The 42,597-nt window shown below is 38.7% G+C and carries 44 protein-coding genes (1 of these 44 only partly in view); 13 read left to right on the top strand and 31 right to left on the bottom strand.

The genetic code is table 11. From position 1 onward, the window contains the following. Positions 1–98: 98 nt before the first annotated feature. The 6 genes from AC3WJG_RS18285 to AC3WJG_RS18260 form a co-directional block, all read right to left on the bottom strand. The gene (locus AC3WJG_RS18285; RefSeq protein WP_013082960.1) at positions 99–1,481 is read right to left on the bottom strand and encodes an aspartate kinase; all 1,383 of its coding nucleotides are present in this window, start codon (positions 1,479–1,481) and stop codon (positions 99–101) included. A gap of 195 nt (positions 1,482–1,676) precedes the next feature. Beyond that, positions 1,677–3,548, bottom strand: coding sequence for a PTS fructose transporter subunit IIABC (locus AC3WJG_RS18280; RefSeq protein ID WP_013056836.1), 1,872 nt, complete (start codon positions 3,546–3,548; stop codon positions 1,677–1,679). 12 nt (positions 3,549–3,560) lie between these two features. Then, positions 3,561–4,475: a 1-phosphofructokinase gene (gene pfkB / locus AC3WJG_RS18275; RefSeq protein WP_025752144.1), complete on the bottom strand. Its 915-nt coding sequence runs from the start codon at positions 4,473–4,475 to the stop codon at positions 3,561–3,563. After that, positions 4,472–5,224 (bottom strand): DeoR/GlpR family DNA-binding transcription regulator, encoded by a 753-nt coding sequence (locus AC3WJG_RS18270; protein ID WP_013056834.1) that lies wholly within the window; start codon positions 5,222–5,224, stop codon positions 4,472–4,474. Before AC3WJG_RS18270 ends, pfkB begins: the two co-directional genes overlap by 4 nt. Positions 5,225–5,605: 381 nt before the next feature. Continuing rightward, positions 5,606–5,746 (bottom strand): hypothetical protein, encoded by a 141-nt coding sequence (locus AC3WJG_RS18265; protein WP_013056833.1) that lies wholly within the window; start codon positions 5,744–5,746, stop codon positions 5,606–5,608. A 122-nt stretch (positions 5,747–5,868) separates the two neighbouring features. Then, a complete protein-coding gene (locus AC3WJG_RS18260) occupies positions 5,869–6,222 on the bottom strand; it encodes a YolD-like family protein (RefSeq protein WP_060745768.1) in 354 nt (117 codons plus the stop codon). Positions 6,223–6,470: 248 nt separating this feature from the next. On the opposite strand from AC3WJG_RS18260, the gene AC3WJG_RS18255 reads away from it, so the two are divergent. Continuing rightward, complete coding sequence (locus AC3WJG_RS18255; protein WP_028408702.1) at positions 6,471–7,310, top strand: YitT family protein; 840 nt, start codon at positions 6,471–6,473, stop codon at positions 7,308–7,310. Between the two features lie 149 nt (positions 7,311–7,459). Here AC3WJG_RS18255 and AC3WJG_RS18250 read toward each other — a convergent pair whose 3' ends face one another. The 13 genes from AC3WJG_RS18250 to AC3WJG_RS18190 all read right to left on the bottom strand — a co-directional run bounded on the left by AC3WJG_RS18250 (position 7,460) and on the right by AC3WJG_RS18190 (position 20,513). Further along, complete coding sequence (locus AC3WJG_RS18250) at positions 7,460–8,455, bottom strand: ketoacyl-ACP synthase III (RefSeq protein WP_034275891.1); 996 nt, start codon at positions 8,453–8,455, stop codon at positions 7,460–7,462. A 108-nt stretch (positions 8,456–8,563) separates the two neighbouring features. Then, positions 8,564–9,637: a sulfate/molybdate ABC transporter ATP-binding protein gene (locus tag AC3WJG_RS18245; RefSeq protein WP_028408704.1), complete on the bottom strand. Its 1,074-nt coding sequence runs from the start codon at positions 9,635–9,637 to the stop codon at positions 8,564–8,566. Positions 9,638–9,656: 19 nt separating this feature from the next. Next, complete coding sequence (gene cysW, locus AC3WJG_RS18240; RefSeq protein WP_028408705.1) at positions 9,657–10,523, bottom strand: sulfate ABC transporter permease subunit CysW; 867 nt, start codon at positions 10,521–10,523, stop codon at positions 9,657–9,659. 12 nt (positions 10,524–10,535) lie between these two features. Continuing rightward, a complete protein-coding gene (cysT, locus tag AC3WJG_RS18235) occupies positions 10,536–11,372 on the bottom strand; it encodes a sulfate ABC transporter permease subunit CysT (protein WP_337134033.1) in 837 nt (278 codons plus the stop codon). A 93-nt stretch (positions 11,373–11,465) separates the two neighbouring features. Continuing rightward, complete coding sequence (locus AC3WJG_RS18230; protein WP_025752130.1) at positions 11,466–12,530, bottom strand: sulfate ABC transporter substrate-binding protein; 1,065 nt, start codon at positions 12,528–12,530, stop codon at positions 11,466–11,468. A gap of 251 nt (positions 12,531–12,781) precedes the next feature. Beyond that, positions 12,782–12,934, bottom strand: a complete 153-nt coding sequence (locus AC3WJG_RS18225; RefSeq protein ID WP_034275894.1) for a Fur-regulated basic protein FbpA — start codon at positions 12,932–12,934, stop codon at positions 12,782–12,784. A gap of 344 nt (positions 12,935–13,278) precedes the next feature. Further along, positions 13,279–13,443: a YezD family protein gene (locus AC3WJG_RS18220; protein WP_013056824.1), complete on the bottom strand. Its 165-nt coding sequence runs from the start codon at positions 13,441–13,443 to the stop codon at positions 13,279–13,281. Positions 13,444–13,815: 372 nt separating this feature from the next. Next, positions 13,816–15,195, bottom strand: a complete 1,380-nt coding sequence (locus AC3WJG_RS18215) for a sensor histidine kinase (protein ID WP_028408706.1) — start codon at positions 15,193–15,195, stop codon at positions 13,816–13,818. Position 15,196: 1 nt separating this feature from the next. Continuing rightward, the gene (locus AC3WJG_RS18210) at positions 15,197–15,871 is read right to left on the bottom strand and encodes a response regulator transcription factor (RefSeq protein WP_221840440.1); all 675 of its coding nucleotides are present in this window, start codon (positions 15,869–15,871) and stop codon (positions 15,197–15,199) included. 141 nt (positions 15,872–16,012) lie between these two features. Beyond that, on the bottom strand, positions 16,013–16,903 hold the full coding sequence (gene galU, locus AC3WJG_RS18205; RefSeq protein WP_221840439.1) for a UTP--glucose-1-phosphate uridylyltransferase GalU: 891 nt from the start codon (positions 16,901–16,903) through the stop codon (positions 16,013–16,015). Further along, positions 16,900–17,304: a GtrA family protein gene (locus tag AC3WJG_RS18200; protein WP_221840438.1), complete on the bottom strand. Its 405-nt coding sequence runs from the start codon at positions 17,302–17,304 to the stop codon at positions 16,900–16,902. Before AC3WJG_RS18200 ends, galU begins: the two co-directional genes overlap by 4 nt. After that, positions 17,297–18,262, bottom strand: coding sequence for a glycosyltransferase family 2 protein (locus AC3WJG_RS18195; protein WP_028408710.1), 966 nt, complete (start codon positions 18,260–18,262; stop codon positions 17,297–17,299). Before AC3WJG_RS18195 ends, AC3WJG_RS18200 begins: the two co-directional genes overlap by 8 nt. Positions 18,263–18,275: 13 nt before the next feature. Continuing rightward, complete coding sequence (locus tag AC3WJG_RS18190; protein WP_337134034.1) at positions 18,276–20,513, bottom strand: glycosyltransferase family 39 protein; 2,238 nt, start codon at positions 20,511–20,513, stop codon at positions 18,276–18,278. A 240-nt stretch (positions 20,514–20,753) separates the two neighbouring features. Between AC3WJG_RS18190 and AC3WJG_RS18185 the strand changes: the two genes are divergently transcribed. Both AC3WJG_RS18185 and AC3WJG_RS18180 read left to right on the top strand, forming a co-directional pair. Continuing rightward, entirely contained in the window at positions 20,754–21,326 is a 573-nt protein-coding gene (locus tag AC3WJG_RS18185; protein WP_014460341.1) for a GNAT family N-acetyltransferase, read from the top strand. Between the two features lie 68 nt (positions 21,327–21,394). Then, positions 21,395–21,871, top strand: coding sequence for a hypothetical protein (locus tag AC3WJG_RS18180; protein ID WP_337134035.1), 477 nt, complete (start codon positions 21,395–21,397; stop codon positions 21,869–21,871). 135 nt (positions 21,872–22,006) lie between these two features. On the opposite strand, the gene AC3WJG_RS18175 is transcribed toward AC3WJG_RS18180, so the two are convergent. The 3 genes from AC3WJG_RS18175 to AC3WJG_RS18165 all read right to left on the bottom strand — a co-directional run bounded on the left by AC3WJG_RS18175 (position 22,007) and on the right by AC3WJG_RS18165 (position 24,209). Further along, the gene (locus AC3WJG_RS18175) at positions 22,007–22,879 is read right to left on the bottom strand and encodes an STAS domain-containing protein (protein WP_060747351.1); all 873 of its coding nucleotides are present in this window, start codon (positions 22,877–22,879) and stop codon (positions 22,007–22,009) included. 263 nt (positions 22,880–23,142) lie between these two features. Then, a complete protein-coding gene (locus tag AC3WJG_RS18170; RefSeq protein ID WP_337134036.1) occupies positions 23,143–23,835 on the bottom strand; it encodes an LrgB family protein in 693 nt (230 codons plus the stop codon). Then, complete coding sequence (locus AC3WJG_RS18165; protein WP_043982144.1) at positions 23,805–24,209, bottom strand: CidA/LrgA family protein; 405 nt, start codon at positions 24,207–24,209, stop codon at positions 23,805–23,807. The genes AC3WJG_RS18170 and AC3WJG_RS18165 overlap by 31 nt, the downstream gene beginning before the upstream one ends. Before the next feature lie 190 nt (positions 24,210–24,399). Here AC3WJG_RS18165 and AC3WJG_RS18160 point away from each other — a divergent pair, with 190 nt between their 5' ends. After that, the gene (locus AC3WJG_RS18160) at positions 24,400–24,831 is read left to right on the top strand and encodes a MarR family winged helix-turn-helix transcriptional regulator (RefSeq protein WP_060747353.1); all 432 of its coding nucleotides are present in this window, start codon (positions 24,400–24,402) and stop codon (positions 24,829–24,831) included. Positions 24,832–24,930: 99 nt separating this feature from the next. Then, positions 24,931–25,218, top strand: a complete 288-nt coding sequence (locus AC3WJG_RS18155; RefSeq protein ID WP_308011539.1) for a phospholipase — start codon at positions 24,931–24,933, stop codon at positions 25,216–25,218. 36 nt (positions 25,219–25,254) lie between these two features. On the opposite strand, the gene AC3WJG_RS18150 is transcribed toward AC3WJG_RS18155, so the two are convergent. Both AC3WJG_RS18150 and AC3WJG_RS18145 read right to left on the bottom strand, forming a co-directional pair. Next, the gene (locus tag AC3WJG_RS18150) at positions 25,255–25,767 is read right to left on the bottom strand and encodes a GNAT family N-acetyltransferase (protein ID WP_176524107.1); all 513 of its coding nucleotides are present in this window, start codon (positions 25,765–25,767) and stop codon (positions 25,255–25,257) included. 190 nt (positions 25,768–25,957) lie between these two features. Continuing rightward, entirely contained in the window at positions 25,958–27,382 is a 1,425-nt protein-coding gene (locus tag AC3WJG_RS18145) for a phospholipase D-like domain-containing protein (RefSeq protein ID WP_337134037.1), read from the bottom strand. Between the two features lie 172 nt (positions 27,383–27,554). Between AC3WJG_RS18145 and AC3WJG_RS18140 the strand changes: the two genes are divergently transcribed. Then, positions 27,555–27,821: a hypothetical protein gene (locus AC3WJG_RS18140; protein ID WP_028408720.1), complete on the top strand. Its 267-nt coding sequence runs from the start codon at positions 27,555–27,557 to the stop codon at positions 27,819–27,821. A 2-nt stretch (positions 27,822–27,823) separates the two neighbouring features. Here AC3WJG_RS18140 and AC3WJG_RS18135 read toward each other — a convergent pair whose 3' ends face one another. The 3 genes from AC3WJG_RS18135 to AC3WJG_RS18125 form a co-directional block, all read right to left on the bottom strand. After that, positions 27,824–28,423: a DUF3298 and DUF4163 domain-containing protein gene (locus tag AC3WJG_RS18135; protein WP_050689955.1), complete on the bottom strand. Its 600-nt coding sequence runs from the start codon at positions 28,421–28,423 to the stop codon at positions 27,824–27,826. Positions 28,424–28,767: 344 nt separating this feature from the next. After that, complete coding sequence (locus AC3WJG_RS18130) at positions 28,768–29,622, bottom strand: bifunctional 5,10-methylenetetrahydrofolate dehydrogenase/5,10-methenyltetrahydrofolate cyclohydrolase (RefSeq protein WP_221779825.1); 855 nt, start codon at positions 29,620–29,622, stop codon at positions 28,768–28,770. 248 nt (positions 29,623–29,870) lie between these two features. Beyond that, the gene (locus AC3WJG_RS18125; RefSeq protein WP_337134038.1) at positions 29,871–31,271 is read right to left on the bottom strand and encodes an alpha/beta hydrolase; all 1,401 of its coding nucleotides are present in this window, start codon (positions 31,269–31,271) and stop codon (positions 29,871–29,873) included. Positions 31,272–31,472: 201 nt separating this feature from the next. Here AC3WJG_RS18125 and AC3WJG_RS18120 point away from each other — a divergent pair, with 201 nt between their 5' ends. Together AC3WJG_RS18120 and AC3WJG_RS18115 are read left to right on the top strand one after the other, a co-directional pair. Further along, positions 31,473–31,943, top strand: coding sequence for a staygreen family protein (locus AC3WJG_RS18120; RefSeq protein WP_028408724.1), 471 nt, complete (start codon positions 31,473–31,475; stop codon positions 31,941–31,943). Positions 31,944–31,995: 52 nt separating this feature from the next. Beyond that, positions 31,996–32,475 (top strand): hypothetical protein, encoded by a 480-nt coding sequence (locus AC3WJG_RS18115; protein ID WP_016763905.1) that lies wholly within the window; start codon positions 31,996–31,998, stop codon positions 32,473–32,475. A gap of 33 nt (positions 32,476–32,508) precedes the next feature. On the opposite strand, the gene gltD is transcribed toward AC3WJG_RS18115, so the two are convergent. Beyond that, a complete protein-coding gene (gltD, locus tag AC3WJG_RS18110; RefSeq protein WP_013082931.1) occupies positions 32,509–33,990 on the bottom strand; it encodes a glutamate synthase small subunit in 1,482 nt (493 codons plus the stop codon). A 16-nt stretch (positions 33,991–34,006) separates the two neighbouring features. Continuing rightward, entirely contained in the window at positions 34,007–38,560 is a 4,554-nt protein-coding gene (gene gltB, locus AC3WJG_RS18105; RefSeq protein ID WP_337134039.1) for a glutamate synthase large subunit, read from the bottom strand. Between the two features lie 134 nt (positions 38,561–38,694). Between gltB and gltC the strand changes: the two genes are divergently transcribed. Both gltC and AC3WJG_RS18095 read left to right on the top strand, forming a co-directional pair. Next, positions 38,695–39,597 (top strand): glutamate biosynthesis transcriptional regulator GltC, encoded by a 903-nt coding sequence (gene gltC, locus AC3WJG_RS18100; RefSeq protein WP_060747358.1) that lies wholly within the window; start codon positions 38,695–38,697, stop codon positions 39,595–39,597. Positions 39,598–39,757: 160 nt separating this feature from the next. Then, positions 39,758–40,828 carry a DUF3900 domain-containing protein gene (locus AC3WJG_RS18095; RefSeq protein ID WP_025752107.1) on the top strand — a complete coding sequence of 357 codons (1,071 nt, stop codon included), beginning with the start codon at positions 39,758–39,760 and terminating at the stop codon, positions 40,826–40,828. 71 nt (positions 40,829–40,899) lie between these two features. Here the strand turns inward: AC3WJG_RS18095 and AC3WJG_RS18090 are convergent, their stop codons facing one another. Together AC3WJG_RS18090 and AC3WJG_RS18085 are read right to left on the bottom strand one after the other, a co-directional pair. Next, a complete protein-coding gene (locus AC3WJG_RS18090; RefSeq protein WP_013056799.1) occupies positions 40,900–41,079 on the bottom strand; it encodes an H-type small acid-soluble spore protein in 180 nt (59 codons plus the stop codon). A 77-nt stretch (positions 41,080–41,156) separates the two neighbouring features. Continuing rightward, positions 41,157–41,516, bottom strand: coding sequence for a hypothetical protein (locus tag AC3WJG_RS18085; RefSeq protein WP_025752106.1), 360 nt, complete (start codon positions 41,514–41,516; stop codon positions 41,157–41,159). A gap of 220 nt (positions 41,517–41,736) precedes the next feature. Between AC3WJG_RS18085 and AC3WJG_RS18080 the strand changes: the two genes are divergently transcribed. The 3 genes from AC3WJG_RS18080 to AC3WJG_RS18070 all read left to right on the top strand — a co-directional run. Then, positions 41,737–42,045 carry a flagellar hook-associated protein FlgK gene (locus AC3WJG_RS18080; protein ID WP_013056797.1) on the top strand — a complete coding sequence of 103 codons (309 nt, stop codon included), beginning with the start codon at positions 41,737–41,739 and terminating at the stop codon, positions 42,043–42,045. Between the two features lie 141 nt (positions 42,046–42,186). Further along, positions 42,187–42,333 (top strand): hypothetical protein, encoded by a 147-nt coding sequence (locus AC3WJG_RS18075; RefSeq protein ID WP_013056796.1) that lies wholly within the window; start codon positions 42,187–42,189, stop codon positions 42,331–42,333. 129 nt (positions 42,334–42,462) lie between these two features. After that, positions 42,463–42,597: the 5' portion of a hypothetical protein gene (locus AC3WJG_RS18070; RefSeq protein ID WP_013056795.1), read on the top strand. Its footprint extends 78 nt past the window's final position; 135 of the gene's 213 nt are visible here — the first part of the coding sequence; the start codon lies at positions 42,463–42,465; the stop codon falls past the right edge of the window.

Genomic DNA, 42,597 nt, shown 5'->3' with positions numbered 1-42,597 from the left:
TTCACTCTTCCTTCCCTTTATGTCCACAAATTTGATTTTTATACGCCTTCACTAGAAAACCCCGCTCTCTAAAAAGAAAGCGGGGTTTTTCGTCTTGTTTATTTTACATTCGAATAAGAAATACTGTACATGCTGTTAAAATACGTATTGTAAAGAGCTTGAACAGCACGGTCTAAAGCATCTGCTTTCACACCAAACATCATGCTCACCTCAGAAGAACCTTGGTTGATCATTTCAAGATTTACTTCAGCACGAGCAAAAGCTTCTGTAGCTTTTGCAGCAATTCCTACTGTGCTATTCATTCCTTCTCCTACTACCATAACCATAGCAAGATCACGTTCAATAAAGATTTCATCTACTTCAAGTTCTTTTTCAATTCGAGCAAATACGCGCTTTTCCACATCTGGCGTAAGCTGATGCTCGCGCATGATGACAGAGATATTATCAATTCCTGAAGGGGTATGTTCGTATGAAATACCTTCATCCTCTAAAATTTCAAGTAATCTTCTGCCAAAACCAATTTCACGGTTTAATAAGTATTTGCTCACGTGGATGTTGCAAAAACCTTTATCCCCAGCGATTCCAACTACCGGTGTATCGCCGTGAGGACGCTCAGCTACAATGAATGTGCCCTTTGCTTCCGGATTATTTGTATTCTTTACACATACAGGAATGCCTAGTTTATAAACCGGCTCCAGCGCTTCATCATGGAAGACAGAAAAACCTGCATAGGATAGTTCACGCATTTCTCTGTATGTTACTTCTTTCATTTCATGAGGCTTTTCCACAAGTCGTGGATCTACGCTGTAAATAGCATCTACGTCGGTAAAGTTTTCATACAAGTCAGCTTTTACTCCTGCTGCTACAATTGAGCCTGTGATATCTGACCCACCGCGCGAGAACGTAACCATGTTCCCTTCTTCAGAGTAGCCAAAGAATCCTGGAATCACCAAAATGCCCGAACGCTCTCTTAGCTGCGGTAATTTTTCATAAGACAGTGGAAGCACTCTTGCTCTTCCGGGTTCATCAGAAACAAAAATACCTGCTTCTTTTGGATTTACATAATGAGCTTCAAAACCTAAATGGTTTAAATAAGCAGCCATTACCTTTGCGTTATTATCTTCTCCACTTGCTTTTAGGCAGTCTAATAAGCGAAATGGATCGTTTTTATGTAAATCAATAAGTGATTGTAAATTCGTAATAATGTCAGTAATAATCGTTTCTGGCATAGACAAGTCCACAACGATTTCACGATAGCGATCAATTACTTGCCCAAACTCATCGACGTAATCTTCTCCAAGCTGTATTTTGGCAGAAAGTGCGATTAGCAAATCTGTCATTTTTGTATCTTCTCCGTATCGCTTACCCGGAGCTGATACAACCACCAGCTTTCTCTCTTTATCAGACGTTACAATATGCGCAACCTGTTTAAATTTCTCTGCGCTTGCAACTGAACTCCCGCCAAACTTCGCAACCTTCATGTGTGAGACACTTCCTTACTTTGTTTTTAATATTCGATTATTGTACCATATTTTATCAAGTAGAAAAGCTCATCTATCTAACTTTTCTAAAAATTAAAGGAATACTACCGTAATTGTACTCCCATAAAGAACAAATGTCTACCAGAAAAACACAAAAAGACTGATTTTACATCATGTAAAATCAGTCTTTATTTGTTATTCTGCTTTTGGCTTTTTTAATACGCCTACAAGGACCGCCGTTACAATTGCACCAATTAAAATTGCTAGTGCATATAAAAGAGGATTTCCTTGTACAATTCCGATAACGAATACGCCGCCGTGTGGTGCTGGTAAACCGATGTGGAACATCATTGTTAAAGCACCTGCTACTGCAGCACCGATAACCGATGCCGGAATCACGCGGCCTGGGTCAGCTGCTGCGAATGGAATCGCACCTTCTGTGATAAATGAAAGACCCATTACATAACACGTTTTACCTGTTTCACGCTCTTGGCGAGTAAATTTATTTTTGAACAAAGTTGTCGCAATGGCCATACCTAATGGTGGAACCATACCGCCTGCCATAATCGCTGCGTGTGGTGCATAGTTTCCAGCATCAATCATTGCAATACCAAATGTAAAGGCTGCTTTATTAATAGGACCACCCATATCAATCGCCATCATACCGCCTAAGATAATACCTAATAATACTAAGTTACCTGTACCAAATCCACTTAACCAGTGCGTTAATCCTTTGTTAATTGCACTAACTGGCTCATTTACAACATAAAGCATAATCAACCCTGAGATAAAAATCCCAAATAGCGGATAAAGAAGAACTGGCTTAATTCCATCAAGCGCTTGCGGCAGGCCGCTGAATAATTTCTTTAACCCCACTACTACATAACCTGCTAAGAAACCAGCGATTAAACCACCTAAGAAACCGCCTCCGCCAGAAGCTGCTAAAAGACCTGCAACCATACCGGGAGCTAAACCAGGACGATCAGCAATACTCATTGCAATGAACCCTGCTAGTACTGGTACTAGTAAGAAGAATGCATTATCTCCGCCAATTGTTTTTAATGCTGCTGCAAATGCATTATACGTCGGATCTTTCGGTTCTGCTGAGTGAATGCCAAACATAAATGAAATGGCAATTAAAATCCCGCCCCCTACAACAAACGGAAGCATTGCGGATACACCGCTCATTAGATGCTTGTAAAACCCTGTACGCTCTGATCCTTTACTTTCTCCGCCTTCTTTGCTGCCACCGCCGCCGCTGTATACAGGAGCGTCTCCTTTTAACGCGCGGTTAATTAATTCTTCAGGCTTGCGAATTCCTTCAGCTACTGGAACTTGAATGACTTTTTTACCTGCAAAACGTTCCATTTCTACTTGCTTGTCCGCTGCAACGATAATAGCGGTAGCGTTTTCAATTTCTTCCTTCGTCAACGCGTTTTTAACCCCGCTGGAACCGTTTGTTTCAACTTTTAGCGTGACATTCATGTCTTTCGCTTTTGCTTTTAAGCTGTCCGCTGCCATATATGTGTGGGCAATTCCCGTTGGACAAGCCGTTACAGCAAGCACTAATTGATCTGAAGCTGTATCTACTTCCTCTTCCGGCGCTTCATTTTCAGTTTCTTTATCATCAATTGCTTTAATGACTTCATCAATTGATGATGCTGTTAGCAACGTTTTTCGGAATGATTCGTCCATTAATAACGTAGACAAACGAGATAGTGTTTCTAAGTGAGCGTTATTTGCGCCTTCACTCGCTGCAATCATGAAGAATAAGTGTGCAGGCTGTCCGTCTAATGATTCATAATCGATACCTTCTGTTGAGCGTCCAAATGCAATGGCCGGTGTTTTTACCGAGCTTGTTTTCGCATGCGGAATGGCAATGCCTTCTCCAATTCCCGTTGTACTTTGAGATTCACGATTTAAAATTGCTTCTTTATAGCCAGCTCGGTCGCTTAAGCGACCAGCTTCGTCTAATTTTCCAACTAATTCATCAATAACATCAGCTTTTGACGTGCTTTTTAAATCAAGAATGATTGTATCTTTTTTTAATAATTCAGTAATTCTCATTCTCGTTTCCCCCTACTCTACCTTTGTGATTGACACTTGTTCACGAAGCGTCTTTACATCTTCTGCTGTACATAATTCAAGTGAGAATGCTGTGGCACTTCCTGAAGCTACTCCTGTTTGAAAAGCTTCTAATAAATCCCCTTGTTTTACATAAGAAGCAATAAATCCAGCTACAAGTGAATCGCCAGCTCCAACAGAATTTTTTACCGTTCCTTTAGGGACTGTGGCACTGTAGACACCGCTTTCGTTAATAAGCAGTGCTCCATCACCTGCCATAGACACAACAACGTTTTGCGCTCCTTGTTCCACGAGCTTCTTACCGTATACTAGCGCATCTTCTGCACTGTTTACTTCTACATCAAACAATTCTGCAAGTTCATGATGGTTCGGTTTGATAAAAAACGGCTTGTGAGACACGACGTCTAGCAAAGTTTTTCCACTTGCATCTACTACAACTTTTACTCCGTTCGCTGCTGCTAGTTCAGTTAACGTTTCATACACAGAACTTGGAAGCGTTTTCGGTATACTCCCCGCTAATACGAAGATATCGCCTTCAGTCATTTGTTTTACTTGAGTCAATAAAGACTGAAGCGCTTCGTCTGTAATAGCAGGTCCTTGACCGTTAATTTCTGTTTCTTTTTCTGTTTTTAACTTTACGTTAATACGGGTATCTCCCTCAACTCTTGTAAAAGCTGTTTCGATATTCTCCGCTTTTAAGTAGTCTTCGATATAGGTTCCTGTAAAGCCGGCTACAAAACCGAGGGCTTTATTATCAACACCTAATCGCTTTAAAACGCGAGAGACGTTAATGCCTTTTCCTCCTGGAAACTTGGCTTCATTCGTTGTACGGTTAAGCCCGCCTTCTTCGAATGCTGAAACATGTACTACGTAATCAACGGATGGGTTCAACGTACATGTATAAATCATGATTTCACAACCTTTATGTCTGTTTTGTTTGCATACTGTATAAGTACATCGCTAGGTACGTCATTTGTTATAATTTTTGCTTCATGTAAATCGGCTATTTTCGCAAAGCTTGTTTCAAAAAACTTAGTGGAATCTGATAAAATATACGATTCTCTAGACAGCTTCATTGCCGTTTGCTTGATCAATGCTTCTTCTGGGTCAGGAGTTGTATATCCATATTGATGATGAATCCCATTCGCTCCCATAAAGCACTTATCAAAACGATATTGCTCAAGACTTAAAAGAGCTCCATTGCCAATTAAAGCGCCCGTTTTATGTTTAACAGATCCCCCAATTAAATAGAGGGTAATACCTTGTTCTAGCATCGGGTTTAAATGCATTAAACCATTTGTCACGACTACTACATCTTTTTGCTTTAAAAAAGGAATCATTTCATATGTTGTAGTTCCTGCATCTAAAAAAATACAGTCACCTTCATTTATAATGGAAGCCGCATACTCTGCAATATTTCGTTTATCTTGAACATTTTTAGCAGATTTTTCGATAACGCTCAGTTCGATTCGTTTACTGCGAATAAGCGAAGCGCCACCGTGAACACGTTTGAGCATTTGCTCTTCTTCTAGTTGACTTAAGTCTCTTCTAATGGTGGATTCCGAAGCGCCTGTAACTTCGATAAACTCTTGTACTTTTACAAGTTCTTTCTCTTTTAAAAGTTTTAAGATTAGTTGATGTCTCTCCGGCGTTAACATGTTCTAGCTCCTTTTTCAAAAAAGCGTTTTCATTTATTTCATGTACTTACTTTATCACGGTTTACATTCAAAATCAATCATAAAAAATCAAAAACATTCATTTTTTTAATTACAAAATAAAGTTTTTTGAACGAATAGTTAAATTTGCATTTGGTTTAATAATAGTTAACACAAAAGGAAATATGCTGGTAATTCAAGAATTTGTCTACTTTTCTCATTATATGTAAAGGTTTTTTTCTACTCAATTAGCTATGACTGTTTTTGACTATTTCTTGACCGATTGAATTTTTCTGACTGAATCAGCCATAGCTTGTCCTGATTTCGTAAAAGCCTACACACCAAAAAAGTTGTCCACCTTTTTGGACAACTCAAAGTGACCCATCATTTAAATAAAAATAGAAGCATATATAATATGGAAGCAAGGGCAGAAGAAATAGCTAAACTTGAGATAAAACGAACGAGTCTTTTCTTAATGAACTGCGTTAATTCGATCTCTCTTACTTGAGTTTTTTCATTTTGCATACAATGATCCCTTCTTTAATTAAAATTTCCTAGTAGCTAGAAGTTACTACTCGCAGAATATGCTTTTATGTATTGTATGCATGCGTTAAAAAAAAGATACAAAACGAACAAAAAAGCTACTCTTAGCTAGAGTAGCTTTCATCTTTCCATACATCTGCTTCAATTACTGCATCCGCTCGAATCGAATATGTATAACAAGGGCCTGTAACCATCAGCATATTCGACTGCAGCGAGACTTTATCAATCGTCACTCGTTCATACCTTTGAATATGTCCTGCTTCATAGACGTGAAGCGTTACTGGATGATGCTCCGAGTAACTGTTCATAATGACATTTTCAATATGCTCAATCTTTTCTTTTTTCAACCCTAAGGACTGCTTATGCCCATCGGGACTGTACATTTTCTTCATTTTCTCTAAATGCTCGGGCATTACTAACTTCGCATACTGTTTTAATTCATCTTGATACACGTTCATTCTCCCCCTTGACTCTTGCTTCTATTTTACCGAACGAACATTCTCATTGCAAAACTTTTTAATCAAAATAAAAGCAAACAATTCATTTTTTCATACTCCATAAAAACTGTCAAAAGATTTTATGTTAATAGCAGAAACTGATTTTTAAAAAAATAATAATATCCCATCTTTAATTCGGTCTCTAGAGTTGGTATAATACATTGTCATGACTGTGTTTTCGGAGTTTTTGATGATTGGAGGTAACGTTCATGATTAATAAAATAAAAGAAATTATCCTCATTATTCTAGGGAGCCTCATTTTCGCACTGGCCATTAATTACTTTGCTATTCCAAATGAATTAGCAGAAGGCGGCGTAACCGGTGTAACAATGATTACCTATTATGTATTAGGCTGGTCTCCGGGTATCACAAACTTTATATTAAACGGTTTGCTGGTACTAATCGGATACAAATTGCTTCATAAACGTGTGATTGTTTACACAATTATATGTATTATTTTCACGTCTCTATTCCTACATATAACTGAAGGACTGGGAAATCCTCTTGACGATACGCTACTGGGGGCTATTTTTGCTGGTATTTTAGCTGGGGTAGGACTCGGACTTGTGTTTAGAGGCGGCGGAACTTCCGGAGGCTCTGCAGTTATTGCCCGCTTAGCTAATCAATATCTAGACTGGAATATTAGCAAAACGATGCTGGCAATTGATTTATTAGTGGTAGCAAGCGCTTATTTTGTCATCGGTGGAGAAAAGACGATGTATACGATTATTTCTCTTTACATCGGAACGAAAGTGCTTGATTATATCATTGAAGGACTCAACCCTCGCAAAGCAATCACTATTATTTCACACCGTTCAGCTGAAGTAGCCGAACAAGTCAATAAAAAGATGCAGCGCGGCGTCACTGTCTTTTCCGCTCATGGAAGCTATACAAAAGAAGCAAAAGACGTATTGTACGTAGTTGTGAACAAACAAGAACTGCTAGAATTAAAGCGTATTATTCATAAAGTCGACGAACAAGCTTTTGTGGTCGTACACGATGTGCGCGACGTCTTTGGAGTAGGTTTTACTATTCCAAAAGCCGGCTGAAAACCCGCTGTAAAAAAGCGGTTTTTTTCTATTATATATGTTTGCGCTGAAAATACAGTAAACCTGCCGTTATAAAAAGAATAAACTCTCTTGTAACGACAATAAAAAGCTCTGTAGTGAAAATCTAAAAAGCTAAAAGGCGATGCCTTTTAGCTTTTTTCTTTACACGTCCATTTAATTAACAGACCGCAGTGCGTTAATCCTCCTCCAAACCCATAGAGAATAAGGAGGTCATTATCCTGTACTTTTCCTGTCATTATTCCTTCGTTTAAAGCAAGCGGAATAGAAGCGGAAGACGTATTTCCGCAGTATTGCACACTCGTTAACGTTTTATCCATTGAAACACCTGTTTTAGCACAAATAGCTTCAATCATTCGAAGGTTTGCACTGTGCGGAATAAACCAGTTTACATCAGAAAGAGAAATGGAAGTATTCTTTAATAATGCTTCTACTCCTTTTGGAATCGTTCGTACAGCAAAGCGGTATACTTCACGCCCGTTTTGAACTAAATTCCCGCTCGAGTTAATTTCTTTTCCTGAAAGAGTATTAGATAAGTTAGAACGATATAAATTTCCCCCTCCGCTTCCGTCCGTTCCGTAGTGACATCCTAAGAAACTTGGATTATGCTCATCGTACTCTACAAGCATAGCCCCCGCTCCGTCACCAAACAGCACGCATGTGGCCCGGTCCGTATAATCTGTAATTTTCGACATGACTTCAGCACCAATAACTAAAATCTTTTTATGCAATCCCGACGTCACTAAGCCGTTCGCCACATGAAGTCCATATGTAAAACCGGCGCATGCGGCACTTAGATCAAATGCAGCAGCTTGATCAATATGAAAGTAATCTTGAACCTGACATGCTACGCTAGGAAAAAAGTGATCCGGCGTTGTTGTCGAAACAATAATTGCATCTACATCTTCTATTTTTACATCATATCGGTTAAGCAAATTTTCAACGGCTTGAATGGCAAGCGTGGACGTGTATTCGCCTTCCCCTGCAATTCGTCGTTCTTTCATTCCCGTACGCTGTACAATCCATTCGTCACTTGTATCAACCATTTCTTTTAAATGGTCGTTCGTTAATTTTTGCTTTGGTGTATATATCCCCATTCCCGTAATTCTAGCTTTTGACTGTATCATTTCTCCACCTCAAATCAGTTGATACTTAATTATAACACCTACTTTTAATATCTGGTACTAATTTATTAGCAGATAAAAAGCGCAAAGGCATACCCTTTACGCTTTTTATTAAATAGAATAATCTTCTGGAATAAATACTTTTAGCTGCTTAGGCTTTACATACACCTGCTCTCCCACTTGAAGGCTGAGGACTTTATAGTGCTCTTTGCTTAATTCAGCTTCTAAAAATTCTTCTGCATCTTCTCTTTTTAATTCAATTTGCACGATAGGACCTATCACATGAATATGGCTAACGGTTGCAGAAACAGCATCTGCGCTTGTTTTTACCTTTTCAAGGTGAATATCATGAGGTCGTACATATCCAACAGCTGCTTCTTCATTTCTTCCGCGGAATTCTGGAACATCCATTTCAAAGCTTCCTTGTTTTAGTCTGCCTTTATGAATGCGGCCCTTGAATAAATTGACGTTCCCTAGAAAATCGTACACAAATGGACTGTTAGGATGATCATATACTTCCTCAGGACTTCCAATCTGCTCAATTTTTCCGTTGTTCATCACAACAATACGATCGGCCACATCTAAAGCTTCTTCTTGATCATGCGTAACGAAAATACTCGTAATATGAAAATCATTATGCAATTTACGCAGCCATCTGCGCAAATCCTTGCGAACTTTTGCATCCAAAGCGCCAAAAGGTTCATCTAATAGCAGTACTTTCGGTTCTACTGCTAACGCTCGAGCAAGCGCTACTCGCTGGCGCTGTCCGCCCGATAATTGAGAGGGATAGCGATTTGCAAGCGGCTCTAGTTTAACAAGCTGCAGCAGCTCGGTTACTTTCTTAGTAATATCTGTTTTAGAAGGCCTTGTTTTTTTAGGTCGTACTTTTAAACCATACGCAATGTTATCAAACACAGTCATATGCCTGAACAAAGCATAGTGTTGAAAAACAAACCCTACATTCCGCTCTTTTGGATTTATGTGCGTAATTTCCTTTCCATCAAATAAAATAGCTCCTTGATCAAGATGTTCAAGACCGGCAATGATACGAAGCAAAGATGTTTTTCCAGAACCGGACGGACCGAGTAAAGCTACTAATTCACCCGTTTGAATATCAATGTTAATAGAATCCAGCGCTTTAAAATCACCAAAGTTCTTTGATACGTGCTTAATATGGATACTCATCTCATAAGCTCCTTCCTATTCAAATATGTTTGGCTTTCCACTCAATAATATTTTTTACAATTAATGTAAAAATAGCCAGAACTGACATTAAAGATGCTACCGCAAACGCTGCTGCAAATTGATATTCATTGTAGAGAATTTCAATATGAAGAGGCATCGTATTTGTCATTCCTCGAATGTGCCCAGACACAACGGAAACAGCTCCAAACTCTCCAATCGCCCGCGCATTACATAAGATAATGCCATATAATAAGCCCCATTTAATATTAGGTAACGTCACTAGAAAAAAAGTTTTGAAACCGCTGGCTCCTAACGTTAACGACGCTTCTTCTTCGGCTGACCCTTGAGCTTGCATAAGAGGAATCAATTCTTTAGCAACAAACGGCAGCGTTACAAAAAGAGTAGCTAATATAATACCGGGAATAGCAAAGACAATTTTGATGTCGTGATTAAACAACCATTCTCCGAATAACCCTTGTGCACCAAATAATAAAATAAAAATCAATCCAGCAATAACAGGCGAAACAGCAAACGGCAAATCAATAAGCGTAATTAAAATATTCTTTCCTTTAAAATCAAACTTTGTAATTAACCATGCAGCTACCACGCCGAAAATGGCATTTAAAGGAACGGTAATAAGCACCACAATTAGCGTTAGTTTAATAGCAGCCAAAGCATCCGGATTCGTAATCGCAGCAAGATACGTTTCCCACCCTTTTTGAAAAGCTGTCATAAAAATGGTGATGAGCGGGAGCACTAAGAATAGAGCTAAAAAAGCCAGTGCAATAAATGTAAGCAGCCACTGGACGACTTTGGGCTCTTTTAAACTAGAATGATTAAGTTTAACAGTCGTTTTTGCATGCTGCATTGGAACATGTCCTGCCAATGTCATCCCTCCTTAACTATGTACAAATTTACGATTTGTCCACCATTGAATAATATTAATAAGTAATAACAGAAAAAATGATACAACGAGCATGACTGATGCAATAGCAGTAGCGCCCGCATAATCGTACTGCTCGAGTTTTGTCATAATAATAAGCGGCGTAATTTCAGTTTTCATCGGCATATTTCCAGCAATAAAAACAACTGACCCGTATTCTCCAAGCGCTCTTGCGAATGAAAGAGAACAACCTGTTAAAATAGCAGGCACCAGCTCTGGAAAAATAACTTTTCTGAACGTTTGCATTCGGCTGGCTCCTAAGCTAGCAGATGCTTCTTCGATCTCCGCATTAAAGTTTTGCAATACTGGCTGCACCATTCGGACAACAAACGGCAGACCAATAAACGTCAGAGCGATAATAATTCCGATAGGCGTAAATGCGATTTTAAACGTAAATAATTGACCAATCCATCCTTTCGGAACGTAAAGAGTGGTCAAGGCAATGCCGGCAACAGCCGTTGGTAAAGCAAACGGCAAATCTACAAGTCCATCAATAAACCTCTTTCCAGGAAAATGATATCTCACTAATACCCATGCAATAATAGTTCCAAAAATAACATTAATAATCCCTGCTGCAAATGCTGCTCCAAAACTTAATTTATATGATGCTACTACTCTAGAGTCTGTAACAGTTTTAATAAAGTCGCTCCATCCCATAGATGCCGTATTTAAAAAAATCATAGCTAACGGAAAAAGCACAAGGATACTTGCATAAAACATCGTAAAACCTAAAGAAAGCCCAAATCCAGGTAAGATGCTTTTCTTTTTCTTCTGTCGTTGTAACACGCTCACGTCTTACACCTCTCTCTGCTTTCAAGATACATATACACAGAAGATACGAATTACCATTCGTATCTTCCTCATTTACTTTTTTAATGCATCATATTACTTTGGCTGATAAATCTGATCGAATGTTCCTCCATCGTTAAAATGAGTTTCTTGAGCTTTTTTCCAGCCGCCAAAATCTTTAATGGTGACTAGGTTAAGAGAAGGAAATTGATCTTTGTGTTTCTCTAATATTTTTTCATTTCGAGGACGATAGTAGTTTTCCGCTGCGATTTCCTGACCTTTTTCTGTATATAGATATTTCAAGTATGCTTTTGCTACCTTTGTTGTGCCTTTCTTTTCAGCTACTTTATCTACTACAGCAACAGGCGGTTCTGCTAAAATACTCAATGACGGTGTTACAATTTCAAATTTATCTTTTCCTAGCTCATTTAACGATAAGTAAGCTTCATTTTCCCATGCAATTAACACGTCTCCAATGCCCCGTTCTACAAATGTAGTTGTCGCTCCGCGTGCGCCTGAGTCTAACACTTCGACATTTCCATAAAGTTTACTCATGAAGTCTTCAATCTTTTTGTTATCTCCGTTATATTTATTCTTCGCGTATGCCCAAGCCGCTAAATAATTCCAGCGTGCGCCTCCAGACGTTTTTGGATTTGGTGTAATAACGGATGTACCTTTTTTCGTTAAATCATCCCAATCTTTAATTCCCTTTGGATTTCCTTTACGAACTAAAAAAACAATTGTTGATGTGTATGGTGTAGAATTATGAGCCAATTCTTTTTCCCAGTCTTTGTTTAATAATTGGCGAGTTTGAGCGATTTCATCAATATCGTATGCAAGCGCCAGCGTTACGACATCCGCTTCTAAACCGTCAATTACTGCTCTACCTTGCTTACCAGAGCCACCGTGTGATTGCTTGATAGTAACGTCTTGCCCTGTTTTATCTTTCCAATAAGATGCAAAACTCTTATTGAACTCCTGATAAAGTTCACGTGTAGGATCATATGAAACGTTTAAAAGCTCTACTGGTTTTTTTGAATCGTTTTTACTCGCAGAACTATCTTTCCCTGCTGTTTCAGTAGATTTCCCATTGCCGCAACCTGCTAGTACGACGAGCAGTGCTGTTAGCACCATTAAAAACTGAACTGCTTTTTTCTTCATGTTTTACTCCCCTTTTTATAAAAAATACAAAAAGGCCGCTATCTCTTTGAAAAGAGAAGCAGCCTTCAGTTAGTCTGATCAGCGTATATGCTCTTAAATTATTCTTATTAAATTTATTCGTAAGAATAAAAAGAAGATACTTTCTGAAAAGACAATTTATTCTTGTTTTTATAATAAACACACTTTACCTATTAGTCAACTAGGTTTTTAATCTTTTTTACACTTATTTTAGTTCTTTTTACGTGTTTTCCTTACTTACTGCGTGTCTGATACTCTTTTTCTAAGTCAGAGAGCGTGAGTTCAAAAAGATGATGGTTTTCTTTTTTGTAAACCCCTTTTTTTAATAACTCTTCAATGAGGTATTGTTTTCTTTGCCGCACCGCTGCTCGTAATAAATTTTCCATCTTTATTCCTCCTATTCTATTCATCTAAAAATAAAAAAGGCTTCTAACATAGGTTAGAAGCCTTCGGTAACCCGATCAGCACAAGGATGAAACTGTCAGATCTTTATCATTTTAAAAAGTATAAAGCTGCTGCTTCAGCAGCTTTACACTTCTCATCGTTATACTTAGACAACCTATAACACAATTTTAATTCGAAAAATTCTAAATCTTCCATCAATAAAAAGTCAATTATTCTTTGGATATGCATATTTTCTATACTTGATACAGTACTCCCGCTTTGCTGCCAAAGACTTCAATAGCTAGGCCGTCTCTTCCATGTTTGTGGAGAAAGTATTTAACTAGACTTATTTGTGGCTTGCTACTTTGCTTTTAGCTAAAAAGCGGTTTTTTTCCGTACTGTCCACTTGAGTAATTTGTCCGTCGTGAAGAGTAATTAGTACAGATCCATAGTTGATTTCAGTTAGTAATTTAACAATATAATCTAATTTTTCTTGTGTAATTGAAGCCATTTTATCATTCTCCTATTCATAGATAAATTTATATTTTAGTTGCAGTTGAATAAACAAAGCGAACAACATCTATAAGTACTTGTATAATGTGCAGAAGATAAATACATGGTAATCCTCCCCATATGTTCAGTTGAAGATTGAGATTTTAATGACCACAACCAATGTACAGAAAAGGCCCACACTAGTAGCGAACAAGTATGAGCCTTCGGTTGACCGATCAGCTTCTTTAGCATCCCAATTTTTTCAAAAGATTTATACTATCTATATTATTTACACTTTACCTATATGTCAAGTAGGGATTAAAAAAATAAATAGATATTATTAAATTTTTTTATATCTTTGACCTAATAAAAAAGACTCATCTGCATGAACTTACACAGACGAGTCTTTTTTAGTCCTATTTTTTTGGATAGGCAGGGTTACCGTAAAGATGCTTCCTTGTTCTTTTTTGCTTTCAACACGTATTGCGCCCTCATGCAGCCGAACAATTTTTTTTGTAATGGCTAGACCGAGGCCGCTTCCTTTTAACGTTCTCGATTTATCTACTTTATAAAAGCTTTCAAAAATATATTTTTGATCTTCTTCGGCAATACCAATTCCATTGTCCTTTATTTTCACGTCTATTTCTTCGTTTTTTAGAGAAATGGATATTTTCACAAATCCATGTTCAGGCGTATATTTAATAGCATTTGTTACTAAGTTTAGCCACACTTGCTCTAACAAATCTTTGTCTGCTTCCATTTGAACATTGGATAAATCAAGATCAATTTCTATGTTCTTTTTTGTCCACTGAGGTTCTAAAGCCATGACCACATGCCTGATTTGTTCATCCAGGCGGTATGGCTGCAGCATTAGCGTTTGATGTTCAGAGTCTAGAGAAGCAAGCTTTAACAAATTGGAACTAAGCTGAGAAAGTCTTGTACTTTCTTTTTCAATAATCGTTAAATATTGTATCTTTTTATCTTCACTGACGATATCATCTTTAAGTGCCGCTGAAAAACCGCGAATAGAGGTCAGCGGTGATTGAATTTCATGCGAAACGCTAGCAATGAACTCTTGCCTCATCGTTTCTATTTTGTTTAATTCTTTAGTCATTTGATTGAAATTTTTAGTTAACAGACCGATTTCATCATTCGCTGCGTGCTCGACTTGCACATTGTATTCGCCTTGTCCGACCACTTTCATCGCTGTACTGAGACGCTTAATCGGTTTAATAATAATCATTGAAACATATGCAAATAATACAATACCCACTAATAAAATCGTAATAAGCTGGATATTTTGAACATCTTGAATAACTGAAAATTGCCGCTGTGGATGAGACTGAATAAATAGAGCATACGACCGTCCATTTTCTTTAAAAGGAAGACCCACTACGTTTGGCTGTGGACGATCATCTTTTTCCTCGTTTAAATTAGAATAACGCTTCCCGTCTAATACTTGATCTACTTCTTTCGGTGTAATTGGAATAGGCGGTCCTGGCTGTCCTAATACTTTTTCTTCATGCTGATCATCAATAATAATAAACGAAAAATGAATGAATGATGAATTAGATAAAAACCTTGCAGCTTTGTCGGAGTCTTCTGCTCCGTACAAATCAATAAAATCTTCTCCCATCTTCACCATATCCTGACCTAATCGCATTTCGAGCTTCTGCTTGCTAAGAAATGTCGTAACGACAACGGTAATCACAACGCTCAATAAAATTGTAATGATGAACGACAGAACCAGCTTTACATAAATTGATTTCACGTTAACACCCTTCTGCTCTATAACCTAATCCGCGAATTGTTTTGATTTCCATACCGACGTTTTTCATATGATTAAGCCTCTCTCGCAGACGTTTTATGTGAACGTCTACCGTGCGCTCATCGCCTTCATAATCATATCCCCAAATTAATTGAATAAGCTGATCACGAGTAAAAATCTTTCCTGGAGAACTAACGAGCGTGAACAGTAATTCAAACTCTTTTAACGGCAGCTGTTCGCTTGTTTCTCCTGCACTCATCTCTAATTTGGTACGGTCTAGTTTTATATTCCCCATATAGATTACATTGTTAGCTTCTACTCGGTACCTGCGTAAAAGAGCCTTTACACGAGCAACCATTTCCTGAGGATCAAAAGGCTTCACGATATAGTCGTCTGTTCCGATATCAAATCCTTTTAGCTTATCATGCGATTCGCCTCTAGCTGTTACCATTAAAACCGGTATATCAAAATACTCCTTAATTTCCTTTGTTAGTTCCCATCCGTCTTTAAATGGCATCATGATATCAACGACTGCTAGATCAATTCGAAACTCTTCCATTTTCGTCCATGCTTCTTCACCATCTGCTGCTTTTATAATTTTAAATCCTTGATTTTCTAAATATAATGATATCAGCTCTCGAATATGTTGATCATCATCTGCAACTAATATTTGAATCATACATGTCTCTCCCTATTCCTAAGTTTGTCCAGCTTTTACGCACAGTAAGCTCTCTGTTTATACCAAACAGAGAGCCGCATAAGATCATACAATGATTTTATACTTCAAATATGAACTGAATATGAACAAACTGATTAACGCTTAGTGACTGAAGTTGTTTGCTCGTTCTTTTTCTACAATTCCCTCCAAATACGATAAAAACGTGTGACGTAAATCTCTGCGCTTTAACGCAACTTCTACCATCGCTTTCATATAGCCTACCTTATCTCCAATATCAAAGCGCTGCCCTTCCAGTTCAAGAGCAAACAATCGCTCTTTTTCACATACCACACGCAGTGCATCTGTTAATTGTAATTCATTTCCTACCCCTCTTTCAATCGTTTTTAGATAAGAAAAAATAGAAGGATTTAAAATGTAGCGGCCCATAACGGCAATAGTTGACGGAGCTTGTTCTATCGATGGTTTTTCAATCAAGTCATTCACTTCATGAAGGCTGCCAGATTTATTTTCCGGCTGAATGATTCCGTATTTTGATACCTCTTCAACATCCACTTTTTGAACTCCGATAACTGATTGATTAGTCGTTTCATACGCTTGGATCATCTGTTTGAGCGCAGGTTCTTCAGAAGTCATAATATCGTCTCCAAGAAGAACAGCAAACGGCTCATCTCCAATAAACTGTTCGGCACAAAGAATAGCATGACCGAGTCCTAACGGCTCTTTTTGACGAATATAGTGAATGCTGGCCATTGATGAGATCGTTTGTACTTCTTTTAACATGTCAAACTTGTGTTTTTCTTCAAGCATTTGCTCTAACTCAATTGATTTATCAAAATGGTCTTCAATTGATTTTTTGTTTCGCCCTGTAATAAAAATAATACTTTCAATGCCTGATTTCACAGCTTCTTCTACAATATATTGTACAGCAGGCTTATCGACAATTGGCAGCATTTCTTTCGGCTGCGCTTTTGTCGCTGGCAAAAATCGAGTTCCTAAACCGCCTACTGGAATAACTGCTTTTTTTATCGTCATATATGAATCCCTCTTTCTTTTTTAGTAGTAAATACAAATAATTTAGTACCAATAAAGTTGATACCGACACTTGCGATTGTAATTAAAAGTTTACTGATTAGCAGCGATATACCCCATTTATTGTATAGAACAGTCAACAGAAATGATGTTAGGGATAAAGTGATCAAATTTACGATCACGAATGAAATCACCTCACGCTTACTGCTTTTTTCTTTTCTCTCAAACGTCCATTTGCGATTCATGATATAACTGTTTAAGATGCCCGCACTGTATGAAATCCACTGCGCTAGTATGTAGTTAACACCGATTGTTGTTAAAAGTGCGTATACTACAAAATCAATCAGTGTATTTGCAACTCCTACTAACGCAAATTTAATAAAAGATATCCATTTGTTAGTCACGAAGTGATACTTCCTTGCGTGTTTCAAGCTGATACTTTTCACGGACGATATAGAGTGGACGATTTTTTGTTTCATCGTAGATGCGGCCAATATATTCTCCAATCATACCAAGAATAATTAAAATGATGCCGCTAAAGAATAGCTGAATGACAATTAATGACGACCACCCGGTGATGGTGCTGTCTGTAAATAACTTCAAATACAGCACTACTAAAAGATAAATAAAGCCGATACCAGATAGAGTTACACCAGCATAGCTAGCTAGCTTTAATGGCTTATATGAAAAAGATGTAATACCATCCATTGAAAGCTTCAGCATCTTTTTTAAAGGGTATTTCGACTCCCCGGCCAAACGCTCGTCTCGCTCATATTCTACTGCTGTTTGCTTAAAGCCAACCCAGCTTACTAATCCGCGAACAAAGCGATTTTTTTCTTGAATGCTATTCATTTGATTGCACACTTTGCGATCTAGCAAACGGAAATCCCCTGTATCAAGTGGAATATCAATATCGGTCATCGCACGTAAGAAGCGATAAAACATAGCAGCCGTTTGTTTTTTAAAGTATGTTTCTCCTTTTCGCTTTGTACGCTTAGCGTATACAACGTCAAACCCTTGCTTCCATTTTTCAATCATCTCTAAAATCAATTCGGGCGGATCTTGCAAATCAGCATCAATCACAACGACCGCCTCTCCTCTTGCATAATCCATACCCGCTGTAATAGCAATTTGATGACCAAAGTTACGAGCAAAATCTAATAAAACAACCGCTGGGTCTTGCTCACTGTACTCTTTAATGATTTCTGCTGTTCGATCTCTACTGCCGTCGTTCACGAAAAGAAGCTCGTAAGCTTCTTTCGTTGAACGCATCACTTCTGTGAGACGGCGGTAGGTTTCATGAATCACTTCTTGTTCGTTGTAGACAGGAATAACAATAGAATATTTAACAATGGAACTCATGTTCATGCCCTCCTTATTTAAGCGTTATTTCGTATAGTGTTCCGTTTCCAGATGGCCCTTGCTGAGCACTTGATGACGTAGACTGCCATTTGGAAGAAGGAATCTCCTTACTATTGTCTTTAATCCAAGTGATAACGTCAGATTGACCTCCCTTGCCCATTCCAGACAGGTAGAAATATTTCACTTCACCTTTTTTAATCATGGCTTTTAATTTACTTACCGTTAAAATTGGATCTGAACCGCTAAATCCACCCATTGCCATTACTGGCTTGCCCGTTTTGATAATGTAAGGTGCAGCTGAAGTTGAGTCCGTTGTGGCAAATAAATATTTTTCGCCTGTATTATTTTTTGTTAAATAGTTTAGTAGCTTTTGGTTTACTTCTGCGTTCATCCCTCCACTTTTTCGTTTTGAAGAGGATGATTTGCTTGAAGAGCTATTTGGCATTTGACTATTATTGGACGAACCGCTTGGCGGCTGCATTTGACCATTATTGGACGAACCGCCCGGCATTTGACCGCCGTTTGATGAACCGCTTGGCGGCTGCATTTGATTGTTCGATGATGAATTGCCGCTAGAGCTTCCTGGAGGCTGCATGCCGTTAAAACCAGATTGTTTGCTATTTGTAGCTGTGCTTGGAGGTCCTCCCATACCGCTTGAAGAATCAGGACCTGCTGATGGAAGCATGCTATTTCCACCATAAATAATTGGTGTCATCGCCCAGTACGCCGGCATCGCAAGTAAGACAACCATCGCTGCGGCTCCTAGGTAGTTCGTCAACGAATTTTTACGCTGTTTACGAACAGCTAAAACAAGAGCTAAAATGACGCCCAGTGCTCCTACACCTGCAATTGGCGCTACGCCGATTGAGCTGACATAAGGAGACATAATATATACTTGAAGTGCTGCTGTTGTTAAAATACCACCTGGCAGCAGCCATGATTTCCAGCCATTATGCTGTTTGTACACGCTCCATAAAGCTACTGCTCCCGCTCCGGCAAATGCAGCGATTGGAGGTGCCAGCATAATTAAATAATACTGATGGAAAAATCCTGCGATACTAAAGAAAACAGCTACTGGTAGCAGCCACGCTAACCAAAATAAACTTTCTTTTTGTTTTGTCGTGTAAGGCCCTTTAAATTTTACTCCGGCAAATAGACCCACGATTGAAAAGATTACAAATGGTAATAACCAGCTGATTTGATCTGATAGCCCTTTTTGAAATAGTCGGAATGGACCAGGATTCCCCGTGTTGAACATTCCGTTTTGATTCCCTCCACCTGGAGCCTGCATCTTTTGAGAAGAGCTGCTCTTTCTTTGATTTGAGCTTTGTGAAGAATCAGCACTTGAATTACTAGTTTGTTTTGTTTCACTGCTTGCTGTTTGCTGCTCAGTTTGAGCAGGCTGTTTATGACCGCTTCCCGTCACGCTTGTATTTCCAGTTAAACGATTAATACCGTTATATCCGAAAGCAAGCTCTAGAACTGAATTTGTTTGACTGCTTCCCATATAAGGGCGCTTATCAGCAGAAGTAGAATCTACCACAACTGCCCATGAGACAGAAACCGCGAGCATTAGTGCAGTCGCTGTTGTCAAAAAAGCAATTTTCTTTTTCCAAGTGATTTTGGTTGCCACTACATAGAAAACATAAAATGCTGGTAAAACCATGTATGCTTGAAGCATTTTCATATTAAATGCAACACCAATCATCGCAAAAGCTGCTAACACCCAGCCAAATTTAGCCGTACGCACAGCACGAAATAACATCCACGTTGCTACTAGTAATGTAAATACAAGCATACTATCGATATTATTTGTTCGGCTTACCGCAGGCACAATTGGCGTCAGAGCCATGGCAAGAGCAGCAAATCTCCCAGCCCATACGCCAAACGTACGTTTTACGAGCACGTATAGTAAAAGGACTGAACCGATGCCTGCCAATGCTTGCGGTAGAATGACGCTCCATCCGTAAAATCCAAATATTTTGGCGCTAATTGTCTGAATCCAAAATACAACCGGCGGCTTATCAATCGTTACATAGCCTCCTGGATCAAAAGATGCATAAAAGAAATTATGAAAACTTTGAAGCATACTTTTGACAGCTGCCGTGTAATAAGCATTGGCGTATTCATCTGTCCAAATTTTAAATAAGTTCAAAAACGCTGCAATTAAAACAATGGGAACTAAAAATAAGTCTATTCTTTTTTTATTTGAAGTTCGTTCTTCTTTCACTTCACTGTTCATGTGTTTCATTTCACTCCTTCGTAATTTCTGACTTTAGTCTAACAAGCATATGTGAACTGATTATGAACAGGAAAAATAATTTTTTATTTTTTTAAAACCCATTTGACCTCTTACACTCACCAATGAAATATTTTACAATTAAAGAATCAAGCAAATGAAATAGAAAGCGTATTCTTGGAATGCTGCAGCTTCTATGAAACATTATTATCAACACTTCATCCACTTCTTGCTGGGAAAGGAGACAACTTTATGATTCAAGTAAAAGATATATACGGAAATTTACCCACACTAGAAACCGAAAGACTCCGCTTGAGGAAAGTTACAAAAAAAGATGTGCGTGACATGTTTGAATATGCCTCAAATGAAAAGGTAAGCAGATATGTAAATTGGGAAAAGCACCGAAAGCTTCAAGATACAAAAGAGTTTGTTTCCTTCGTTTTAAAGCAGTACAGCAACCAATCCATTTCTCCTTGGGCTATGGAAATCAAAGCCTTAAAAAAATGTATTGGCACCATTGACTTTGTCACTTGGAACCCTACTCATCGCATTGCGGAAATTGGCTATGCGATTTCTGAAGCATATTGGAATAAGGGATTTGTTACGGAAGCAGCTGAAAAAGTAATTGCGTTTGGATTTGAAGAAATGGATTTAGTGCGCATTCAGGCGAGGTGCTTTGTTGAAAATGCCGCTTCTGAGAAAGTGATGAAAAAGATCGGCATGTCTTATGAAGGAACGATTCGAAAAGCCATGTTTATTAAGGGAGCTCACCAAGACTTAAAGTTATATTCAATCTTGCGAGAAGAATATACACGCAACGCGTAGAAAATGTATAAAATACTTTCCATAACATAGGCTAACTTCAACACTAACTCTTCCTTTTGAGGTGAACAATGTTGGAGCAAGCAATTCAGCATTTAGACTTATCTGCACATGGTTTGTGGTTTCCTATTACCGTTAGTTTATGTTTATTTATTCTTGCCCTTGTTTTATTTAAACGACAGCTAACTTGGCGAGATTTTTATATCACGTTTAGCGTAGTTGGATTTGTCGGATGGCTTTGTGATGTTATCATTATGCGTGTTTTTAACATGATTGATTTGGGAGATCCAAAAGTTACAGGACTTGGAGATATTCTAAGCTATACATTTATTCCACCTTCCCTTTCCATTTTATTTTTGACTTACTTAACAGCTAAAAATAAATGGGTTTTATCACTTCTCTTTTGCGCTGGTTCACTACTCATAGAATACGGAATGATTAAAAGTGGCTATATGCATTTAAACGGCTGGTTTTTTATCTATTCAATAGTGGTATACTTCCTCGTTTATGCTTTCGTGCTGCCATGGCATATGGCATTTATTAAGTAAAAAAGCGGATGTTAATTAACATCCGCTTTTTTACTATGCGCTTACTTTCTATCTGCTGAAATCCATATTTCCTACCGACGTTTAGAAGAATGAATCTCTACATATGTAACACAGGTGCCGCGTGTTCATCTCCGGTCATTTTATTCGCCGTGATGACACATGCGTGCGGCTATGTTCTTCAGGACGTCTAAAACCAATTTTTAAAAGCGCTGCTTCTAAATTTGCTTCTGTTTTAATTTGATTAAAATCAATTCCTAGTTTCACTACCGTTTGGGCAATTTCCGGTCGTATCCCTGTTATAATAGCTTCCACTCCTACTAATTTGAGAGATCGATGAATTTTGAACAGATTATCTGCTACCATTGTATCAATAATCACGACACCTGAAATATCCAAAATAAGATAGGATAATTGAAGGCTTGTCCCTTTTTTCAAGCAGGTTTCCATCATAACTTGCGAGCGGTGGGTATCAATTTCTCCAATAATCGGCATAATAGCAATCCCTTTTGTGACAGGTACAAGCGGAACTGACAGTTCTTCTAGTGACGTATAAGCTAAATTCATCATGTATCGATTATGCTCGTCATAAATTTGACCAAAAACACACGTTACCGTATCTAAAAGCGGATCAATCCGTTCACTGACATGCAGCATAGTAATTGCAGCAAACTGATGCTCCTCTAGTTCTCTTGTAAATACATCCCAAATAACGCTGCGATAGATTGGTAAGGTACCCAGTGCTTTTTCTAACGGAATATTTTTTTCTACCGCATATTTTCCCGTTTCTAGTGCCCATTCTTTAACAAGTTTAAGTACATCCTCTTGTTCTTCAAATAGGGATCTTCCAAAGTATTCCATGATTAACACTCGCCACTTCAAAATTTTCTTTTCCTTCAATTCCTCTAGACTTAGCGTATGCGTAGAATCTAATCGTTCGGCTAATTTTTCTGACAAGCTATATTTATGTTCAATAATCTTTTTTCCTATATACACGAGTTCCTCTTTCATAAAATACGCTCAGCTCCTCTTTTCTGCTATTTTTACTGCGTATATAACCTTGACTAAGCCTACTTACCCAACCGACAATTGACTAGCCTTCCTAAAAATAACAAAAAAGCGGTTATTTTATGAATTTTCTTTCTTTTTATTATAGTACCAGAGCAAGAGCCGCACAACTGAAAGTTTGCTGCGAATAAAATTCGTAATTTGACAGAGAAAACAATCCTGTTTGAACTCAAACAGGATTGTTTTCTGTATTTACTTATCTCACTTTACACTTGGAATAGCCAGACAACAATCGGCCCAAAAACCGACCCCAGTACAGCACTTAACGTCATTGATACCGAGCTCATCGATACCGTTAGTTCACCGTATTCAAATGCTTTAGAAGTTCCTAGCGCATGAGAAGCGCTGCCTAGGGCAATTCCTTTTCCTAAAGAACTTTTAATACGAATCCACTTTAAAAGTAAAGGTCCAAGAATTACTCCCGAAAAGCCTGCAATCATAACAAATACCACAGTCATGGATGGAACCCCTCCTAGTCCCGTGGCAATTTGAATTGCAACGGGAGTGGTAATAGACTTAGGAATAATGGATAAAATCAGGCTTCGGTCAACGCCGAATACTTCAGCGAACACGAGTCCGCTAATCATGCCTGCAAATAATCCTACAAACACTCCTCCAATAATAGGAATGCTGTATTTTACTAGCATCTCACGCTGTTTATACAGTGGATACGCTAATGCAACAACCGCTGGCCCCAGAAGTGAATTAATCCATTTGCCTCCAATCATATACTCATCATAGGAAATATGAAAGGCAAGCAAAAGAAGAATAACGAATACGGTTGTAGTTAAAACTGGAATAAGGATTGGGTAAGAGAACCGTACGTATATTTTTGCCATGACTAGATACAGAGCAACTGTAGCTATGATTATAAAGAGCGCGATAAAGAATTCTTGCACTGTTGTTTCTCCTTTCGTTTGTTCGCTTTCTTTTCTAAAAGTTGACTGGCAGCCCCCGCGGCAGCCATCGTAATGATTGTACTAAGCACAATAATTAAAAATAAAATCGCTCCGCTGCTTGAAAGAAGCGAAGGATAATTCATCACTCCTGCCATAGCTGGTATGAATAATAAAGGTAAAAAAGATAACAAGAAGCTTGCTCCGTCTTCAATCACTTTGATGGGAACAACTTTGCACGTTAAGCAAATGAGCATTAAAATTAAGCCTATAATACTGCCTGGAATAGGCAGGTGAAGCATGTGGTGAACAGCTTCGCCAATCATAGAAAAAGCATAAAGAATCGCGATTTGTAAAATGATTCGTATCACTTTCATTATAGGTCGCTGTCCTATAGATAAGAACAGCTGTCCTCCTCTCTTTATTTTGTCATGTTGTCTAACATTTAACTATATAAACATCCTTTACTTTACCTACTTTTACTTGTACTATACAACTATATATACATTTGTATTATACAAGTATATATTTCTTTGTCAATGAATGATTTTGTAAGGAGAGATTATAATGCAAGAAAAAAATTCAATTGAATTGATTGAATATGAGCTTACTACCTTTATTAGACGAGCCGTCTATCTTGATAATTCTGAAAATAAAATAGGAAATCTAGAAAGATCAGCTTATTTATTATTGCGGCAATTAGATGAATTTGGACCAGCTCGTGTAAAAGAGCTGGCAGAAGCATTTAAACTCGACATTTCAACTCTGTCTAGACAAGCATCTGCTTTAGAAAATAAAAAGTTTATTTCCCGTTCCTCTGATCCTTCGGATGGACGCGTCAGCCTATTTGACATCACACCACGTGGAAAAAAAATGCTGCAAACTGATAAGCAAATGCGCCTTGAACGCTATCATAGTATGTTAAAGGAATGGTCAAATGAAGAAAAGGAGCTGTTTGGCAAACTATTAATGCGGATGAATGACGCATTTATCGATTAAATAGAAATTCATGAAAATTAGGCTGCTGCTGCAAGGTGTTTGTCCCTGTCTCTTTTCTCTTTTTTGCATTTAATGTAAAGAGACTATTGAAAAGGATGTATGATTATGTCTGTTCCGAACAAACGGAAAGCCGCGCCCTGCCTCTTCCCCGGCTATAAATGGTGTGGTCCCGGATGCAGTGGTCCCGGATGTCCGGTAAACGATGTAGACTGCTGCTGCAAATACCATGATTTATGCTATGAAGATTACGGATCATGCCGCTCATGTGATGAGCAATTTCTTGACTGTCTTTGCTCCAAAGCAAATCCGTACAGTTTAAAAGGAAGACAGGCATACGCCATGTATACCTATATGCGACTGAAGTTAGCTTTAAAACAATATGACTAAGCATAAAAGAGGAGAATTGAAAAATTCACCTCTTTCTTATGCCATTTTATCCGTGTGAATCCAAAAGCGTTGAACGACAGTTCCGTCCTCTTCTATATAATCCTCGTCTTGTACACCACCGTTTGCCAGAATAGTTCGACGAGAAGCGGTGTTCCAATCATCACACACAACTAATGCCCGTTGAACTCCCAGCTTTTTAATTTCTTGAACAGATAACTTCAGTAGCAGCTTCGCATATCCTTTTTGTCTTTCGCTCGGCCGAATACCATAACCTATATGTCCTCCGCTGTTTCGCAGTATTTCACTTAGCTCATGGCGGATATTAACTACGCCTATTACTTTTTCGTGATGCATTAGCCAGTAGGTGGAATCGGGTACATATCCTTTTTTTAACCCGATCCCTTTTTCTGCATCTAACAACTCTTGAACCATTTTTTCAAAGTAAGCAGGTTCTTTAGCAATTACCCACGGAATCATTTTTTCTCCGCTTGCTTTCCATTCATGATAAAAGTTCATATAAGCCTCTTTATAAGCTGCATCTGGTTTCATTAAAACGGGGGTTTCCACGTGCCTTCCTCCTTTTTGTTTATTATGTTTATACTACCTAGTTTTTCCAATAAATAAAAGAGGATAATTTACATTATGTGATAAGTTTGTTTATTCATTTATTTATAAGATATGTAACAAAAAGCACTCAATGGATATACCATTGAGTGCTTTTTGTTCTACTGCCGATTGTTTAAATAAATTCCTTAAAAAACCTCGTCGCTTTTGCAAGGGCGTATAGGAAGGTCCGCTTCATAACAGGTTCTTCTGTCTTTTGGATGTCAGGAGATTTAATCCATCGCTTATGGTTAGCAATAAGGACACTTTTATCCATTTTGTTTTCCATCGCCATCGTCAGCTTTTTTGCAAATTCTTGACTATCGATAATGACCATGGATTCACTATTCAAAAATGTAGAACGGGAATCTAAATTAAAAGAGCCTACGGCACTGAGTCTTTGATCATAAATCACAGACTTTGCATGAATCGAATAAGGTCCTTGGTATTCGTAAAGCTTTACACCTGTTTTCACAATCGTATCACGCATACTTATATACCCGGAAAAAGCCAACACATTGGGCGTAGATGTAACTGAATTTGTGAGTAGCGTCCATTGAACAGCTGGATTCTTTTTCATTGCTATATACTTTCTCATCGCATTGGTTGGCACCACATAAGGACTTTGAATAAAAACAGAGCGGTTAGCTGCTTCTGCCAGATTAATAAACGTTTTCCACATAAAAGGTCGTTTATTAAAGCGTTCAATTGGATTATGAATAAAAGAAACACGCTTTGTAGGAACGGTGGAAGCATTCCAATTAATCTTAGGCGTCGCAAATGTTTCTCCTACTTGCTTAGCTTTATCATATTGCTGCAGCAGCAAAGCTTTCATCCTATTTCCCTGATCGACCTGGTACTGCGTGAGATGATAAAAAGCTTTTTTAGTGTAAGGATGAGCCCATAATTCATTTATATAATTTTGCATTTGAGTGATGACGCTATCTTGTTTATGTTTGCTGTTTGTAATAAAGACATCACGATCATAGACGAAATCTTGAGGAGGCTTTTTAGCCAAATACTTGTCCCCTATATTCCGTCCTCCTATTATACCTAGTCTACCGTCTACAATCATTATTTTGTCATGCATACGATTTTGCCACGCCCAAGGTTTAAACAATTGAAGCGGTTCGTAATACTTCACTTCAATATTGGGATGTGAAGCTAATGCATAGAGCACGCCTCTTCGATTTCCTCGTAAGCCGTTAGCTATCCCATCTAAGAGAACGCGAGTATGGACGCCTCGATCAGCTGCTTTAAAAAGAGCGGCCATAATTAAATCAGTTGACTCTCCTTTTCCTATTGAGTAATAAGCAATATCAATCGATTTCTCAGCTTCTTGAATCATTTGAATACGAACTCTTCCTGCCTCATAACCATCTTCAAGAAGTCTCACTCGGTCCGTAGACTCCCTGTGACCAAAAAAGCTAGTCGGTTTAATTGAGGTCGTTCCCTCTCCTGTTTTTAAAGGTACATAAAAGAGAACCACCGCCGCTATAACCACGTACAGAATATATAAAGATAAAATAATAAGTAATCCTTTGAATGCTATTTTTATCATCGCAACTCCAGCTTCTTGTCTTTTTCTGTTATCGTTCACAAATAAGGACCATTACATGCAAGAAACTGCTTCCTTGATTGCTTTGCCTTTTGTCTTTTTGACACATTTATTTTTTCTGATTCACTATTTGTATAGTATGCTAGTACATATCATAGAAAAAAGGATGATGGTGATGGAGGAATATTCTTTTCGTTTTCATATCACAGATTCTTACCCTTTGCAAAATGAAAACGATAAAATAGAAGCTGTGGTACGCACCAAAATCAAGCATGCGGAGGGAGGATGCTTGTATGAGGGTTATCTTCGTGTTCATATCACTAATATTGGGGTCTTTCCTGTAGCAAAAGATATTGCTGAAGCGATTAGCGTTCGTTCGCTTCGTCAGCAGTTAGCGGCCGAATTAAAAAGATACGTACGGCCGCACCGCAATTTTTTATAACTTTATCCAAACATTTGTCCAAGTGGACTTTCATCTTCAATAATATCTTGAATAGCGTAGATAGAAATTGGAAAGTAAGGAATTCCATATGCGTAAGGGGCCAGGTCATACAGCTGATAAAAGAGCACAAGTGATTTATCGGCGATATAAAAATCTTGATCTGGTTTAATTCCTTTATACTCTCCAAGAACCATAATATCGCGCTCTTTTATTTGCTCTCCTACTATTTTAGAAAGAATGCTCACGTAATTACTGTCTTTTTTAAATAGATCTTTGAGTTGATACGTTTTTCCAGTCAGCACATTAAACGTTAACGGAACGACCACGGTCAAACCATGCGCTCCCCCGGAATAAGCAAAATTGACAAGTGTTAAGCTGAGTACATTTCGCTCGTTCGTTTTCAACTCATAATAACCCGTTTCTTCCGTATCCGGATTTTCTCCATATCCCTGCTGACGAATTAATTCATTCGTGCGCTGCAAAATTTTACTGTTCATGCTGTGCTGAACAGCTTGATTAGTCAAATGTACAACTGGATAATAAACGTTTAACTTTTTCTTCACCATTTGTTGAGAATATACGGTTGCAGGTAACGTAACCATCGCTTCCTCCTCTTTGTATACAGGTTGTTACATTCTATTCTTTTAGCCTCCATTCCATTACTGAAGCAAAGAAAGATTCAGACATAGCGAAATCAATCCAACCTAAAGACAAACAAACTGGATAAATGCTCTAGTATGGATTGCTTGTAACACCGCTATTGATTTCCGCAGAAGTCTTCGCCTTGCTCTCCAATCACCAGCTAGAAGCACACTCATACATGAAACCTATGTTAACTTTATCAATGAAAAAATCCGAACAAGTTTGATTCTCAATCAAGAATCAAACTCGTTCGGATCTTCCTTCAACGAAAATACCTTTGTCTCAGCCTCTTTTTTACTTCTTGTTATTTTACGTTGTTAATTGTTTTAGCAGCATCTACCGTATTTTTTAATAACATTGTGATGGTCATCGGGCCAACTCCGCCTGGTACTGGTGTGATATAACCTGCAACTTCTAAAGCCGCTTCGTAATCAACATCACCAACGAGTTTACCATTTTCCATTGTGTTACCTACATCAATTACAATCGCACCCGGCTTAATATCAACTGCTTTAATAAGTCTAGGTTGTCCTACAGCTGACACAAGAATATCAGCTTGTTTTGTTAAAGCAGATAAATCTTTTGTGCGAGAGTGAGCAATTGTTACCGTTGCACTTTCTTGAAGTAACAGCATGGATACTGGTTTACCAACAATATTGCTTCGTCCAATTACTACCGCATGTTTACCTGAAATTTCTTCACCTGAACGTTTAATTAACTCAACGATGCCGTGTGGTGTACATGGTAAATAGCACTCATCGCCAATAACCATATTCCCTACACTTACTGGGTGGAAGCCATCTACATCTTTTTTAGGAGATACAGCATTTAATACTGCTTTTTCATCAATATGTTTTGGTAATGGAAGTTGAATAAGAATACCATGAACAGATGGATTTCCATTCAAGTGATGGATTTCGTTTAAAAGCTCTTCTTCAGTAATCGTTACGTCACGTTTGATAATTTCAGATGCAACACCGATTTCTTCACAAGCCTTTGCTTTTGCTTTTACATATGATTGCGAAGCAGGATTTTCTCCTACTAAAATCACGGTTAAACCAGGAACGATACCTTTTGTTTTTAATTGAGCTACCTCTTCTTTTAATGCGGCGCGCAGTTCTTGCGCTACTTCTTTTCCTTTAATTACTTTCGCTGTCATGATGTTTTTTGCTCCTTTCAACTGTAGCCATTTAATAAATGTACGAATTATAGTTATTAATCTAACACAAAAGTTCGGTTTTGTTCAATGTTTTTATTATTTTTATTTTAAATAGATGAAAATAAATAACAAATAACGTATATTCCATTCTTATCGTACTATAATATTTTGTATTCACCAAAGGTGTTTTTATTCAAACATTGCTTTTCCAAATTAAAAACCGCACCTTCGGCACGGTTTTGAACGATTTATTTTTCTGTTGATATGCTTTTCTTTGTAGTCAACGGCAGCACGTCTTCCTCTGTTTTTAGATCTTTTACATGCATTTCCTTGAGAGGCGCACTTATTTTCTTATTTTTCGGAGGTTCTTCAAAATTCTCCACCCAATCACATAGCAGTTCAAATCCTTGATACACATAAGGCAGGAGAGGCTGAAGCTTTCGATCTGGGTCAATTTGATGATTCCATACTAAGCTATCAATGTGGTTGCCATTTTCAATTACATAGTGACGATGAAGGTGCTGCTTACCAGAATCTTTTACCAGTTGTTCATAAGGATAAGCATGAATATCCGGAAAAATAAGAGCATCTAACGACCCTGTAATGCTTATCAACGGAACGGAAATATCACCTGTATTTTCAATTTCACGAACTCTTTGCTTTACATCTTGCGGTCTTTCTTGATAATCATACTTTTCAAAAATAGAATCTAACGAACGGTCTCTAACTCCGTTTTCAAAAAGAGTCAAGTATTTTTGCCATGGAATGCTTCCAGGTGCTTGACTGTCAAACTCATCTCTATATATATTAAGCGTTAAAAACCAATAATACTGGTCATGATATGGCCATAAAAACTCAGATCCTTTTGGCAACCCTGCTTGATACAAACAGTGCAAAGCTTCTTTTTGCGATTCACCTACGGTGTACAGTGCTTCTTCGGCATGATTTACAACAGGTGTTAAGGAAGTAATCAAGTTATCGTGATCAGCTCGCCACATAACCCCTTCCCATTCAACGCCTCCATTAAAAAGCTGAGGCTCTCCATGTTTCCCGTCGTTTTCTAAAGCATAGCGAACAACATAACCCCCGTTAGAAATACCTAACGCATACGTTTTTATATCAAAATATTCTGTCACTTCTTTTTGAAGTTTGTGACGATAATTTTCAAATAAAAATCTCTGCGCGATTTTTGTCACTTCTCGGTATTGAATATGCCATTTTCTAATGGAGTCTTCTTCTTTGACTAGAGCGTTCTTTGCTTTAGCAAATGGATCATCTCTCACTTCTTCTCCCTGAGTTCCTTTATCAGAAGCAGCAAACGCAAACCCTTTTGCCAACACATAGTCGCTGAATAGTAAATCCGTTGATTTCTCATCTCGGGTAGCTGGGACTCCTGACATAACTAACTTTCCATTCCAATCATCGGGAATTCGAATGAGAAATTTACCACCATCAACTTCACCTTCTACTTGAACGCCCGTTATTTCTTCAGGCTGATACATGTAATACCATCCATTTTTTTCTTCTTTTGTTCCCCAATAGATAGGAGCCAGCCCAATGTTCCCATAGGCAGTCGCTGCTTGAAATTGAAGAGGGTTTTTAGTCGTTAGCCAGTTTCCATACTTACCGTCAAACGTTGTGATATTCAAGTGATAACCTCCATTCACATTTGCTTTTGAAGACTCTCTTGGGGACTATACATGCATAATTTCAGTTAAATATTACCATCCTTTTCTCAAAAAGTACATCAAAACGCCTTTCTTACAGAAAGAAAGTAGACATTTATCACAACTGAGCCCATAGCGCCGTATAATATTGAAATTTATTCAAAAAAAGGAGTGTAAATGACTATGAGTTCGTTTAATTCTTCAAAACTTTCTACGACTCTTATTCCCCCTGCTACTTCCTCCTATCCGGTTTCCGGAAGAAAATATACTCTCACTCATTCTGATACAACCGGTCAGCTTTTTTTAAGCATCGGATGCTCATATAACAACAAGGCGATAGATAAAAATATGCGTGATGAAGTACTAGCTGCGCTTCACGTAACAGACCGACAAGCAGTTATTCAAGGCGAAGTTTTTGTTAGCGGAGGCGAGTTCAGCCGCGAGCAAGCGCAGCTTCGTTATCAAATTTTCCGTCGTGAACTCCCCCTTGCTTTAGAAGCAATGTTTTACGGAGACCAAGCGTTTTTTCAACATTATCCCGACTTACTAAATACACCCATTTACATTTATTTTATATCGACTTATCAAGAATTTAGAGGGTGGTCCTATTATCAAACTCCTAAATTTTATTTAAAACAAACATGCAGCAGCTAGCACGCTCGTGCATAAACTAATTGGAAATGAACGAGGAAGGTGTGAATGTTTCATGTACAGTCAATGGGTTTACCCCTATATGCCGCGCTATTACCATCCAGTGGTTCCTACTACGAATGAAAATTATTTAGAACCTTATAGATACAATGAAGACTTATTTTCTTATATCCTGCATGAAGAAGAGGAAGTTAGATCTACACGCGATGTAGACAGAGTGATGAAAATTTTAAAACGACAGTATCAGTCCATCTACAGAGATGCTCAACGAGGCGGGATGGATAGCAAACTAACAGAATACTTATTTCGTTCCATTGTAAGATTTGTTGATGATAACTATAACAATTACAGCGGATCTATTAACGAACGCGTTGAAAAAGCCGCGCGACAGTTAAAAAAACGTGACCCCTGGATATTTGAACTTTTCAACTTATACAGCGTTTCCCCTGCTTCACAAGTTCGAATTACCAACACGATTTTAACCGTTTCATTTGAAAATTTACGTAGAGGAAATGAAGTGCCAAATCCTAGATAAACAAAAAACCGCCACAATTGTGACGGTTTTTTATTATGGTAATACAGTTGCTCCCATTAGATGGCTATCAACTTGTTTAGCTACTTCACGACCTTCATGAATAGCCCATACGATTAAACTTTGCCCACGACGAGCGTCACCAGCAGCAAAAACACCTTCAACATTTGTTTTGTAATTTCCATACGCTGCATCTACGCGACGATTTTTCGTTTCAACACCAAACGCTGATAGAACCGGATGCTCTGGACCTTCAAACCCAATCGCAATAAAGACAAGCTGAGCTGGCCATACTTTTTCTGTTCCTGGAATTTCGGTAAAGATGTACTGTCCATTTTCACCTTTTACTTTTTCCATTTGAACCGTATGAAGTTCCTTTAGATTGCCTTGCTCATCTGCCACGATTTTTTTCGTTTGAATTGAATATTCACGTGGATCGTCCCCAAATTTTGCCTGTGCTTCTTCATAAGCATATTCAAGATTAAATACATGTGGATATTCAGGCCACATATTATCTGCCGTACGCTCAGCAGGAAGCTGAGGATGTTTACCAAACTGAACAACGCTGCGGCATTTTTGACGAAGAGCAGTAGCTACACAGTCAGCTCCCGTGTCTCCGCCTCCAATAACAATAACGTCTTTTCCTTCAGCATCAATAAATTGACCATCTTTGAAGTTAGAGTCTAAAAGGCTTTTTGTTGAAGTTGTTAAGTAGTCCATTGCAAAGTGAACTCCTTTTGCTTCACGACCTTCTAATACTAGATCTCTTTGCTTCTGAGCTCCTGTACACAAAATTACAGCATCATATTGTTCTTTTAATTCTTCAGCAGTAATGTCTTTTCCAACTTCCGTATTTGTTACAAAATCAATACCTTCTTGCGTCAATAAGCGAACACGTCTTTCCACTACTTCTTTATCTAGCTTCATATTCGGGATTCCATATGTTAATAAACCGCCAGCACGATCTGCTCTTTCATATACCGTTACGGAATGACCCGCTTGGTTCAGCTGATCTGCGCTTGCTAAGCCTGCTGGCCCAGAGCCAATAACAGCAATTTTTTTGCCTGTTCTTTTCTCTGGAATTCGCGGAGTAATCCACCCATTCTCAAAGCCTTTATCAATAATAGCGCGTTCGATATTCTTAATCGAAACGGCTGGATCTGAAATAGCAAGCGTACAGGAACCTTCACACGGAGCAGGACAAACTCGTCCTGTAAACTCCGGGAAGTTGTTCGTTTTCATTAAACGCTCTAAAGCTTCTTTCCAGCGTCCTTTATAAACTAAATCATTCCACTCTGGAATTAAGTTATAGATTGGACATCCAGAAGTAAAAGCATTAATATCCATTCCCATGTGGCAAAAAGGTGTGCCACAATCCATACATCGTGCCCCTTGACGGCTTAGCGCTTCATCAGATAAAGGAGCAGCATACTCTTTCCAATCACCTAAACGTTTTAACGGGTCACGTTCCTTCCCTTTTTCACGTTTGATTTCCATAAATCCTGTTGGTTTTCCCATCGTACTCTCCCCTTTCTTACTGAGCTACCGCTTCTTGTTGTTTTGCCGATGCTTTCTTTTCTTGTTTTGCATTTTCCTCAAACGCACTCATAGCTGCTTCTTCTTCCGTTAGTCCAGCTGTTTTTTGCTCTTCAATGCGATTCATCATGCGTTTATAATCATTCGGAATTACTTTTACAAATTTTGAAAGTGATTGTTCCCAATTTTCCAAGACAAATGCTGCTTTATGACTGTTCGTATATTTCAGATGATTTGAAACCATCTCTTTTACTTCTTCTGCTTCTTCGCCTTTTAAGCCCTCAAACCCAATCATGTCTTTATTGCAAAGGTTTTTGAATACTTCTTGATCATCAGCAAATACGTAAGCAATACCGCCTGACATTCCTGCACCAAAGTTTTTACCTACATCGCCTAATACGACAACACGTCCGCCAGTCATATATTCACAGCCATGATCGCCAATTCCTTCAACCACTACGTTCACACCGCTGTTACGAACTGCAAAACGTTCCCCTGCTAGCCCGCTAACATAGGCTTCACCGCTTGTTGCACCGTAAAATGCAACGTTCCCGACGATAACATTCTCGCCTGACACAGCTGTTGTTTCCTTAGGTGGAGCAACAATGATTTTACCTCCTGATAATCCTTTACCGATATAATCATTTGCATCTCCAGTTAGATACATAGACATTCCTTTTGGAACAAATGCACCAAAACTTTGTCCTGCAGAGCCAGTGAATCGAAGAGTAATCGTATCTTCTGGCAGACCTTTCTCACCGTAACGTTTTGTAACTTCACTTCCCACAATTGTTCCAGCTACACGGTTAATATTAGAGATTGGAAGTTCTAACTCGACTTGATACTTATGCTCGATTGCTTGCTGTACCGCAGGCAAAATCTTTTGCATATCAAGAGATTCGTCAATTTTATGATTTTGAGGTGTTTTAAAGGTACGTACACCTTCAGCTTGATATAAAAGAGTTGTTAAGTCTAAGTGCTGAGCCTTCCAGTGATTTTTTGCACGTTCGCTAACGCTTAATACGTCTGTGCGTCCAACCATTTCATCCACTGTTTTAAATCCAAGTTCAGCCATAATTTCGCGCACTTCTTGTGCAACAAATTTCATATAGTTAACGATGTGGTCCGCTTCTCCCAGGAACTTTTTACGAAGCTCTGGATTTTGCGTCGCCACTCCAACTGGGCATGTATCTAAGTGACACGCACGCATCATGATACAGCCTAAAACAATTAAAGGTGCCGTAGCAAAACCAAACTCTTCTGCTCCTAGGAGTGCTGCCATGACTACATCTTTACCCGTCATTAATTTCCCGTCTGTTTCAAGCACTACTTTTTCACGAAGACCGTTTAACATAAGTGTTTGATGAGCTTCTGCTAAGCCAAGTTCCCACGGTAGTCCAGTATGTTTAATACTTGTTTTTGGAGATGCTCCCGTACCTCCGTCGTAACCGCTAATGACAATAACATCCGCTACTCCTTTTGCTACTCCGGCAGCAATCGTTCCTACACCTGCTTTTGAAACGAGCTTGACGCTGATTCGTGCATCACGGTTTATATTTTTCAAGTCATGAATAAGCTGCGCTAAATCTTCAATCGAATAAATATCGTGGTGTGGAGGAGGTGAAATTAAGCCTACTCCTGGCGTTGATCCACGCACATCTGCCACCCATGGATATACTTTGTTTCCTGGAAGCTGACCGCCTTCTCCAGGTTTTGCACCTTGTGCCATTTTAATTTGAAGCTCATCGGCATTCACAAGGTAGTGACTTTTCACTCCAAAACGCCCAGAAGCGATTTGTTTAATCGCACTGCGGCGATTATCTCCATTCTCATCCAGAGTGTAGCGGCTAGGATGCTCGCCGCCTTCTCCACTGTTGCTGCGTGCCCCTAAACGGTTCATCGCAATCGCTAATGTTTCATGAGCTTCTTGACTTAAAGATCCAAACGACATAGCACCTGATTTAAAACGTTTTACAATCGAATCAACTGATTCCACTTCATCAATGGAGATAGATGAACGCGATCCATTAAATGAGAACAGGTTGCGCAAGAAACCGATGCGTTCTTCATTAGCCGATTCAGAGAATTTTTTAAATAAGCTGTAATCTCCCTTACGGCAAGCCCACTGCAGCGTGTGAATTGTTTTTGGATTAAACGCATGATGCTCGCCCGTGTGTCTCCACTGGAAGTCACTTCCTGATTCTAACGTTTGCTCAATTGTTTCAACATAAGCATTGTCATGACGCGTTTTTGCTTCTTTTGCAATAACATCTAAACCGATACCGCCAAGCTGCGAAGCAGTACCTGTAAAATAGTGCTCGATAACCTCTGCACTGATTCCAACTGCTTCAAAAATTTGTGCGCCCCGATAACTTTGCACCGTCGAAATACCCATTTTAGACATTACTTTTACGACACCTTCAGTAACGGCTTTTACATATTTCTCAACAGCATAGTCATACGATACGTTCAACGTACCGGCGTTAATTTCATTTTGATATGTTGCAAAAGTAAGATATGGATTAATTGCGTCTGCGCCGTAACCAATCAGCGCTGCAAAATGGTGCACTTCACGCGCTTCTCCTGTTTCTACAACAATGCTCGCCTTTGTACGGTTTCCTTTTCGCACTAGGTGCTGGTGCAGTCCGCTAACCGCTAATAAAGCTGGAATAGCTACGGATTGAGCTCCCGCTTCACGGTCTGTCAGAACAAGAATGCTAGCACCTGCGTTAATCGCCGCTTCAGCTTCAGCAAATACGCGATCAAGATCTGCTTTTAAATCATTTGTAAATACAGCAGATATAACAGCACTTTTGAAATCTGGATGAATGGCAGACTTCAGCTGATCAGTTTGATCGTTTGTTAAAACCGGTGTCTCAAGCTGAATTCGATGAATATTTTCTTTGGTTGGATGCAGTAAATTCCCTTCTGCACCAAGCAATGTCATTGTTGATGTAACCAACTGTTCACGAATAGCATCAATCGGTGGATTGGTTACTTGAGCAAATAGCTGCTTAAAGTAATTGAACAGCGATTGAGGACGATCAGACAACACGGCTAATGGAGTATCATTACCCATTGAACCAAGCGGATCTTTTCCTTCTGTAATAACTGGAACTAAATATTTATGAATATCTTCATACGTGTAGCCAAATGACTTCTGGCGAATGACCAAATCATCGAAGTATTCAGATTTTTCTTCCTGCACTTCTGGCAACGTTACCAGCTGTTCATCTAACCACTCTTGATAAGGCTCAGCCTGTGCCATTTCAGATTTAATTTCTTCGTCTGAAATAATTCGGCCCTCCTCTAAATCGATTAGAAGCATTTTACCTGGGCTTAAACGATCTTTATATAATACATTTTCATCTTCAACATCAATGACGCCTACTTCTGATGAAAGGATGATGTAATCATCTTTTGTAACATAATAGCGAGCTGGACGTAAACCGTTACGGTCTAAAATAGCACCGATTTGCTTTCCATCCGTAAACGAAATAGCAGTCGGACCATCCCATGGCTCCATTAATGCGCTATGATACTCATAGAAAGCACGTTTTTCTTTTGACATGTGCGGATTCTCAGACCAAGGCTCCGGAATAAGCATCATCGCTGCATGCGCTGGCTTGCGGCCGGCCAATACAAAGAACTCTAGCGCATTATCTAACATGGATGAGTCGCTTCCTTCAGCATCTAAAATTGGAAGAACCTTCGGCAAATCCTTACCAAATGCGTCCGAAAGAAACTGCTGTTCACGTGCTCTCATCCAGTTTTGATTACCGCGAAGCGTATTGATTTCACCGTTATGAATTAAATAACGGTTTGGATGTGCTCTTTCCCAGCTTGGGAACGTGTTTGTGCTAAAGCGAGAATGCACTAAAGCAAACGCTGAAGTGAAGTCTTCATCTTGTAGGTCAAGATAAAAAGCATCAACTTGCTCAGGCGTTAATAACCCTTTGTACACAATTGTTCTACTTGAAAGGCTCGTAAAATAAAAACGGTTTTGACGCGCCTGCGCCCAATTTTCCGCTTGCTTACGAATAACATATAGCTTGCGTTCAAACGCTAAGTCATCTTGAATACCGTCATTTGCCCCAATAAATACTTGTCGTACGTACGGACAGCTTTCTTTTGCAACTTTTCCGATTTTTCCGACATTTACAGGTACAGTTCTCCAACCTAGTAACGTTTGTCCCTCTTCTTCAATTAATTTATTAATATAAGCTTCGATTTCTCGACGCTCGTCTTCGTTATTTGAGAAAAAGATCATTCCAACTCCATAACGACCTTTTTCAGGCAAGTTCAATTCAACGCATGTCTTTTTAAAGAACGCGTGTGGAATTTGCACCATTAATCCAGCTCCATCTCCTGTTAGCGGATCGCTTCCCTGTCCGCCTCGATGGTCAAGCTGGCAAAGCATATTTAGTCCTTTTTTAACGATATCATGTGACGCTACGCCTTTCAATTGAGCGTATAGTCCGATTCCACATGCATCGTGCTCAAATTCAGGACGGTAGAGACCTTGAGCTTTTGGCATTTGATTGTATGTCATCTTCTTCTCCCCCGTTCGTTTTCTTTATCTTTTTAAGATCACCTGTTTACATTGTAAGTTTTCAAATCAATATAAACAATATATAATTTAGATAAAACTAATCTAATTTTGATATATATAGATGGAGGATGCCTATGGAACTGCGTCAATTACGCTATTTTATGGAAGTTGCAAAAAGAGAACACGTATCTGAGGCGGCAGAATATCTGCATGTAGCTCAATCAGCGATCAGCCGTCAAATCGCGAACCTGGAGTCTGAGCTAGGTGTTAGTTTATTCAAACGCGAAGGAAGAAATGTCAAGTTAACAGCAATAGGAAAAGTCTTTCTTGAGCATACGGAGACGGCTATGAAAGCTATTGACTATGCGAAAGAACAAATTGATGAATACCTGGATCCCGAAAGAGGAACGATTAAAATCGGATTTCCCACAAGCCTTGCCAGTCACCTTCTTCCTACTATTATATCAGCCTTTAAAGAAGAACACCCAAATGTTGCTTTTCATCTTAGACAAGGTTCGTATAAATTTTTAATTGAATCGGTTAAAAAAAGAGATATTAATATCGCTTTTTTAGGCCCTGTACCTGTAGAGGACCAGAGTATAGAAGGCCATATTCTATTCACTGAAAATCTTTTAGCCCTTGTTCCTTCTCATCATCCGCTCGCTGAACGGGATAGCATTCGGCTGCGGGATTTAAGAAATGAAGATTTTGTGCTATTTCCAAAAGGATTCATTTTACATAAAATGGCCTTTGACGCTTGCAAACAAGCAGGATTCATGCCCAATATTTCATCTGAAGGAGAAGATTTAGATGCGATTAAAGGACTTGTATCCGCAGGAATCGGCGTCACGCTTCTTCCTGAAAGCACAGTGTCTGAAACGACTCCTCGTTTTACGACTAAACTCCCTATTCATACGCCGCAGCTTCAGCGTACAGTCGGGATGATTATTCCTCGAAATCGTGATTTAGCACCTTCTGATAAAATTTTTTATAAGTTTGTCAAAACCTTTTTTGAACGGTTGGAGCAGTATAAATAAGAGAGGCCCCCTGCCTCTCTTATTCTTTGCTTTATACACTATTCCTCAGCTGATCAATTGTATAAATAGATCTTCTTCCCCTAAAGCTAACAGGCATTGACGCTTACCGGACTCTTTCTTATACTGAAGTAACTGACTAAAAAGAAACAAGGTGACTGCTATGGATTTTAAAATTAATTTTTTATCATTTTACGTAATACAAGTAGAAGGAAAAGAAGAACAGGCTTCTAAACAATATAAGCATTTTCAAACGCTTGATACAGAAGAATATGACGAAAGTTCCATTAAAGATTTTTTAGACGGTGAATTTAAAAAAATTGTAAAACGCAAAGTAGAGCGACACCCCAAAGCAGAACAAGTGCCTACAAAGCTCGGGTATTTTATAGTTGAACCAGGCCACGCTCTCGACTCAAACCCTAATTATAATTTATTTCACCGCACTCGTTTTGCCACAACCAAAGAAGAATTTGAAGAAAATAGCGAACAGTTTATCAATGCATACCTTGATACTGCAGCCGTTCGAGGAGGAGCATTTTTAGTTGTATCTGCTGTTCCAAGAAAATATTTTGATCATGCTTTTGTGTTTATTTTAAAATGTGACTTCGAACCAAAAGTGGCTTCAATTTCAGATGAATCAACCCTTATTCGTCACGTAGAAATGGCGATTACTACTAAAAACATGAAATCTATTCAATACCCATACATGCCTGAAGAAGGCATGGTCGAAGAAAGTGAACTTGTCATCCACCAAGCGTCTCACGCTCGTTACTTTGAAGACTTCTTGAAATTTATTGACTACAACGAGCCGATGCCTGAGATTATGAAAACACAAGTAATGGATATGGTGCGTGAACACGTCAGCGAAACGTTTGAAGCAGAAAGCGTAGAACTCGAACAGTTTGAATCGGACATGGAACTGTGGGCAACAAGTGAAAAGCGTGAGCTTCAAGAACGTTTAGATACGCATCAAGTCATGGAAGCTGCTGCTCATATCGTCGAGCATACCCCTGATGCAGAGCTTAAAATGAAGCTTGGCGAAACAGAGATTAAAGGACTGTTAGCTGATTTCGGGGAAAATATTCACTTAGCAAAAGTGAACGGACGCTACGTGGCGTTAATTGAAGCAGAATCGATTCTGTTTGAAAAAGGCGCGTCTCCAATTGAGTTTCATAAGCCAGGTGATTTGCACGGAATTATTGAGAAAATCAGCAGTAAGAAGTGGGAAGAATAAATAAAAGCCAGAGAGTACAACATAGCTCTCTGGCTTTTATTTAACTGAAAAACCAGCTCTATTTATCCACCTTAATTCTCTACTAATTGGCTCACGGAAACATTTTGTTCATTTTCTGGCTGACCTAGCGGATAAATTCTTACCGTATCATTTTCTTCGCTTACATGTTGAATATAAACGGCCGTATCGTTATACGTAACGTTAGCCATAACGGGTGAATCAGCAATTTGTTTTGCTCGCTGCTTGTCCACGTTTCTTCCCCCCTCTATGCTGATATACATATAAGGTTTGTTTAAAGAATAGATGCTATTCGCCCCCTAGAGCAGTTCTACCGTTTTTTAGCGGTGCGGTAGCCAAGGTAAAATACGAAAGAAGTATAGGTAATGAATGCAGCTCCAGCCAGCAAGAGCATTTTGTGATGATGCCAAAGGGCCGCATATGTTTTGATGAAGATACCCTTTGTAAGTAAAATATATTGATACACAATAAAAGCAACAACTAAAGCAAGAAACAGCACTCGAAACAAACGAATGAAATCAATGTTAGATAAAATGGAAGCAGCTTTTACCCAGGGCGATGTAGGAGGCTGCGCTTTTTTAGTGCTTCGGCTCTTCGACTTTTGTTTCTTTGCAGGCGGAGCTTTTGATTCTTCTATTTTAGGTGCTGGTTTTTGTTTTCCTTGAGCCATTAGTCACTTTCCCTCTTTCTTAAATAAAGTGTCTAAAAAAGAAGCTTTTCTATTTTGCATATTCAAGACAAGATCGGCTATCTCCTTTTGACTTTTAAAAATACTTTCCTTTTTTAAATACAGAATGTCTTTAGGTATGTGCCTATAGCATTTTTCTTATCTTCGCATACGTTATATCGTGTTTGATTTGAAATTACTATGTAAAAGGAGCGGTGCCCTAATGAACCCTTATTATTTCAACCCTGGATACATTCCTCAACAAGTTGATTACTCAGTTCAACAATACTATCCCCCTTACGTACCACAGCATGAAGAATACGATGAAAGACAGCAGCTTCAAAATCTTGGAGGATTTGAACGAAGAATTCGTGCCCTTGAGAGACAAAATGAGGAGCAAGTCAGAGAAATTACTCGTTTAAATCGCGTTGTGGAGCGACATACTGATCGTATAAACAGATTAAATCAGCGCTTACGCAATGTAGAAAGAAGACTTAACATTCCATTTACAGCAAGCCAGGACGGATTTTAAACTCAGCTTAAGCATTCCCGTTTCTTTTGAGCGAGAATGCTTTTTTACATGTCTTCCGTCGTTTTTGATAGCACAAAGGATATTTGATTAAACTTTACATAAAATAAAATTTGACTATGAAAAAGAAAAGGAGAAAATCACATGAAATCCCCTGTTGTTATTTGTCCTAACTGTCATTCTCAAAAAGAGCTTGCTACCGTTTTAACTGCTCAGTCCAATCAAAACGTTATCTATACATGCTCAGCTTGCGGCTATAAGCTGACAAACATTAAAACAAGCAAAGGGTAATCAGTATCTCTCACCTCACTTAGTACCTATACTCAATACGTTCTTCTGTCCATATACAAAAATTAACGTTTACGTAAATGTTATTAATTTTGTATACTGATAGTATTATGGGAAAGGGAGTTGAAGAAGTTGAAGTTTAAAATGAAGGAACGCGGGCAGCTGCATTTGAGCCCCGAAGGAAAACAATTAATTTTAGACTTGTACGAATCAAATATGATGGAATCTGTAAATGAAGCTTTGGATGCTGAGACAAGAAGCTTTCAC

This window comes from Priestia sp. FW507-14D1A, from assembly GCF_058781295.1.
The sequence above is the reverse complement of the archived record's forward strand: the minus strand, read 5'-3'. Positions and strand labels throughout refer to the sequence as shown.

Excerpts from the sequence above, each read along its gene's own strand:
- AC3WJG_RS18285 (WP_013082960.1), bottom strand. The coding sequence starts at position 1,481 with ATGAAGGTTGCGAAGTTTGGCGGGAGTTCAGTTGCAAGCGCAGAGAAA.
- AC3WJG_RS18280 (WP_013056836.1), bottom strand. The coding sequence starts at position 3,548 with ATGAGAATTACTGAATTATTAAAAAAAGATACAATCATTCTTGATTTA.
- pfkB (WP_025752144.1), bottom strand. The coding sequence starts at position 4,475 with ATGATTTATACATGTACGTTGAACCCATCCGTTGATTACGTAGTACAT.
- AC3WJG_RS18270 (WP_013056834.1), bottom strand. The coding sequence starts at position 5,224 with ATGTTAACGCCGGAGAGACATCAACTAATCTTAAAACTTTTAAAAGAG.
- AC3WJG_RS18265 (WP_013056833.1), bottom strand. The coding sequence starts at position 5,746 with ATGCAAAATGAAAAAACTCAAGTAAGAGAGATCGAATTAACGCAGTTC.
- AC3WJG_RS18260 (WP_060745768.1), bottom strand. The coding sequence starts at position 6,222 with ATGAACGTGTATCAAGATGAATTAAAACAGTATGCGAAGTTAGTAATG.
- AC3WJG_RS18255 (WP_028408702.1), top strand. The coding sequence starts at position 6,471 with ATGATTAATAAAATAAAAGAAATTATCCTCATTATTCTAGGGAGCCTC.
- AC3WJG_RS18250 (WP_034275891.1), bottom strand. The coding sequence starts at position 8,455 with ATGATACAGTCAAAAGCTAGAATTACGGGAATGGGGATATATACACCA.
- AC3WJG_RS18245 (WP_028408704.1), bottom strand. The coding sequence starts at position 9,637 with ATGAGTATCCATATTAAGCACGTATCAAAGAACTTTGGTGATTTTAAA.
- AC3WJG_RS18230 (WP_025752130.1), bottom strand. The coding sequence starts at position 12,530 with ATGAAGAAAAAAGCAGTTCAGTTTTTAATGGTGCTAACAGCACTGCTC.
- AC3WJG_RS18225 (WP_034275894.1), bottom strand. The coding sequence starts at position 12,934 with ATGGAAAATTTATTACGAGCAGCGGTGCGGCAAAGAAAACAATACCTC.
- AC3WJG_RS18220 (WP_013056824.1), bottom strand. The coding sequence starts at position 13,443 with ATGGCTTCAATTACACAAGAAAAATTAGATTATATTGTTAAATTACTA.
- AC3WJG_RS18210 (WP_221840440.1), bottom strand. The coding sequence starts at position 15,871 with ATGATTCAAATATTAGTTGCAGATGATGATCAACATATTCGAGAGCTG.
- galU (WP_221840439.1), bottom strand. The coding sequence starts at position 16,903 with ATGACGATAAAAAAAGCAGTTATTCCAGTAGGCGGTTTAGGAACTCGA.
- AC3WJG_RS18195 (WP_028408710.1), bottom strand. The coding sequence starts at position 18,262 with ATGAGTTCCATTGTTAAATATTCTATTGTTATTCCTGTCTACAACGAA.
- AC3WJG_RS18190 (WP_337134034.1), bottom strand. The coding sequence starts at position 20,513 with ATGAAACACATGAACAGTGAAGTGAAAGAAGAACGAACTTCAAATAAA.
- AC3WJG_RS18185 (WP_014460341.1), top strand. The coding sequence starts at position 20,754 with ATGATTCAAGTAAAAGATATATACGGAAATTTACCCACACTAGAAACC.
- AC3WJG_RS18180 (WP_337134035.1), top strand. The coding sequence starts at position 21,395 with ATGTTGGAGCAAGCAATTCAGCATTTAGACTTATCTGCACATGGTTTG.
- AC3WJG_RS18175 (WP_060747351.1), bottom strand. The coding sequence starts at position 22,879 with ATGAAAGAGGAACTCGTGTATATAGGAAAAAAGATTATTGAACATAAA.
- AC3WJG_RS18165 (WP_043982144.1), bottom strand. The coding sequence starts at position 24,209 with ATGAAAGTGATACGAATCATTTTACAAATCGCGATTCTTTATGCTTTT.
- AC3WJG_RS18160 (WP_060747353.1), top strand. The coding sequence starts at position 24,400 with ATGCAAGAAAAAAATTCAATTGAATTGATTGAATATGAGCTTACTACC.
- AC3WJG_RS18155 (WP_308011539.1), top strand. The coding sequence starts at position 24,931 with ATGATTATGTCTGTTCCGAACAAACGGAAAGCCGCGCCCTGCCTCTTC.
- AC3WJG_RS18150 (WP_176524107.1), bottom strand. The coding sequence starts at position 25,767 with ATGAAACCAGATGCAGCTTATAAAGAGGCTTATATGAACTTTTATCAT.
- AC3WJG_RS18145 (WP_337134037.1), bottom strand. The coding sequence starts at position 27,382 with ATGATAAAAATAGCATTCAAAGGATTACTTATTATTTTATCTTTATAT.
- AC3WJG_RS18140 (WP_028408720.1), top strand. The coding sequence starts at position 27,555 with ATGGAGGAATATTCTTTTCGTTTTCATATCACAGATTCTTACCCTTTG.
- AC3WJG_RS18135 (WP_050689955.1), bottom strand. The coding sequence starts at position 28,423 with ATGGTTACGTTACCTGCAACCGTATATTCTCAACAAATGGTGAAGAAA.
- AC3WJG_RS18130 (WP_221779825.1), bottom strand. The coding sequence starts at position 29,622 with ATGACAGCGAAAGTAATTAAAGGAAAAGAAGTAGCGCAAGAACTGCGC.
- AC3WJG_RS18120 (WP_028408724.1), top strand. The coding sequence starts at position 31,473 with ATGAGTTCGTTTAATTCTTCAAAACTTTCTACGACTCTTATTCCCCCT.
- AC3WJG_RS18115 (WP_016763905.1), top strand. The coding sequence starts at position 31,996 with ATGTACAGTCAATGGGTTTACCCCTATATGCCGCGCTATTACCATCCA.
- gltD (WP_013082931.1), bottom strand. The coding sequence starts at position 33,990 with ATGGGAAAACCAACAGGATTTATGGAAATCAAACGTGAAAAAGGGAAG.
- gltB (WP_337134039.1), bottom strand. The coding sequence starts at position 38,560 with ATGACATACAATCAAATGCCAAAAGCTCAAGGTCTCTACCGTCCTGAA.
- gltC (WP_060747358.1), top strand. The coding sequence starts at position 38,695 with ATGGAACTGCGTCAATTACGCTATTTTATGGAAGTTGCAAAAAGAGAA.
- AC3WJG_RS18095 (WP_025752107.1), top strand. The coding sequence starts at position 39,758 with ATGGATTTTAAAATTAATTTTTTATCATTTTACGTAATACAAGTAGAA.
- AC3WJG_RS18085 (WP_025752106.1), bottom strand. The coding sequence starts at position 41,516 with ATGGCTCAAGGAAAACAAAAACCAGCACCTAAAATAGAAGAATCAAAA.
- AC3WJG_RS18080 (WP_013056797.1), top strand. The coding sequence starts at position 41,737 with ATGAACCCTTATTATTTCAACCCTGGATACATTCCTCAACAAGTTGAT.
- AC3WJG_RS18075 (WP_013056796.1), top strand. The coding sequence starts at position 42,187 with ATGAAATCCCCTGTTGTTATTTGTCCTAACTGTCATTCTCAAAAAGAG.